Origin of the sequence: Microbispora sp. NPDC046933 (assembly GCF_040644635.1) — a bacterium.
Classification (GTDB): domain Bacteria; phylum Actinomycetota; class Actinomycetes; order Streptosporangiales; family Streptosporangiaceae; genus Microbispora.
Map to the genome: position 1 here is coordinate 112,791 of NZ_JBEYWW010000020.1, position 56,469 is coordinate 169,259.

The 56,469-nt window shown below is 71.0% G+C and carries 54 protein-coding genes (2 of these 54 running past the window's edge); 18 read left to right on the plus strand and 36 right to left on the minus strand.

Annotated features, from left to right (window positions below; all coding sequences use genetic code 11):
- The 4 genes from ABZ857_RS25760 to ABZ857_RS25775 form a co-directional block, all read right to left on the minus strand.
- A protein-coding gene (locus ABZ857_RS25760; RefSeq protein ID WP_357046998.1) for a multicopper oxidase family protein crosses the window boundary here: on the minus strand, positions 1-387 show its 5' portion. 1,626 nt of this gene lie to the left of the window's left edge; the window shows 387 of its 2,013 coding nt (coding positions 1-387); its start codon is at positions 385-387; the stop codon falls past the left edge of the window.
- Positions 384-839 (minus strand): DUF6220 domain-containing protein, encoded by a 456-nt coding sequence (locus ABZ857_RS25765; RefSeq protein ID WP_357047000.1) that lies wholly within the window; start codon positions 837-839, stop codon positions 384-386. The genes ABZ857_RS25760 and ABZ857_RS25765 overlap by 4 nt, the downstream gene beginning before the upstream one ends.
- 382 nt (positions 840-1,221) lie before the next feature.
- Entirely contained in the window at positions 1,222-2,280 is a 1,059-nt protein-coding gene (locus tag ABZ857_RS25770) for a glycosyltransferase family 9 protein (RefSeq protein WP_357047002.1), read from the minus strand.
- A complete protein-coding gene (locus tag ABZ857_RS25775) occupies positions 2,268-3,101 on the minus strand; it encodes a glycosyltransferase (RefSeq protein WP_357047004.1) in 834 nt (277 codons plus the stop codon). Before ABZ857_RS25775 ends, ABZ857_RS25770 begins: the two co-directional genes overlap by 13 nt.
- 171 nt (positions 3,102-3,272) lie before the next feature.
- Here ABZ857_RS25775 and ABZ857_RS25780 point away from each other — a divergent pair, with 171 nt between their 5' ends.
- Together ABZ857_RS25780 and ABZ857_RS25785 are read left to right on the plus strand one after the other, a co-directional pair.
- Positions 3,273-4,934, plus strand: a complete 1,662-nt coding sequence (locus tag ABZ857_RS25780; RefSeq protein WP_357047006.1) for a hypothetical protein — start codon at positions 3,273-3,275, stop codon at positions 4,932-4,934.
- A gap of 206 nt (positions 4,935-5,140) precedes the next feature.
- On the plus strand, positions 5,141-5,890 hold the full coding sequence (locus tag ABZ857_RS25785) for a lytic polysaccharide monooxygenase (protein WP_357047008.1): 750 nt from the start codon (positions 5,141-5,143) through the stop codon (positions 5,888-5,890).
- A 52-nt stretch (positions 5,891-5,942) separates the two neighbouring features.
- Here ABZ857_RS25785 and ABZ857_RS25790 read toward each other — a convergent pair whose 3' ends face one another.
- Positions 5,943-6,587, minus strand: a complete 645-nt coding sequence (locus tag ABZ857_RS25790) for an Ohr family peroxiredoxin (protein ID WP_357047010.1) — start codon at positions 6,585-6,587, stop codon at positions 5,943-5,945.
- Positions 6,588-6,749: 162 nt separating this feature from the next.
- Between ABZ857_RS25790 and ABZ857_RS25795 the strand changes: the two genes are divergently transcribed.
- A complete protein-coding gene (locus tag ABZ857_RS25795; protein WP_357047012.1) occupies positions 6,750-7,703 on the plus strand; it encodes a Gfo/Idh/MocA family oxidoreductase in 954 nt (317 codons plus the stop codon).
- Positions 7,704-7,830: 127 nt separating this feature from the next.
- Complete coding sequence (locus tag ABZ857_RS25800) at positions 7,831-8,448, plus strand: HAD-IA family hydrolase (RefSeq protein ID WP_357047014.1); 618 nt, start codon at positions 7,831-7,833, stop codon at positions 8,446-8,448.
- A 4-nt stretch (positions 8,449-8,452) separates the two neighbouring features.
- Here the strand turns inward: ABZ857_RS25800 and ABZ857_RS25805 are convergent, their stop codons facing one another.
- The 3 genes from ABZ857_RS25805 to ABZ857_RS25815 all read right to left on the minus strand — a co-directional run bounded on the left by ABZ857_RS25805 (position 8,453) and on the right by ABZ857_RS25815 (position 10,328).
- On the minus strand, positions 8,453-9,229 hold the full coding sequence (locus ABZ857_RS25805; RefSeq protein WP_357047016.1) for a class I SAM-dependent methyltransferase: 777 nt from the start codon (positions 9,227-9,229) through the stop codon (positions 8,453-8,455).
- Between the two features lie 4 nt (positions 9,230-9,233).
- Complete coding sequence (locus tag ABZ857_RS25810) at positions 9,234-9,509, minus strand: hypothetical protein (protein WP_357047018.1); 276 nt, start codon at positions 9,507-9,509, stop codon at positions 9,234-9,236.
- Positions 9,510-9,662: 153 nt separating this feature from the next.
- Positions 9,663-10,328 (minus strand): TetR/AcrR family transcriptional regulator, encoded by a 666-nt coding sequence (locus tag ABZ857_RS25815; protein ID WP_357047020.1) that lies wholly within the window; start codon positions 10,326-10,328, stop codon positions 9,663-9,665.
- Between the two features lie 75 nt (positions 10,329-10,403).
- Here ABZ857_RS25815 and ABZ857_RS25820 point away from each other — a divergent pair, with 75 nt between their 5' ends.
- Both ABZ857_RS25820 and ABZ857_RS25825 read left to right on the plus strand, forming a co-directional pair.
- Entirely contained in the window at positions 10,404-11,204 is an 801-nt protein-coding gene (locus ABZ857_RS25820) for a class I SAM-dependent methyltransferase (RefSeq protein ID WP_357047022.1), read from the plus strand.
- A gap of 134 nt (positions 11,205-11,338) precedes the next feature.
- Positions 11,339-12,154 carry a glycerophosphodiester phosphodiesterase family protein gene (locus ABZ857_RS25825; protein ID WP_357047024.1) on the plus strand — a complete coding sequence of 272 codons (816 nt, stop codon included), beginning with the start codon at positions 11,339-11,341 and terminating at the stop codon, positions 12,152-12,154.
- A 9-nt stretch (positions 12,155-12,163) separates the two neighbouring features.
- On the opposite strand, the gene ABZ857_RS25830 is transcribed toward ABZ857_RS25825, so the two are convergent.
- A complete protein-coding gene (locus tag ABZ857_RS25830) occupies positions 12,164-13,231 on the minus strand; it encodes a spore photoproduct lyase family protein (RefSeq protein WP_357047026.1) in 1,068 nt (355 codons plus the stop codon).
- Positions 13,232-13,325: 94 nt separating this feature from the next.
- On the opposite strand from ABZ857_RS25830, the gene ABZ857_RS25835 reads away from it, so the two are divergent.
- From ABZ857_RS25835 to ABZ857_RS25855, 5 genes are all read left to right on the plus strand, one after another.
- Positions 13,326-13,814 (plus strand): nucleoside deaminase, encoded by a 489-nt coding sequence (locus tag ABZ857_RS25835; protein WP_357047028.1) that lies wholly within the window; start codon positions 13,326-13,328, stop codon positions 13,812-13,814.
- Positions 13,815-13,917: 103 nt separating this feature from the next.
- Positions 13,918-15,924 carry a hypothetical protein gene (locus tag ABZ857_RS25840; protein ID WP_357047030.1) on the plus strand — a complete coding sequence of 669 codons (2,007 nt, stop codon included), beginning with the start codon at positions 13,918-13,920 and terminating at the stop codon, positions 15,922-15,924.
- 118 nt (positions 15,925-16,042) lie between these two features.
- A complete protein-coding gene (locus ABZ857_RS25845; RefSeq protein WP_357047032.1) occupies positions 16,043-16,495 on the plus strand; it encodes an Lsr2 family protein in 453 nt (150 codons plus the stop codon).
- A 377-nt stretch (positions 16,496-16,872) separates the two neighbouring features.
- A complete protein-coding gene (locus tag ABZ857_RS25850; protein WP_357047034.1) occupies positions 16,873-17,790 on the plus strand; it encodes a TIGR03619 family F420-dependent LLM class oxidoreductase in 918 nt (305 codons plus the stop codon).
- A 429-nt stretch (positions 17,791-18,219) separates the two neighbouring features.
- The gene (locus ABZ857_RS25855; protein WP_357047036.1) at positions 18,220-18,567 is read left to right on the plus strand and encodes a hypothetical protein; all 348 of its coding nucleotides are present in this window, start codon (positions 18,220-18,222) and stop codon (positions 18,565-18,567) included.
- Positions 18,568-18,803: 236 nt separating this feature from the next.
- On the opposite strand, the gene ABZ857_RS25860 is transcribed toward ABZ857_RS25855, so the two are convergent.
- The 5 genes from ABZ857_RS25860 to ABZ857_RS25880 are packed head-to-tail and all read right to left on the minus strand — an operon-like array spanning position 18,804 to position 26,525.
- Positions 18,804-19,787, minus strand: coding sequence for a DUF2804 domain-containing protein (locus ABZ857_RS25860; protein ID WP_357047038.1), 984 nt, complete (start codon positions 19,785-19,787; stop codon positions 18,804-18,806).
- Positions 19,784-21,469, minus strand: a complete 1,686-nt coding sequence (locus ABZ857_RS25865; RefSeq protein WP_357047040.1) for a sugar-binding domain-containing protein — start codon at positions 21,467-21,469, stop codon at positions 19,784-19,786. The genes ABZ857_RS25860 and ABZ857_RS25865 overlap by 4 nt, the downstream gene beginning before the upstream one ends.
- Positions 21,459-23,540: an alpha-galactosidase gene (locus tag ABZ857_RS25870; protein WP_357047042.1), complete on the minus strand. Its 2,082-nt coding sequence runs from the start codon at positions 23,538-23,540 to the stop codon at positions 21,459-21,461. The genes ABZ857_RS25865 and ABZ857_RS25870 overlap by 11 nt, the downstream gene beginning before the upstream one ends.
- Complete coding sequence (locus ABZ857_RS25875) at positions 23,537-25,210, minus strand: glycoside hydrolase family 13 protein (RefSeq protein WP_357047044.1); 1,674 nt, start codon at positions 25,208-25,210, stop codon at positions 23,537-23,539. Before ABZ857_RS25875 ends, ABZ857_RS25870 begins: the two co-directional genes overlap by 4 nt.
- The gene (locus ABZ857_RS25880) at positions 25,200-26,525 is read right to left on the minus strand and encodes an MFS transporter (RefSeq protein ID WP_357047046.1); all 1,326 of its coding nucleotides are present in this window, start codon (positions 26,523-26,525) and stop codon (positions 25,200-25,202) included. Before ABZ857_RS25880 ends, ABZ857_RS25875 begins: the two co-directional genes overlap by 11 nt.
- 73 nt (positions 26,526-26,598) lie before the next feature.
- Here ABZ857_RS25880 and ABZ857_RS25885 point away from each other — a divergent pair, with 73 nt between their 5' ends.
- A complete protein-coding gene (locus ABZ857_RS25885; RefSeq protein WP_357047048.1) occupies positions 26,599-27,309 on the plus strand; it encodes a helix-turn-helix domain-containing protein in 711 nt (236 codons plus the stop codon).
- Between the two features lie 21 nt (positions 27,310-27,330).
- On the opposite strand, the gene ABZ857_RS25890 is transcribed toward ABZ857_RS25885, so the two are convergent.
- Positions 27,331-28,209, minus strand: a complete 879-nt coding sequence (locus ABZ857_RS25890) for a hypothetical protein (RefSeq protein WP_357047050.1) — start codon at positions 28,207-28,209, stop codon at positions 27,331-27,333.
- A 133-nt stretch (positions 28,210-28,342) separates the two neighbouring features.
- On the opposite strand from ABZ857_RS25890, the gene ABZ857_RS25895 reads away from it, so the two are divergent.
- The gene (locus tag ABZ857_RS25895; protein ID WP_357047052.1) at positions 28,343-28,648 is read left to right on the plus strand and encodes a hypothetical protein; all 306 of its coding nucleotides are present in this window, start codon (positions 28,343-28,345) and stop codon (positions 28,646-28,648) included.
- 57 nt (positions 28,649-28,705) lie between these two features.
- On the opposite strand, the gene ABZ857_RS25900 is transcribed toward ABZ857_RS25895, so the two are convergent.
- Positions 28,706-29,389, minus strand: a complete 684-nt coding sequence (locus ABZ857_RS25900) for a helix-turn-helix domain-containing protein (RefSeq protein ID WP_357047054.1) — start codon at positions 29,387-29,389, stop codon at positions 28,706-28,708.
- A gap of 86 nt (positions 29,390-29,475) precedes the next feature.
- Between ABZ857_RS25900 and ABZ857_RS25905 the strand changes: the two genes are divergently transcribed.
- Positions 29,476-29,841, plus strand: coding sequence for a hypothetical protein (locus tag ABZ857_RS25905; protein ID WP_357047056.1), 366 nt, complete (start codon positions 29,476-29,478; stop codon positions 29,839-29,841).
- Between the two features lie 55 nt (positions 29,842-29,896).
- Here the strand turns inward: ABZ857_RS25905 and ABZ857_RS25910 are convergent, their stop codons facing one another.
- Positions 29,897-30,973, minus strand: coding sequence for a hypothetical protein (locus tag ABZ857_RS25910; protein ID WP_357047058.1), 1,077 nt, complete (start codon positions 30,971-30,973; stop codon positions 29,897-29,899).
- Positions 30,974-31,382: 409 nt separating this feature from the next.
- On the opposite strand from ABZ857_RS25910, the gene ABZ857_RS25915 reads away from it, so the two are divergent.
- Entirely contained in the window at positions 31,383-31,610 is a 228-nt protein-coding gene (locus tag ABZ857_RS25915; RefSeq protein ID WP_357047060.1) for a hypothetical protein, read from the plus strand.
- An 82-nt stretch (positions 31,611-31,692) separates the two neighbouring features.
- Positions 31,693-32,436: an AraC family transcriptional regulator gene (locus tag ABZ857_RS25920; protein ID WP_357047062.1), complete on the plus strand. Its 744-nt coding sequence runs from the start codon at positions 31,693-31,695 to the stop codon at positions 32,434-32,436.
- On the opposite strand, the gene ABZ857_RS25925 is transcribed toward ABZ857_RS25920, so the two are convergent.
- The 4 genes from ABZ857_RS25925 to ABZ857_RS25940 all read right to left on the minus strand — a co-directional run bounded on the left by ABZ857_RS25925 (position 32,389) and on the right by ABZ857_RS25940 (position 36,331).
- Entirely contained in the window at positions 32,389-33,042 is a 654-nt protein-coding gene (locus tag ABZ857_RS25925) for a class I SAM-dependent methyltransferase (RefSeq protein WP_357047064.1), read from the minus strand. The two genes, ABZ857_RS25920 and ABZ857_RS25925, sit on opposite strands and share 48 nt — an antisense overlap.
- 380 nt (positions 33,043-33,422) lie before the next feature.
- Positions 33,423-34,487, minus strand: a complete 1,065-nt coding sequence (locus tag ABZ857_RS25930) for an alkene reductase (RefSeq protein ID WP_357047066.1) — start codon at positions 34,485-34,487, stop codon at positions 33,423-33,425.
- Positions 34,488-34,584: 97 nt separating this feature from the next.
- Entirely contained in the window at positions 34,585-36,012 is a 1,428-nt protein-coding gene (locus ABZ857_RS25935; RefSeq protein WP_357047068.1) for an MFS transporter, read from the minus strand.
- A 28-nt stretch (positions 36,013-36,040) separates the two neighbouring features.
- On the minus strand, positions 36,041-36,331 hold the full coding sequence (locus ABZ857_RS25940) for a hypothetical protein (protein ID WP_357047070.1): 291 nt from the start codon (positions 36,329-36,331) through the stop codon (positions 36,041-36,043).
- A gap of 77 nt (positions 36,332-36,408) precedes the next feature.
- Here ABZ857_RS25940 and ABZ857_RS25945 point away from each other — a divergent pair, with 77 nt between their 5' ends.
- Positions 36,409-36,864, plus strand: a complete 456-nt coding sequence (locus ABZ857_RS25945; protein WP_357047072.1) for a MarR family transcriptional regulator — start codon at positions 36,409-36,411, stop codon at positions 36,862-36,864.
- Positions 36,865-37,167: 303 nt separating this feature from the next.
- Here the strand turns inward: ABZ857_RS25945 and lgt are convergent, their stop codons facing one another.
- Positions 37,168-38,064 carry a prolipoprotein diacylglyceryl transferase gene (lgt, locus tag ABZ857_RS25950; RefSeq protein ID WP_357047074.1) on the minus strand — a complete coding sequence of 299 codons (897 nt, stop codon included), beginning with the start codon at positions 38,062-38,064 and terminating at the stop codon, positions 37,168-37,170.
- A gap of 190 nt (positions 38,065-38,254) precedes the next feature.
- Positions 38,255-40,009 (minus strand): glycoside hydrolase family 15 protein, encoded by a 1,755-nt coding sequence (locus tag ABZ857_RS25955; RefSeq protein WP_357047076.1) that lies wholly within the window; start codon positions 40,007-40,009, stop codon positions 38,255-38,257.
- Positions 40,010-40,527: 518 nt separating this feature from the next.
- Here ABZ857_RS25955 and ABZ857_RS25960 point away from each other — a divergent pair.
- Complete coding sequence (locus tag ABZ857_RS25960; protein ID WP_357047078.1) at positions 40,528-41,508, plus strand: LuxR C-terminal-related transcriptional regulator; 981 nt, start codon at positions 40,528-40,530, stop codon at positions 41,506-41,508.
- On the opposite strand, the gene ABZ857_RS25965 is transcribed toward ABZ857_RS25960, so the two are convergent.
- The 13 genes from ABZ857_RS25965 to ABZ857_RS26025 all read right to left on the minus strand — a co-directional run.
- The gene (locus tag ABZ857_RS25965; RefSeq protein ID WP_357047080.1) at positions 41,438-42,313 is read right to left on the minus strand and encodes an AfsR/SARP family transcriptional regulator; all 876 of its coding nucleotides are present in this window, start codon (positions 42,311-42,313) and stop codon (positions 41,438-41,440) included. The genes ABZ857_RS25960 and ABZ857_RS25965 overlap by 71 nt on opposite strands.
- 13 nt (positions 42,314-42,326) lie before the next feature.
- Positions 42,327-42,578 (minus strand): hypothetical protein, encoded by a 252-nt coding sequence (locus ABZ857_RS25970; RefSeq protein ID WP_357047082.1) that lies wholly within the window; start codon positions 42,576-42,578, stop codon positions 42,327-42,329.
- A 30-nt stretch (positions 42,579-42,608) separates the two neighbouring features.
- On the minus strand, positions 42,609-42,794 hold the full coding sequence (locus tag ABZ857_RS25975) for a hypothetical protein (RefSeq protein ID WP_357047084.1): 186 nt from the start codon (positions 42,792-42,794) through the stop codon (positions 42,609-42,611).
- A gap of 215 nt (positions 42,795-43,009) precedes the next feature.
- Complete coding sequence (locus ABZ857_RS25980; RefSeq protein ID WP_357047086.1) at positions 43,010-45,178, minus strand: MMPL family transporter; 2,169 nt, start codon at positions 45,176-45,178, stop codon at positions 43,010-43,012.
- A gap of 86 nt (positions 45,179-45,264) precedes the next feature.
- Entirely contained in the window at positions 45,265-46,686 is a 1,422-nt protein-coding gene (locus ABZ857_RS25985; protein WP_357047124.1) for a carboxyl transferase domain-containing protein, read from the minus strand.
- On the minus strand, positions 46,607-47,440 hold the full coding sequence (locus ABZ857_RS25990) for a 4'-phosphopantetheinyl transferase superfamily protein (protein ID WP_357047088.1): 834 nt from the start codon (positions 47,438-47,440) through the stop codon (positions 46,607-46,609). Before ABZ857_RS25990 ends, ABZ857_RS25985 begins: the two co-directional genes overlap by 80 nt.
- Complete coding sequence (locus ABZ857_RS25995; protein WP_357047090.1) at positions 47,437-49,713, minus strand: KR domain-containing protein; 2,277 nt, start codon at positions 49,711-49,713, stop codon at positions 47,437-47,439. The genes ABZ857_RS25990 and ABZ857_RS25995 overlap by 4 nt, the downstream gene beginning before the upstream one ends.
- Positions 49,710-51,089, minus strand: coding sequence for a cytochrome P450 (locus ABZ857_RS26000; protein ID WP_357047092.1), 1,380 nt, complete (start codon positions 51,087-51,089; stop codon positions 49,710-49,712). The genes ABZ857_RS25995 and ABZ857_RS26000 overlap by 4 nt, the downstream gene beginning before the upstream one ends.
- Before the next feature lie 30 nt (positions 51,090-51,119).
- Positions 51,120-52,142, minus strand: coding sequence for a hypothetical protein (locus ABZ857_RS26005; RefSeq protein WP_357047094.1), 1,023 nt, complete (start codon positions 52,140-52,142; stop codon positions 51,120-51,122).
- Positions 52,143-52,187: 45 nt separating this feature from the next.
- Positions 52,188-52,943, minus strand: a complete 756-nt coding sequence (locus tag ABZ857_RS26010; RefSeq protein WP_357047096.1) for an SDR family NAD(P)-dependent oxidoreductase — start codon at positions 52,941-52,943, stop codon at positions 52,188-52,190.
- Positions 52,944-52,946: 3 nt separating this feature from the next.
- Complete coding sequence (locus ABZ857_RS26015) at positions 52,947-53,843, minus strand: diacylglycerol kinase family protein (RefSeq protein WP_357047098.1); 897 nt, start codon at positions 53,841-53,843, stop codon at positions 52,947-52,949.
- Positions 53,840-55,261 (minus strand): MFS transporter, encoded by a 1,422-nt coding sequence (locus tag ABZ857_RS26020; RefSeq protein WP_357047100.1) that lies wholly within the window; start codon positions 55,259-55,261, stop codon positions 53,840-53,842. Before ABZ857_RS26020 ends, ABZ857_RS26015 begins: the two co-directional genes overlap by 4 nt.
- Positions 55,258-56,469, minus strand: partial view of a cytochrome P450 gene (locus ABZ857_RS26025; protein ID WP_357047102.1) — the 3' portion only. 294 nt of this gene lie beyond the right edge of the window; 1,212 of the gene's 1,506 nt are visible here — the last part of the coding sequence; its start codon lies off the right edge, out of view; the stop codon is at positions 55,258-55,260. The genes ABZ857_RS26020 and ABZ857_RS26025 overlap by 4 nt, the downstream gene beginning before the upstream one ends.

Below are 56,469 nucleotides of genomic sequence, written 5' to 3' on the forward strand. Positions count from 1 at the left end.
GAAGGTCTGCACGATCCCGGCCGCCGCCGCGTACCCGGCGCCGAGCAGCGGGACGACGACCGCCGGCGCTTTGACGGCGTCCCGCGAAGCCGCGTCCGCTCTGGCGGCGCGGAGCAGGCGTGGTCCGGCGAGTGCGGTGGCCGCGGCGCCCGCCGCGACGAGAAGCGGCAGGACGACGGTGATCTTCTCCTGCACGAACCACCAGCCGGCCCCGGCCAGGGCGAGGACGGACCAGACCCGGGCCAGGGACGCGACCAGGGCCACCGCGAACAGGGCCGCGGCCGTTCTCGGACGGCGGGCCGTCGCGGCCACGCCCGCGCTCACCCACGCCGCCGCGGTCAGGACCGAGACGAGCAGGTCGAGCGCCATGAGCCGGTCGGTCGTCATGAGGCGGGAACCGGACGGCCCTCCGCGGCGGCCTCCGACGGGGCGGGCTTGGGCCACGCGAGCCGCCGTGCCCGGCGGAACACGAGTTCGCAGGCGCCGATGACCGCCATGCCGTTGACGGCGTGCAGGCCGAGGATCGCCAGGGAGAGGGGTGTGGTGTTGCCGGTGCTGTCGTCGAACAGTCCGCCCAGCGCGATGATCAGCGCCTGCACGACGACCAGGCCGAGGGGCAGGACGGTCAGCCCGATCTGGCGTCCCGGCGCCCTGGCTGCCGCCGCGGCGGCGGTGGCCACCAGCGACAGCACGGGGATGACCATCATGCCGTTCATGCTGTGCAGGGCGAACGAGGAGTCGTCCTGTGGTTTGTCGAACGCGCCGACGGCCGCGAGGTACATCTGTACGACGGCGGCGGCGAGCAGCAGTCCCGCGAAGGCGGCGTAGACCTTGCGCACGCTCTTGCTCCCTTCGGTCAGCGGATTGCGGGGATCTCGGGGGATCACGGGGGATCACGGGGGATCACGGGGATCGTGTCCCACCTGGCCGGCGTCGTCGTCCCTCGTGGAGAGACACGTCGGCTACCGCTGGGGGAGTACGCGGGTCCGCGTTCCGCCCGTCCCCCGGCGGTGTCTCGATGGTGCCGCCGGCGGCCGCCGGCGTCGTCGCACGCGGGGAGGCTCCCGGTCCTACCGCCGCGGGATCACTGCCGTACGCCGCTACGACGAGGGGAGTACGGTCATCGCGGCCGGTTCTACGGCCGGGGTGATGGCGTCGGCGTGGCTCCTTCGCGCGGAGGCCCTTGCGCTCCGCCGGTGCCCGAGTGCGAGCGCCGCGCGGTCACGCCTCGTCGCGGTTGCGGAGCAGGTCTTCGGCCTGCTCGACCACGTCGTCGACCGGGACCTCGGCCACCCACGACTCGTCGTGCGGGCACCGCCCCGCCCGTGGGTCGTGCCCGCTGACGCCGCAGACCGGGCACCGCGCGGTCCAGGAGATCAGCGGCCGGTGCAGGGTGCGGGTGAGCGGCCCGGCGTTGATGAGGTTGCCGCCCCAGAAGATGCCGACGGTGGCCGTCCCGACCGCCGCGGCGAGGTGACGGGGGCCGGTGTCGTTGGAGACGACCAGGTCGCACCGCTCGTACAGCGCGGCGAGGCCGCCGATGCCGAGCGTGCCGACCGCCGTCACGGCGGGCCGCCGCATCGCCGCCGCGACCTCCTCGACCACCTCCCGCTCCTGCTCGACACCGGTGATCACGACCGGGCGCCCGAGCCGGTCGGCCGCCTCCGCGAAGGCGCGCGCCGGCCAGCGCCGCCGGGGGTCGCTCGCCCCCGGATGCAGCGCGACCAGGCCGCGCGGCGGCTCGCCGTACACGCGGGCGAGTTCGGCGCGGTCGGCGTCGGTCACGGCGATCCTCGGCTCGTATGCCTCGGCCGTCCCGCCGACCAGCGCGGCGACCTCCAGGTAGCGCAGCGTCTCGTGTTGGTAGTACACGTACGGCACCCACAGGTCGAGCCGTTCGGCGTCCGGCGTGCACAGGCCGGCCGTCACCCGGGCCCCGATCGACTTGACGAAGGGGTTGGAGTTGCGCCCGCCGCCGTGGATCTGCACTGCGAGGTCGAACCGGTGCTCGCGCAGCTCCTGGAACAGGCTCTCCGGAGCCGCGTGGCCGCTGCCCGCCGACGACACCCCGGAGATCGGTGGCAGGGCGATGACGTCGTCGACCGGTCCCGGCCTGCCGTCCAGGAACCGGGCGTGCCAGGGGGTGCCGAGGAGGGTCAGCCGGGTCTGTGGATAGGCCCGGCGGAGCGCCTCCAGGGCGGGCATCGCGAGGACCAGGTCGCCCAGGGCGTTGGCCCGCAGCACGGCGATGCGGCGCACGTCCTCGATCAGTGCGCCCATGCCGTCTCGAACACGTAGTCGTAGCACTCGGCCCTGCGGTCGGTGACGGTCGTGGGCAGCTCCAGGTGGTAGGCCCGGCTCGGCAGCAGGCCCGCGCCGCCGTACCTCTCCATGACGCGCAGCTGCGCCACGACGTCCTCACCCGCGTGCCGGGAGGGCACCGACCGCCAGAAGTCGAAGCCGCCGCACTCCAGCAGCCGCTCCCGGTCGTACAGCACGCAGCCGCCGATCCAGGCCACCTTGTACGCCCGCCACTCCCGGGGGCCCGGCGAGCCGAGATGTTTCCGCGCGAGATGCAGCGGGTTGGAGGCGTTGTGCAGGGTGTGGCGCCGCCAGGCCGGCGACTCCCGGCGCACCCGCTCGGGCCGCACGCCGTCCGTCCACTCCTCGTACGGCGCGAGCTCGGCGGGGCGCACGTCGTCGCGGTAGGACAGGCCGTGCAGGGCATAACCGACGAAGCCGCAGCGCAGGTCGCCGATCGCGGACAGCAGGACCTCGACCGCCTCCGGCTCCAGCCACACGTCGTCGTCCAGGTAGAGCACCAGCCGCCGTTCGGCCCGGCCGAGCAGGAACGCGCGTTGCTCCGCCATGCCCCGCGGGGGCAGGTGGCGGTGGACGGCCACGGGCCTGTCGCGGTGGTCGAGGATCCGCAGCTGCGCCGCCACCAGCGGGTCGTCGGCGACGGACTCGTTCGACTGGTCCGAGATCACGACGCGGAACCCGGACACGGTCTGCGCCGCGAGGCCCCCCAACGTGACGGCAAGCGCGCCCGGGCGGTCCTTGGTGGGCACGAGCACATCCAGGTCAGACGGGGCGAACATGCGCGCCTGATACCCCTGAGGTCGTACGGCAAACAGAGGCCGCGGGCGGGCCGGCGGTGGTGTACAGCTTCCGCAACCGCGCCCGCACATCGCTCACCGAGATAGATCTCTGTAAAAGGGAATGCATAGAGACCGACTCGGTCAACTTCATGTTGTACCTGTGGAGGATCCGTGCAGCGGATACAGGAGTTGCGGGACGTTCAGATCAAACGACTGTATGAGCAGGGGATGAGCCAACGGGAAATCGGCGAGCTGTACGGCCTGAGCGGCCCCCACGTTCACACGATTCTGCATCAGGTGGGCGCAGCCTCGAAGCCACGCGACCGCAGACCTCCCGTCCAGAACCTGACGCAGGCTGTCACGTCCTTCGCCTCCGAGTACGGGGAGATCATCGCGAGGCTGGCGGCTTCCGGCGTGTCCCGCGCCGAGGTCATCGCCCGCTTCCAACTGATCCTGCCCGACGTGGATATCACCGTCGTGGGCAAAGGCATCAGCGCCACCGGTGCCGTCTTCGACCACTGGCACGCGCGCGATGCCGCTGTTTTCTCGGCGAGGGTCACCGAGGCCGCGGTCTGGTATCTGCTGGGACGCAGCCTGGACCTGACCGAAGACCACAGGACCGCACTGATGGCGGATGATTTCGAGGAGGCGTGGGAGGTCGCCGTAGCACTCGAGGAACAGGGCGTGGTCCGTTCCGACATCGCTTCGGTGCTGGGCCTCATCGGGACCACACGTGCCGCCTGCCGCGACAACTCCGACGTGACGATCACAAGGAAACGCTACGACGAATTGCGTCTCCGTGTCCTCAGCGAGTGGGCTCTGCCCGCAGCCGGGAAAACCGCCGTCTGGCCACCGACAGGCCTCACGGTCATGAAACGGCTCGGCGGCGGATATTGGGCGGACGCCTTACGCAACATCGGTCTCCATCCGAGTTCGAAGGGCCGCTCGCGTGGTCTTCTGAAATATCGGGAGGAGGATTACGAATCGGCGCTCTCCGACTACTTCGACTACTCCAAGGCCCACGGCCACGTGCCGAGCGTCGACGGATACGAGCGGTGGGTCGAGTTCGAGGGCCGGGCCGGGTACGACAGGCCGTCTTGGGGAGCCGTCCGGCTCCGCTACAAGACGTGGGCCAACGTCCTGCGCGCCGCTGCCAGGCCCTTCCTCAGGCAGGAGACTGTGAAGGTCAACCGCATACCGCACAGCACTCGCGCCCTGCACGACGCGCAGAACGGGTGGAAGCGCTTCGTGGAGGAATTCGGCGCCGCACCGCCGGCCAAGGCGCCGTACCTCGTCAGGGTTTTCGTGCGCTCCTATGTCGAGGAGTTCGAATTCCGGCGGAGGGTTTGGCTGCGCGCAGTGGTAGCCGCCGACGCCGGTGCGGTCGAACGAGTTTTGGCAGGGGAGTCGCTGTCCAAGAGGCAGCGCCATCTGCTGGCAGAAGGGTCGTCACCAGCGGACGTCCTCACGGACAAATACATCGACGGCCTGGGAGCCGGAGACCCGCGCGTGAACGATGGCTGGCTCCGGCCGGACGCGCAGGCAGAGCTGGACTTCGTGCCTGACGAGGTAGCTCTCCAGTACAAGGTCCTGAGAGAGGTACGCAACTACTTCACGCACACTTCCGAGGAGTCCCGGCAGCGGGTGCGTACCACGATCGACGCCCTCGCCACCCTGGATCCGCGGTTCACGATGAACCAGGCGGTAACCACGCGGACTCTGTCCGATTGGCTGAGAGTCAAAGACCTTCAGCGGCTTCGCCTGCTGTGCGGCTCGGTCCAGGAACTCTGGCGGGCCATGGTCGTCGGCGAAACACTCCTGGGCGTCACATGACTCACGTCGCGGCGACGGCGACGCACCGTCCCCCTGGGGGCGGGGCCGCGAGGCTGTGCTGAGGTTCCCGATCGCCCTGGCGGTTCTGCCGGACGGGTGTGTGCTGGCCCCGCGCCTCGGGTCCCTGACCGCCGCAGTCATTGGGCCTTCACTGTTAGGAAACTTTCTTTTATATTTGCCCCACCCCCCAGCAGTGAGGAGCACACATGCGAAGAACGCTGACCTTCCTCGCGACGGCGACGATCGGCATCGGCGCCACGGTGTTCATCGCCTCGCCGGCGCAGGCGCACGGGTACATCTCGTCGCCCGCCAGCCGTCAGGCGATGTGCGCACAGGGCCGCGTCCCCAACTGCGGCGACATCATCTACGAGCCCCAGAGTGTGGAAGGACCGAAGGGGCTGCGCAGCTGCAGCGGCGGCAACGCCCGTTTCGCGCAGCTCGACGACGAGAGCAAGGCCTGGCCCGCCACCAGCGTGGGCGACACCGTCACCTTCACCTGGTCGCTGACCGCCCGCCACGCGACCAGCACGTGGGAGTACTACATCGGAGGCACCCGGATCGCCGTCTTCGACGATCACGGTGCGCAGCCCCCGGCCACGGTCAGCCACACCGTGAACCTGGGCGGACGGACGGGCCGGCAGAAGGTGCTGGCGATCTGGAACGTGGCCGACACCGCCAACGCGTTCTACGCCTGCGTCGACCTCCAGGTCGGCGGGGGCGGCACGCCCAGCCCCTCGCCCACTCCCTCTCCGACGCCGACACGTACTCCGAGCCCGTCTCCCACGCCGACGCGTACCCCCACGCCCACTCCCGGTGGCACCTGGGCCGCCGGCACGGCGTACAAGGCGGGCGACCAGGTCACCTACGGCGGGGCGACGTACCGGTGCATCCAGGCCCACACGGCGATCGTGGGCTGGGAGCCGCCGAACGTCCCGGCGCTGTGGCAGAAGATCTAGCGCGCACCCGCTCGAAGCGCCCGTCCCGGCCGGCCCGGGGCGGGCGCCAGGGTCAGCCGAGGTGCACGTGCACCTCGGCGCCCTGCACGAAGGCCCGCGAATACGGGCACTCCCCGTGGGCCTGCTCCACCAGCCTGCGGGCCGCCTCGGGCTCGACCCCCGGCAGGCGTACGGTCAGGTCGGTGGCGATCGTGTAGTCGTCGGCGGTGCCCCGCTTGCGCAGCGTGACGGCGGTGTCCACGGTGGCGTCGGCGGTGCCGACGCCCTGCCGCCCGGCGACCAGCGTGAGCGAGTTGTGGAAGCAGGAGGCGTACGCCGCGGCGAGCAGTTGCTCGGGGTTGGTCGCCCCGCCGGGGCCGCCGAGTTCCCCGGGCGCCGTGATGCGGACGTCGAGCACGCCGTCGTCCGACGTCACCTTCCCGAGGGCGGACGAGGCCCGGGCCGTGTAGAGATCGTCGTATGCTTCGCCGCCCCCGCGGTCGCCCGCCGAGACCGCCTGGGCCGCCTGGACCGCCTGCCGCCGGTGCTCCACCGGGCCCGGCCGCCGGCCGGTCCGGTCCTCGGGGCGCGCGGCGGGCCGGTCCTCGGCCGGAGGCATCCGCCCGGTGAGCTCCGCTTCGACTCCGGGCCCCGAGTAGTCGGGTCCGGGCGCCCGGTCGCTCGGCAGATGGGTGAATCGCCGTGTTTCCTCGCTCATGTGCATCCCTCGTCCGCTCCGGTGGGGATCGGCGGGTCACGTACCCCCACGGGCTGCCCAATACCGGACTTTGGGGGCAAAAGTTCACATCAGCGCCGCTGTGCTACGGTCCCGCACGTATTCCCGGGTGAGTGGTGAAATGTCGGCGAAGGTGGGTTGGTTATGAGTGGGGCTGTCCGGTGGGGCGTCCTCGGCACGGCGGGCATCGCCGCACGGGCGTTCCTGCCCGCCTTGCGCGAGGCCGGCGGGGGTACGGCCGCCGTGGTGGCGGGCCGTGACCTGTCCCGGGCCGAGGAGTTCGCCGCGCGGAACGGCGTCGCCGGGGCCGTGCGCGGCTACGAGGCCGTCATCGAGGACCCGTCGATCGACGCGGTCTACATCCCGCTGCCGAACGCCCTGCACGCGCAGTGGACGATCGCTGCCCTGGAAGCGGGCAAGGCGGTCCTGTGCGAGAAGCCGCTGTGCCTCACCGCCGCGGAGGCCGGGAACGTCATCGAGGTGGCGCGCCGGTCGGCCCGGCCGCTCTGGGAGGCGTTCGTCTTCCCCTTCCACCCGCAGACGGCCCGGCTGCGCGGCCTGCTCGCCGAAGGCGCGATCGGCGAGCTGCGGGAGATCTGGTCGTCCTTCCACTTCACGATGGAGGGCAGCGAGAACATCCGGCTCGACGCGGCCCTCGGCGGCGGCGCGCTCTACGACGTCGGCTGCTATCCCGTACGGCTCGCGCACCTGCTGTTCGGCGGTGACGCCGTCGCCGGTCACGCCGTCGCGGTCAAGGGCGAGGCGGGGGTGGACATCGAGACCGCCGGGGTCCTGGAGTTCGACTCCGGTCGCCTGATGCTGAGCTGCGGCTTCGACCTGCCGTTCACGACGTACACCCGCCTGGTCGGCACCGGCGGGGAGATCCGGCTGACCAACCCGTTCCACCCCGAGCCGCACGACGGGCTCGAAGTGTGGCGTGAGGGACGCCTGGTCGCCCGGCACGAGCCGGGCGAGGGCACCGCGTTCTCCTGGGGCATCCGCCACATCCACGAGGTGGTGCGCGGAGAGGCCGAGCCCCGGCACACGGCGGCCCACGACTCCCTCGGCACCGCCCGGTCCCTCGACATGCTGCGCTGACGCGACGTTCCGGGGCTGCCGAGGCGGCCGGGTCAGGGCGTGGTGGGCTTCGTGCGAAGCTCGCGCGGGAAGCGCGGCTCCGCGGTGAGCACGTCGCCGCACCCGCCATGCGTGGTATGCATGGGCGGTGACGATCCCCCGGCCGTACGACGCGGTGCTGTGCGACTTCGACGGTGTCATCCGCTTCCACGACCAGACGGAGCTGACCGAGCTGGAACGAGCCGTAGGCCTGGCCGAGGGCACCACGGCCAGGGTCGTCTTCGCGCCCGAGGTGGACCGGCCGGCGCTGCTGGGGCAGATCACCGTCGAGCAGTGGATGGAGGCGGCCGAGGCCGCCCTGGCCCTCCAGGTGCCGCGGGAGCAGGCCCGCGAGCTGGTCACAGCGTTCGTCAAGGCGCCCGCCCGGGTGGACGAGGACGTGCTCGGCCTGCTGCGCCGGGCCCAGGCGTACGTGCCCGTCGTGCTGGTGACCAACGCGACGCTGGATCTGGAGGACGACCTCGCCTGGCTGGGCCTGAGCCACTTCGCCGACGAGGTGGTCAGCAGCGCCCGGGTGGGAGTGGGCAAGCCCGACCCCCGCATCTACGAGATCGCCGCCGAGCGCGCGGGTGTGCCACTCGGGCGGTGCCTGTTCGTCGACGACCGAGCGGAGAACGTCGAGGCGGCCAGGGCGCTCGGCATGACGGCCGTCCTCTTCACCGGCGTGCCCGACCTGGAGACGGCACTCGCGCCACTGCTGGGCTGACCCGTCAGCCGAGCCTTTCCGCCAGGGCGAGCTGGGTGAGGTAGCGCTTCACGATGCGACCGCCATATCGGCCGTCGATCAGTGCCGCGATGCAGCCGAGCTCCGCGAGATCCTCGGCGGGCAGGGCGCGATGGTTGGAGTACGTCCTGAGCAGGTCGAGGTACTCCCGAGTCGTATAGGCGTGATCCCACTCGTAACGGTGGAACCGCACCGGCCCGAAGCGGCCGGAGGCGTCGATCTCGCCGCTGTCGTACGGGATGTCACTGCCCGGTTTCAGCCGCAGGTCGGGCGGTGTGGCGGGGTCCCACCGCTCGTAACAGCGCTGGACCTCGGCGAAGAACGCCTCGCTGCCCCCGGCGACGTGCTCGGTGGAGACGACGGCCAGCAGCCCGCCCGGCCGCAGCGCGTCGGCCGACCTGCCCACCCGTGTCGCGGGGTCGATCCAGTGGAAGCTGGTGGCGGCGAAGACGACGTCGAACGGCTCCGGCGGCAGCGGCCATTCCTCGAAGGCCGCGTTGACGACTTCCACGTCGGGAAATCGGGCGAGCTTGCGGCGGGCGAGCGCCGCCATCTCGGTCCCCAGCTCCACCGCCGTGACCGCGCAGCCGCGCCCGGCGAGGGAGGCCGTGGCCTGGCCGGTGCCGCAGCCGATCTCCAGCACGCGGCTGCCGCGGGGGATGTGCTCGAACATCGCGGCGGGGTAGCCGGGCCGCATCCGGTCGTAGAGGGCGGCGTCCTCGGTGAAGGTGCGGCGCAGCATGAGACGGTCGCCGTCGTCCATGTCGCTACCGCCCTTCCGCGTCGGACAGCAGGATGCCGATCGCCACCCGCCGGCCCGCCGTACGCAGGCGGGTCAGGCCGTCGCGGACTTCCCGGGGGGCAGCGGACGAGGTCCAAAGCGTCTCGCGCGGCAGGTAGCCGTGCCCGTCGAGGGCGACCAGCCGCTCGACCGCCTCGGCGTCCAGGCCGTGGCCGTCCGCGAACTCCCCGGCCCACCTGCGGAAGGCCTCGTCGTGGTCGACCAGTGTGTTGTCCAGATCGAACAGCGCCGGCCTCGTCACGCCTGATCACGTTACCCGCCCCACTCCCGGCGCTCATGTGATTACTTTGGGTTGTCATTCGATCACCTAAAGGAGGGAGGAGCGCCGGTGGACGTGTACTCGCCTCGGGCGATCTGGGGCAGGGGGTTGCGTGGGCCGCGTTCCTCGACGGCGTCAGGGCCGGGGGGTTCGAGCTCGGCTCGCGGTGACCGTGTCGTAGAAGGGGGCGGCTTCCCGCGTTCGCGACTCGCTCCGTACGACGCCGGCGATGACCGTGGTCACCATCTTGTGGACGGCGTCGGCCTGGGGCGGGCCGCCGTCCCGGTCGGCGAACAGCAGGTGTGAGGCTCCGAGCAGCGTGGGGGCGAGCGTGTCGACGTCGGCGTCCGCCGTGATGCGGCCCAGGTCGCGCTCGGCGGCGAGGTAGGAGGCGAGCATGGCCGCGGCCTCCGTCAGGAGCGGGAGGCCAGGGCCCGGCCTCGCCTGGCGCAGCCGGGCGCGCAGGGCGTCGCGGGAGATGATCAGGCCGACGACCGCCACCGCGACCGACCCGAACAGGTCCGTCAGCACGGCGGTGAGGTTGCCGGCGACGGTGCCGCTCCCGGCGGACGCGCGCAGGGCGGCGGCCTGACCGTCGATCCTGGCGATGCGGTCGAGCACGAGCTCGGCGAGGAAGGCGTCGAAGTCGGCGAAGTGCCGGTGCAGCACACCCTTGGCGCAGCCCGCCTCGGTGGTGACCGCCCGGCTGGTCAGCGCGCTCGGCCCGTCCCTGAGCAGGACGCGCTCGGCGGCGGCGAACAACTGCTCCCGCGCGTCGCGGAGGGCAACCCCCGTCGGCACCGTTCCCTCCCTCCTGTCGGTCCGTCGACATTATCCCGATTGACGAGTGGGCACTTGCCCACTCATAGTGGGCGCATGCCCACTTCGCCTTCCGAGAACGAACCACACAAGGCCAGGGGGATGGCGGAGTCGTTCGGCGTGGACGCCGAGCGTTACGACCGGACCCGGCCGCCCTATCCCGACGCGATGGTGGAGCGCATCGTCGCCACCAGCCCCGGGCGCGACGTCCTCGACGTCGGCTGCGGCACCGGCATCGCGGCCCGGCAGTTCCAGGCGGCGGGCTGCACGGTGCTCGGCGTCGAACCCGACGCGCGGATGGCGGACTTCGCGCGCCGTGACGGACTCGAGGTCGAGGTGGCGACCTTCGAAGCCTGGGACCCCGCCGGGCGGACATTCGACGCGGTCGTCGCCGGAACGGCCTGGCACTGGGTCGATCCGGCCGCCGGAGCGGCCAGGGCCGCCGAGGTGCTGCGTCCCGGCGGGCGGCTGGCGGCGTTCTGGCACGTGTTCGAGCCCCCGCCCGCCGTGGCGGAGGCCCATGCCGCGGTCTTCCGGCGGGTGATGCCCGGCTTCCCGTCCCAGGACCGGCCTGCGGGGTCGGCCCTCGACGGCTACCGGCCGCTACTCGTCAAGGCCGCCGATGGGATCAGGGACGCGGGCGCGTTCGGCGACCCCGAGCAGTGGCGCTACGACTGGCAGCGCTTCTACACCCGCGACGAGTGGCTGGACCAGATGCCCACGTCCGGCGCCCTGACCCGGCTCCCGCAGGACAAGCTCGCGGAGGCGCTGGCGGACGTCGGGGCCGCGATCGACCGGATGGGAGGCGGCTTCACGATGACCTATGCCACGGTGGTGGTCACCGCGGCGCGCCTGTGACCGATACGGGCGGGATGCCCGGAGACGGGGCGATGCTCACCGAGCCGGCACCCGGCCGCCATTCGAAAATCAACTGGATGTAAAGGTGCATGGTCAGGTTCTCCTCGTAGTCGCTCCCGACTCCGAGGAGAACCATGCGCCGGCGACTCGGCCTCATCGCCGCGACCGTCCTGATCGCCCTCACCTCGATCGTCCCCGCCACGGCGGCGTCGGGGCCTCTGGTCGTGGCCCATCGCGGCGCGTCCGCGTACGCGCCGGAGAACACCGTCGCCGCCTTCGAACTCGCCCGCGACCAGGGCGCGGACATGGTCGAACTCGACGTCCAGGAGACCAGGGATCACCACCTGGTCCTGATGCACGACACGACGCTCGGCCGTACGACCGACGCGGAGGAGGTCTTCCCCGGCCGGGCGCCGTGGCGGGTCGGCGACCTCACGCTGGCCGAGATCCGCAAGCTCGACGCCGGCTCGTGGTTTTCCCGAAGGTACGCGGGGGAGCCGGTGCCCACCCTCGGCAAGGTGCTGCGCGCGATGCGCGGCAGCGGGCTCGGCCTGCTGCTGGAGATCAAGGATCCCCGGCTCTATCCCGGCATCGAGGCCCGGGCGGCCGAGGAGATCGGGCGCGACCCGGCCTGGCGCGGCCGGATCGTGGTGCAGTCGTTCGACTGGGACTCGATGCGCCGCTTCCACCGCCTCGTGCCTCGGGTGCCGATCGGCCTGCTCGGCACGCCGCAGGCCGCGGACCTGCCCGGCCTGGCCCGGTTCGCCGACCAGATCAACCCGCCGTACGCCGGCGTCACGGCGGAGTACGTCCGGCGCGTCCACCGGCTGCGCATGAAGGTCCTCGCCTGGACCGTGGACGCCCCCACCGCCGTACGCCGCCTGATCGGCGCGGGTGTGGACGGCGTCATCACCAACAGGCCCGACGTCGTACGCGAACTCGCGGGATGACGGCGGGGGTCAGAAGGCGTAGCGGACCCGGCAGTACGGGATCTTCTCGGCGATCAGGTCGGTGAGCGCGGTGACGTAGCGGCCCTTGTGGCCGGTCTTGTAGCGGACGTTCCAGCCGCCCGTCTGCGAGCGCTTCGGCTGCTGGAGGTCGGGACGCCACAGCACCTCCTCGGCCTTGGGATGCCACCCGAGGTTGACCTCGTGCAGCCGGTCGTTGTGCGTGAGGAAGACGACCTCGGCGGCGAGCTGGGCGCGGGCCGCCGGGCTCAGCGCGTCGTCGAGCTGTCCGAGCAGCTCCGCCCAGTCCTCCAGCCAGCCGTCGCGGACGACCACAGGGCTGAAGTTGACGTGCACCTCGTATCCCGCCTCGACGAAGTCGTCGATCGCCGCGATCCGGTCGGCGACCGGCGAGGTGCGGATGTCCAGCAGCTTGGCGTCGGCGGCCGGCATCAGGCTGAAGCGAATGCGCGTACGGCCTCGTGGATCCCAGCCGAGCAGGTCGCGGTTGACGTACTTGGTGGCGAAGCTCGCCTTGGCGTTCGGCAGGTCGCGGAAGAGACCGACGAGGTCGCGCACGTTGTCGGAGACGGTCGCGTCCACCGAGCAGTCGGAGTTCTCGCCGATGTCGTAGACCCAGGCGTGCGGGTCCACCTGGTTGGGCTCGGGCTTGACGCCCTGCCGCGCGGCGTGCCTGGCGAGATAACCCGTGATCTTGTCGATGTTGGCGAACACCGTGATCGGGTTGCTGTAGCCCTTGCGGCGCGGCACGTAGCAGTACGCGCAGGCCATCGCGCAGCCGTTGGCGGTCGAGGGCGCGATGAAGTCGCTCGACCGGCCGTTCGGCCGCGCGGTGAGCGACTTCTTGACGCCGAGGACCAGCGCCTCGGTCTTGATCCTGACCCAGCGGGCCACGTTCGACTCGTCCCCGTACAGCTCGGGGATGCGGTGATGGGCCTCGATCTCGATGCGCTCGGCTTCGGGGAAGCGCTCCAGGATCTCCTTGCCACGCGGCAGCTCGGCCGCGGCGGGCTCGACGTAGATGCGGCGGATGTCCAGCGGTCTCCGGCCTTCGTTCACCTGGATATAACAACTCGATAAAGGTGCGACTTCCCAGGTCAGAGGGCATGCAGGTCCGGCGCGTCCGCCCCCACTCGGAGATACGGTTTCGATCGTGAGTTACGAGCCGACATCCGAAGAACTGAGGCACCTTCGCCGCTGTGTGGAACTGGCGGCCGAAGCGCTGGAGGCGGACGACGAGCCCTTCGGCTCGGTCCTGGTCTCCGGGGACGGGAAGGTGCTGGCCGAAGACCGCAACCGGGTGGCGGGCGGTGACCACACGCGGCACCCCGAGTTCGAGCTGGCGCGCTGGGCCGCGGGGAACATGACGCCGGAGGAACGGGCGAAGGCCACGGTCTACACCTCCGGGGAGCACTGCCCCATGTGCGCGGCGGCGCACGGGTGGGTGGGGCTGGGACGGATCGTCTACGTGGTGTCGTCGGCCCAGCTCGCGCAGTGGCTGGCCGAGTGGGACGTGCCGCCCCCGCCGGTGCGGACGCTCCCGGTCAACGAGGTCGCGCCGAATGTGCGGGTGGCCGGTCCCGTGCCCGCACTGGCGGACGAGGTCCGCGCGCTGCACCGCCGCCTCCACACCGGCTCCTGAGCCCTGGTTTCCGAGCTCTGTCTCCGGAGCCGGGGCCGTTTCCCGGTGCCGTCCGTCCACGTACGGATACCCTCCCCTGCATGGCCGACGGTGGGGGTGTCTGATGCGCACGTGGTTCGAGCCGCATGAGGACGAGGAGTTCGAGGCGGCCAAGGACCTGCTGGTCCGCCGCTGCCTCGTCTGGGCGGGGGAGCGCGGCATGGCCGCCGACCCGCTGGTGCTGGAGGCGGCCCTGGACTCCCGCCACCGCAGCGTCGACGGCCGGCTGGCCTACTGGGACGAGGCGCAGGTGCGCAGGTTCCTGCTCGAGTGGATCCCGCGCTACGTCACCGCTCCCCGGCACGAGCTGGACGCCGCACCGACCAGCCTGCTGACGCTGCTGCGGTACATCGCCGCGAAGGGGCTGCGCGACCCCCGTGGCGCCACCCTGGCCGAGCTGGAGCAAGCGGTGGAGGCCGCCGTCGCGTTCTACCCGGCGGCGCTCGACGACCCCGCGCGCATGGGCATCGCCAAGTTCTGGGCGCAGACGGCGCTCGACAGCGGCATCGACCTGACCGACCGTAAGGCGCTGGAGAGGCTTCCCCGGGACGTCGAGGCGGGCCGGGTGCCGTACGACACCGAGGCGCTCGACAGGGTGGTCGAGGCCAGGCTCGGCCGCCCGCATCTCGACGAGCTGCGGGCTATCCCGCAGCCTCCGCTGGCCCTGCCGCCCGCACGCGAACTCGCCGAGGCGGCGGCGCGCAGCGACACCGTACGGCGGCTGACGGCCCTGGCCGACTGGGTTGGACCCGAGGGGAAGACGCTCACCGAGGCCGGCCACCTTCGCCTGGCCGACGCCCGGGAACTGGCCGAACTGCTCGGCACGGGCGAGCAGGATCTCAAGGTGCGCAGCGCCGCGGACCTGCCGGGTGTCGGTCTCCTGCTCGCCTGGGCGAAGCACGCCAGGATCGTCCGCGCGTCCAAGGGCCGCCTGCTCCGCGTCGCCAAGGCCGCGCCGCTCCTGCGCGACCCGGAGACCCTGTGGTCGCGCGCGTTCGAGGCGTACTTCGAGCTGGGCCGCGACATGCTGGCGCCGCCGTCGCTGCTGTGGTCGGTGTTCGACGAGCTGATGCCCGACGTGCTCAACAGCGTGTATGGAATGGCGAGCCCGATGCCCGTGGTCCGGCTGGAGGAGACGGTCTGGCTGGTCTGCCAGGACTACGTCCCGTCCGACCACGTGCCGGAGGAGACGTGGCGCGATCGGCTCGGGCTGGAGCTGGCGTGGGCGCTGGAGGTGCTGGCCGAGCTCGGCGCTGTGGAGCTGAGCCGCGGCGTGGCCGACGAGCTGTACTCCAGCGACCTCGCCGGCGATGTTCCTGACGACGATCTGTCTGACGACGGCGAGCCTCCGCTGCCGGCGGAGGCGCGGGCCCGGCTGCTGCGGCGTCTCGCCGAGCCGGGCCTCCTCGTACGGCTGACACCGCTGGGCGCACGGGCGGTGCGGGCGCGAATGCTGGCCGAGGGCCGGGACGCTCCGCTGATCGGCGAGCTGGTGGACGCCCCGGCGGCGGAGCTGCTGGGGGTGCTCATGGAGCACTACCCGCCGGACGCCGCCGCACAGGAGCTGGACGGCTGGCTCGCGGCGCACGGAGGCGACGTGGGGCCGCTGCTGGACGCGGTCCGCGCCTGTTCCTTCCGCAGCCGGGCGGCCGCCATGCTCTCCCTCCTGGCCGAGATCAATCCGGGTTTGCGGTCGATGCTGCCCGGCCTGCGTACGGATCCGGTGCTGGGCCCCATGGTCCTCATGGAGCTCGCCCAACGCGGGGACCTGGGCCCGGACGACCTCGGCGCCGACGAGAATCTGCGGGTGACGACGGAGGGCGTGCTCGGCCTGCTGGAGCTGGCGGGCCCGGAGAAGGTGCTGGAGCAGCTACGTGCCATGGCGGGGTCGCACGCGCTCACCCTCGTCGAGGCGATGGCAGCCTCCGGCCACCCCGCCGAGGAGAGCATGGAGGAGCTGCGCAGGCTGGTCGTCGACACCATGCGCGCGCGGTCCCACCCGTTCAGGTTCGTGCCCGGCCCGCGCCCCGGTGCCCGGGGCCGCACCGGCGGACGGAAGCGCAAACGCTGAGGCGCCGCGGCGGCCCTTGTCCTCGAGGCGAAGCACCCGGGAAGGCGGGCCGGTGATGGAAGCACCAGTAGGATGCCACGGTCCAGATAGACGGAGATCCACCCTGGAAGGGCTGCACGTGGCGCAGAAGGTGATACTGGTTGACGACCTCGACCACTCCGAGGGCGACGATGTGGCGAGACGGGAGTTCCCGCTGCTGAACCGGACCTTCTCCATCGACCTGTCCGACGCGAACCAGCAGCGGCTGAGCGAGGCTCTCGCGTTCATCGAGGAAGTGCTGGAGAACGCCCGTGAGGTGAAGCAGGCGTCGCGGTCCAAGAAGGCCGCCGACACCTCCCCGCGCCTGCGCGGCTACACCCTGACGGACGTGCGCGAATGGGCCCGCGAGCAGGGGCTGGACGTGCCCGCGCGCGGGAAGATGGCCGACGAGGTCATCGAGCAGTTCATCGCGGCGCACCCCGACGCCGCCGAGGACTCCACCGGAGAGTCCACCGAGGAGTCCACCGAGGAGTCCGCGGCGGGGTCCGAGGAGACGGCGACCGCGCGTGCGGAGGCGACGACCGGCGCCTGAGCGGACGCATCGGGAGCGGATGCTCGGAGCGGAATTTCGCCCGGCCCGCCGGGCCGCCGGGAAGATCAACAGGCCGTCTTCGGGCCGGGCGAAAAGCCGTGAGGTCGCCTTCGGGCCGGGTGAAGGGCGTGACGCCTTCGGGCCGGGCATCCGCTCGCCTCGCCGCTGTCCTGACGTGCGCCGCAGTGGAGGAGCGGCGCGCAGGAACCTTCGTCCTGCCGGTTTCGGCCACGGTCCACAGGTAACCCCAGCCTTGGGACGCTCTTGGACCCTGAAAGTCGACTTGCCCAAGTTTTCCGCAAGCGGGTCTTCCTAGCGTCTCCGCCGACGCCCGATCAGGGCGAGTCTTCTACCGGCGTAGTGCGAAGGAAACACTCATGCGGCTCGGATACACGGTCCCTCAGTACGGCGCGTTCGCCGACCCGGATTTCATCCGGCAGGCGAGCGCGGATCTCGAAGCGATGGGCTACGACAGCCTGTGGGCGGGCGACCGCATCCTGCTTCCGCTGACGCCCAGCGATCCGTACCCCGGAGGAGACGGGACGGTCCCCCCGGCTTTCGGCACGTTCTTCGACCCGCTCACCGCACTGACGCTGGCCGCGGTCAGCACGCGGGAGATCCGGCTGGGGACCAGCACGCTCAACGCGCTGTGGCAGCCGCCCGTCCTGCTCGCCCGTACGCTGACCTCGCTCGACCTGCTCAGCCACGGGCGGCTGGACGTCGGCATCGGTCTCGGCTGGCTTCGCGACGAGTACACCGCGACCGGGGTGCCCTGGCAGGGGAGGGGAGACCGGCTGGAGGAGACGCTCGACCTGATGGAGGCCGTCTGGACCGGTGAGGTGGTCGAGCACAAGGGCGCCCTGTGGACGGTGCCGCCGTCGCACATCGACCTCAAGCCCTGCCAGCGGCCGCGCCCGCCGATCCTGCTCGCGGGCTACACGCCTCCGGCGCTGGAGAGGGTCGGCCGGCGGGCCGACGGCTGGCTGAGCGCGGCCATGCCCATGCCCTACCTGACCTCCCTGTGGGGCCTGGCGCTGGAGGCCGCGTCCCGCGCGAACCGGGACCCGTCCACTCTGCGCATGGTGGTGCGGATCAACCCGGAGATCACCGACTCACCGGCGCCCGCCGAGCAGGTGCCGCACGCGGGAACCGTACGGCAGGTCGCCGACTATGTGCTGACCCTCGCCGAGGCCGGGGCCCACGAGGCGTTCGTCGACCTGCAGACGACGACCTCTTCGCGTGAGCAGTTCCTCGATGTCGCGCACGCGCTCGTCACCATGCTGCGCGCGGGCTGAGGCCGGACTCCGGCATTGAACTACGTGCGACCTTCGACAGCAGCGCCAACGCCTCGCTGTGTCATCTGAGCGGCGCCGACCAGAAGAGGACGGACGAGGACGGGGCGGAGCTGGTGGCGTTGGTTTCCGCTACTTCTCGACGCGCTCAGGGACGCTCTGGACGGCAGGCTGCGGTCGGACGACGCCTGTCGCCTCCCACACAGGCCGAGCTGAAATCGGACATTCAGGGATAAAGGAGACATAAGTGCTCTGTGAAGGCTCTTATTGGGACAATAGGCATTAAACACCGTAGATCGCCGTTTGTCGCTGGTTCTGTCGGGAAACAATGACGTCGCGGGGCAATGACCACTTAACGGTCATTAGACGCCATTCCTGTTGATATAGGAATGGCGCACACATTAGGCAGTTGATCCTTTAGAGGGGGACGAAATGCCCAAGCTCAAGAAGGTCATCGCCGGACTCGCACTTTCCACCGCGCTCGGCGGTGGTGCCCTCGCCGTGGGCGCCACAGCCGCGAGCGCGTCAACCGTCCCAGCTGGCTGGGGTCGTACCAACCCGTCTACGAACAACGCCACCATCGAGAACAACTGCTTCCGAAACGAACCCTTCCAGAATGAATGCTTCCAGAATGAATGCTTCCGGAACGAATGCTTCCGGAACGAATGCTCCCGGAACGAATGCTCCCGCTCGGACCTCGACGACATCCTCTGGGACGTCTGCGTCGCGGGCCACTGCTCCGATGTGATCCCCACGTTGTTTGGCTGCGCTTTCAATTAGAAGGCCTGCCTGACGGCCTGCGGAACGAACCGCATGCTTCGGGGTAAGAAGCGTTCATTCCGCAGAGCAGGAACAAGGGCTCCGGCGACTGAACCGCCGGAGCCCAGGCTTCTCACCCGAAAACAGCGCCAACTGCGCTCGACCGGGATCTGTTCATTTGCCCCTCCACGACTACGCGTACGCGAAGTGCGTGGAGGGGCACGAAGGCCGTCCCCGGCGCGGTGAATCCGCGAGGATCACCAGCGGTTGCGGGCCTCCTCGGCCCAGCCGGTGAGGCCGTCGAGGTCCACCCAGGCGCCGTCGTCGGCCTGAGCCCGTCCGGAGAAGTGGCCGAAGCACTGGTGCGTCTCGTTGCCCACCAGGCCGAGCTCGGTGCGGGCCACCTTCTCGTGGAACGGGTGGAACTCCACTTCCACCCGCGGGCCGGTGATCCGCCACGGGCGCAGCCAGTCGGCGCGGTCGTACGACCACTCCAGCTCGTCGCCGATCTTGTGCAGGCGGCCGCCGAGGAACAGGGCGTTCTCCGTCGAACCGGTGCCGTCGGTCCACTTGCCGCCGAGCTGGATCGCCCGGCCGGGCCCGCTGCCGGCCGCCCAGTTCCAGGTGATCGAGTAAGGCCACTTCCCGCGGCCGTGGTCGAGCACGGCGAACGAGTCCGCCTCGTCGACGGCGAACTCGGCCGACTCCAGCCGCAGCCGCCCGCGCACCGGACGGCCGACGTCCTTGACCGTGTACTGGAACCGGTTCGGCCCCCACGGCACCACCACGCCGAGCGACTCGTGGCCCTCCGGCAGCGGCACCTCCAGATCGAGCTCGATGCCGGGCGCCACGGCCCTGATCGCGGTGCCGGAAACACTCTGATCGATGTCGATCGCCACACCGCCGCCCCGTACGGACGCCGTCCCGGCGCCGCTGCGGTCGGGGAAGACGGCGCCGCAGGCCAGCGGCACCACGACGTCCCTGGCGGTCTCCACGCGGGTGTCCCGGTCGAGCACGTACACCCCGTTGACCGCGGCGTAGTCCAGCGACGACGCGACCAGGCCGATGATGTGGCGGGGGGTGACGATCCCCCAGTATTCCCAGCGCTTGCGCCGTCCCCAGCCGCGCAGGTTGCCCCGGTGCAGAGGGCGGCGTGTCCACCCGACCGCGCCCGGGTTGAGTCGCCCGTCCGGCAGGCACAGGTCGACGGGTGCGGTGATCTCCCGCTCGTGCGTGGTCATGCGAACCTGAGCCTTTCCATGATCGAGCGTACGAGGTCCTCGGGGAGTTTGAGCGCCGCCCTGTCGTAGGTGAGCAGGCCGTTGATCTCGTCCTCCACGTCGGACAACTGGGTGTAGACGGTCGCGCTCAGGCCGCGCGCGACAGCCGGGATGATCTGCTCCTCGTGGAGCCGGGCGAACGCCTCGCCGAGCCGTTCGGCCGTACGGTACCGGCGGTAGCCGAACTCCTTCTCGCCCCAGACGTGGCCCTCGACGCGCAGGCCGTACCCGCCGTATTCGGACAACACGAGCACCCGGCCGTCCGGCCTCGGCGGGCGGAACCGGCGGAAGTAGACGTGGAGGCTGCGCAGGTCGCCCGCGCGCTGGTCGTGCCAGCCGCTGGCGTGGTCGACCGTACGCGTCGGGTCGAGCCGGGCGAGCTCCCCGGCGATCCGCGCGGCGTCGAACTGGCCCCAGCCCTCGTTGAACGGCACCCAGACCGCCAGGCTCACCACGTTGCGCAGGTGCTCGACCGTGGCGCGCGTCTCGGCCTCGAACGCCGTACGGCCCGCCGCGTCGGCCCGGCCGAACCGGCGGTGACGGCGGTCGTCCAGCCGCACGGCGGGCAGGAACGCCGGCGTGGTGACGACCCACGGACGGTACGGCTCGCCGCCGTTGACCATGTCCTGCCAGACGAGCATGCCGAGCCGGTCGCAGTGGTGATACCAGCGCAGCGGCTCGATCTTGATGTGCTTGCGCAGCATCGTGAAGCCGAGCCGCTTCATCGTGGCGATGTCGTGGATCATCGCCTCGTCGCTGGGTGGTGTGTAGAGGCCGTCCGGCCAGTAGCCCTGGTCGAGCACTCCGGCGTGGAAGTAAGGCCGGCCGTTCAGCAGCAGCCGGGGGATGCCGTCGGCGTCCGGCCCGACCGAGAAGGAGCGCATGCCGAAATAGCTCCGCACGCGGTCCGTGCCGAGCGACACGGTGACGTCGTACAGGAAGGGATCTTCGGGGCTCCAGGCGCGCACCTCGGGCAGGGGGATCCGCACCGGCTTCCCGGCCGGCACCGTGGCCCGCGCGACCGTCTCGCCGTCGGCCGAGATCTCGACGCGCGCCTCGCCACTGGACGCGTGGACCGTCACCTCCACGCACGAGTCGTCGAGCAGCGGGGTCAGCGTGAGCCGTTCGACGTGGACCTCGGGCACGCGCTCGGCCCAGACCGTCTGCCAGATGCCCGACTGGGCGGTGTACCAGATGCCGCCGCGCCGCAGCCGCTGCTTGCCCCGCGAGCCGTTCCCGGTGTCGTCCCGGACGGCCACGACGAGGATGTTGCCGCTCTCGTGGAGCGCGTCGGTGACGTCGAAAGAGAACGGCAGGTAGCCGCCCTCGTGCCCGCCGACCTCGTCGTCGTTGACCCACACCCGGCAGGTCTGGTCGACCGCCCCGAAGTGCAGGATCACCCGCCCGTCGGCGAAGCCCTCCGGCAGGTCGAACGAGCGCCGATACCAGAGGGTCTCCCCGGGAAGCAGCTGCCGGTTCACCCCGGACAGCGGCGCCTCCGGCGAGTACGGCACGAGGATCTCGCCGTCGTACGTCTCGGGGGCGTAGTCCCTGATCGCGTACTCCCAGCGGCCGTTGAGGTTGAGGTAGCCGTCGCGGACGAGCTGGGGGCGCGGGTACTCCGGGAGCGGGTTATCCGACACGGGTGAGCCTCTTCAGTTCGCTGGTGGCGTCGAACGGCCACGGCCGGGGCAGCCCGTGGCTCATCAGTGGCGTGCCGTGGTGCGTCTCCCCGGTGTCCTCGTCGCGGTAGACGCCGTCCGGGTCCAGACCTTTCAGCCGTACGGGGGCCGTCACGGGGACCAGCGTGGTCGGCCGCCAGGAAAGCACCACGACGTGCGGATCGAGGGTGTACTGCACGGCCCAGTCGGCGAGGCGGTCCATCCGGCCCTCGTGGACGACCGGGCGGATCCGCTTGTACCGCTCGACCAGGGCCTTCGCCTGCTCCAGGTCGGCCGGGCTCCACCGCCGCAGGTCGCCGCCGATGCCGAGCGCGCCGGACATCGCGACGTGGAAGCGGAAGGCGAGCGGCGTTCGCCTGCCGGTGAGCGCGTTGGGGCTGTCGGTCACCCAGGCGCCCATCGTGCAGGCCGGATAGACCTGGCCGTAGCCGTGCTGGATCGCGATCCGCTGGGCGGCGTCGGTGTTGTCCGAGGTCCAGATCTGGTCGGTGCGGGCGAGCATCCCGAGGTCGGCGCGGCCCCCGCCGCTCGCGCAGCCCTCGATCATCAGGTGGGGATGGGCCGCGCGCAGCCGGTCCATCACGGCGTACACGTTCCTGATGTACGGCACCCAGACCTCGTCGCCGGCCTCGGTGATCGGCCGGTTCATGTCCCACTTGAGGAACGCGATGTCGTTGCCGGTCACCAGCTCGTCGAGCCGGTCGTACGCCCACTCGGCGACGTCGTTGCGGGAGAAGTCGAGCAGGAGCTGGTCGCGCACCTCGGTCGAGCGCCGGTTCGGCTGGCGCAACACCCACTCGGGGTGGGTGCGGTAGAGCTCGCTGTCGGGATTGACCGATTCCGGCTCCACCCACAGGCCGAACCTCATGCCGAGCCGCTTCACGTGGTCGACCAGCGGGGTGAGGCCCTCGGGGAAGCGCTCGGGGTTCGGCCACCAGTCGCCCAGGCCCGCCGTCTCACCCGTACGGCCCGAAGACACGCCCGTGCCGTCGTCTTCCGAGCTTGTGCCGTCGCCGGACGAGCCTGGGCGCCCGCCGAACCAGCCGTCGTCCATCACGAACAGCTCCACGCCGATGCCCGCGGCGAGCTCGGCCAGCTCCATCTGCTGGGCCTGGGAGATGTCGAACTCGGTCGCCTCCCACGAGTTGTAGACCACCGGCCTGACCCGGCCGGGCGCGGGCAGCACGTGGCGGCGGATGTGGTCGTGCCACCGATGACTGACCCCGCCGAACCCTTCGGCCGAATAGACCCCGGTGAACGTGGGCGTCTCCAGGGACTCGCCGGGTCCGAGCCGCCAGGTCACCCCCTCGTGCCCGAACCCGCCGCTCCAGCCCGCGCGGCCGTCGTGGTCGCGTTCGACGGTGATGCGCCAGCTCCCGCTCCAGGCCAGCGCCGCGCTCCACACCTCACCGTGGTCCTCGGTGGCGTCGCCCGCGTCGAGCATCAGCCACGGGTTGGCGTGGTGGCCGCTGTGCCCGCGCCTGCTGGTCAGCACGGTCTCGGCCACGGTCAGTGGCGTACGCCTGACCTGGAACTCCCCACCCCACTCGCCGGTGACGTGGGCCAGCCGGTAGTCCTCACGCCGCGGCACCGCCCAGGCCGCCGAGTCGCAGCGCAGGATCGTGATCGGCCCGTCGCCCGTGTTGCGCAGGGTCGTCCGGCGGTCGATCGCGTCGCTGTCCGGCCTGACCCGGTAGTGCAGGCCGATCTCCAGCGGGTAGTGCCGGTCGGCCATCGTGATCGTCAGGTGACCGCCGTCGGCGTCGTCGCCTTCGATGTCGTGACCGAGGTGGCGCCACTCGACCCCGCGTACGGCGTCGCCGTACCTCACCTGCAGGCCCGCCACGCCGAACCGGTCGCCGCCCTCGACGGGCAGTTCCTCGGGCCCGGCGGGCAGCGCGCGGGCCTGGCCGAGCGTGATCCGCGGCCCCCAGTGCGCGCAGCGCGGCGCGCCGTCCGGCCCGAGCCGCACCGCGTACGCGCTGGACGGGGTGGTGAGCAGCCACAACCCGGGTTCTGCATAACCGATCACGCCAGCCACACTCCGGTGTCGGGCGGCAGCAGGTCGCCCTCAAGGGGCCCGCTGGCGAGCAGCACGTCGTGGTGCCAGGCGAGCGGCACCGGCTCGGCGCCGAAGTTCACCATGAGCGTGAATCCGGGGTCGCGGGCGAAGGCCAGCACGCCGGGAGGCGCGTCCAGCCAGGTCAGGTCGCCGTCGCCGAGCGCGGGATGATCGCGCCGGATGGCGAGCGCGGCGCGGTAGAGGTTCAGCGTCGAGCCGGGATCGTCCCGCTGCGCGGCCACGGTCAGCGCCGCCCAGTCCTCCGGCTGCGGCAGCCATGTGGGCAGCCGCGTGCCGCCGGCTCCGAACGCGTACGGCGGAGCCGTGCCGGACCAGGGGAGGGGCACCCGGCAGCCGTCCCTGCCGATGAACGCGCGCAGCGTGCGCTCGAACATGGGATCCTGCCGGGCCTCGTCGGGAATGGCGAGATATTCCGGCAGGCCCAGTTCGTCCCCTTGGTAGATGTAGGCCCCGCCGGGCAGGGCGAGCAGCAGCAGCGCCGCCGCGCGTGCGCGCCTGGTGCCCAGCTCGACGTCGACGTCCATCCGGCCGAGCAGCACCTCCGGGGTCGGCGCGCGAACCAGGTCCTGGTCGACGCCGAACCTGGTCACCATGCGCGGCACGTCGTGGTTGCCCAGCACCCACGGGAGCGACCCGCCCGTCTCGCGCGCCAGCCGGTGCGACGCGTCGATGACCGTACGGAACTCCTCGGCCGACCACGGGGTGGGCATCAGCCCGAAGCCGAACAGCTGGGCCAGCCCGTCTCCCGACAGGTAGGGCCTGGCCTGGTCGGGATGGCCGGACCACATCTCCGCCACCGTGCAGGCGGGGGCGGTGCAGGCGGGCGCGGCGCCGCGGTCGCCGGGGTAGGAGTCGAGGATCTTCCGCCAGGACCGGTAGAGCTCCAGCAGCTCCGGCTGGTGTTCGTAGGGCATGGACGTGTGACCCGGGGTGAGCGGGCCGCCCTGGCTGCCCGGGACCACGTCGGGCAGGCCGTCCTGCTTGAACAGCATGTTGGCCACGTCGATCCGGAACCCGGCCACGCCCCGGTCCAGCCAGAACCGCAGCACCCGCTCGAACATGGCGACCACGTCGGGGTGCCGCCAGTTCCAGTCGGGCTGCCCGGAGTCGAACAGGTGCAGGTACCACTGCCCGTCGGGCACCCGGGTCCAGGCCGGGCCGCCGAACACGGACTGCCAGTTGTTCGGCTCGTCGCGGAAGATGAAGCGCTCGCGCTCGGGACTGCCGGGACCGGCGGCCAGCGCCGCGCGGAACCACGGATGCTCGGCCGAGCAGTGGTTGGGGACGATGTCGACGATCACCTTGATGTTCTTCGCCGCGGCCCCGGCCACGAGCGCGTCGAAGTCCGCGAGCGTGCCATATCGGGGATCGACGTCGCAGTAGTCGGCCACGTCGTAGCCGCCGTCGGCCAGCGGCGAGGGGTAGAACGGGCTCAGCCAGATCGCGTCGACGCCCAGGTCGGCCAGGTGGCCGAGGCGGGACAGCACGCCGGGCAGGTCCCCTTCGCCGTCGCCGTTCGCGTCGGCGAAGCTGCGTGGATACACCTGATAGACCACCGCGTCGCGCCACCAGGCGCCCTGGTCGTACGGCTGGGCGGGGCTCTCGGTTTCAGCGGACACCGCGGATCCTCCAGATCAGACAGGCCCCGAGCGTGGCGAAGCCCGCCGCCACGCCGTACATGAGCGGGTAACCGCCGGCCGAGGTGACCAGCGGCGCGGCGATCACCGGGCCGAGCGTGTTGGACGCGGAGTTGGCCAGGCTCACGATGCCGAGGTCCTTGGCCCGGTCGGCGTCGGCGGGCAGCAACTGGGTGACCATCGCCTGGTCGACTGCGGCGAACATGCCGTAGCCCGCGCCGAGCAGTACGGACGCCGCGATGGCGGCGGACCAACTGGTGAGGAACGTCAGCACCAGTCCGGAGGCGGCCATCGTGAGGCCGCCGACGAAGACCGCGGGCCTGCGGCTGCCGTACCGGTCGGACAGCCAGCCCGCGAGCAGGGTCGGCACGACGCTGCTCAGCGTGAACACCGCCACGAGGACCACGACGCCCTGCTCGACGGTCGAGCCCGGGAAGAGCCGCTCGTAGTGGACCGCGTCGCGCAGGTAGTACTGCAGGTAGCCGATCGCCATCGCGAGCGTGAGGGTGATCATGAGCCGGCTCGTCCAGGCCCAGGCGAAGTCGGGATGCCGGCGCGGGCTCACCCACAGGCCGCGCAGGAAGGCCCGCAGGTCGAACGGCGGCGACCCCGCCGTACCGGCGGTGGCGGCGGGCGCCGTGGTTGCGGCAGTGGGCGCGGCCGTGGTTCCGACGGTGACGGCGGCAGCAGGGATTTGCGCGGGTTCGCGGGTGAACAGGCCGAACGGCAGCACGAGCAGCAGGATCAGCGCCGCCATCGAGAGGAACCCGGCCTTCGCGCCGGTCAGCAGGACGGTGGCCACGACCCCGCCCAGCAGCGGACCGGTCAGCTGGCCCACGCCCGCCAGCGCGGACACCTTGCCCCGCTGCCGGACGGGCACCTGGTCGGGCACGGTGGCGATGGCCGCGGCCAGGGCGGCCGTGAACGCCAGCTGGGCCACCGCCCAACCGGCGACCAGCCCGGCCAGCGACTCCTGCCAGGCGAGGAACACCAGCGACGCGGCGCAGACCAGCGCGCCCCCCACGATCCAGGGACGGCGCCGGCCGAACCGGGAACGGGTCCGGTCGGACATGGCGCCGAACAGCGGGTTGGCGATGATCGTGCAGACGGCGCCGACCGCGAAGACGGTCGCCAGCGACGCCTCCTTGTGCACCGGGTCGATGCGCGCCACATGGGAGGGCAACAGGATCTGGTTGCCGACGGTCATCGCCATGATGACGCCCATCTGGGCGAGCGCCAGCAGGGTCATCCAGCCGGCGGTCACCCGTTCGACGGGCGTGACGCGCACCTCGTCCATGCGGTTCCTTCGAGGTAAAACATGAGGAGGTGCCACGTTAGAACATGACAGGGCGTTATGTTAAGACTGATCGGTGGACAACCCCGGCATCCGGCGGCGGCCGGTCCAGAAGCGCAGCATCGACAGGGTCGAACGCATCCTCGACGCCTGTGCCCGCCTCCTGGACGAGGTGGGCCTCGACGCGCTGACCATCGTCGACGTCGCCAGGCGGGCTGAGGTGCCGAGCGGCACCATCTACCAGTTCTTCGACGGCAAGCCCGGCATGCTGCGCGAGCTGGCACTGCGCAACCTGGAGCTGCTGCTGGTGCGGCTGCGCCGTCGGGTGGCCGCAGAGGCCGCAGAGGCCGCAGAAGCCGCAGAAGCTGCGGAGGCAGCGGAAACTGCGGAGGGCAGGGAGGGCAGGGAGGGCGCGGAGGGCGCGCTCACCTGGCCGCGCGCGGCGGAGCTCGTCCTGGAAGAGACGGTCGAGATGCGCAGGACCGTCCCCGGCTACACCGTGGTCGACTTCGCCGACACCCGGCCCGGCGGGCCGACGTTCCTGCCGCCCGGTGAGGCGAAGGAGGGCGGCGACGTGCTGGCCGAGCGGCTCTACCACTTCGCCCTGGACGAGGCCGGGCTGCCGCCGCTGCCCGATCCGTACCGGGTGATGCGGCTCGCCATCCAGGCCACGGCGGCCGCCCTCCAGCTCGCCTTCGCGGCCTCACCGGAGGGCGACCCCGCCATGATCGAGCAGGGTCGCAGGCTCCTGAGGGCCTACTTCGCCGACGTGTCCTCGCTCGGATGAAATCGCGACGGGGGCGTCCGATCAGGTCCCTCTGCCCAGGGCCGCCAGGTCCAGGACGTAGTAGCCGTCCGCCGTCCTCCACTGGAGGTATCCGGCATTGGAGATGCTCACCTCGCCCGTGACCGTGCCGGGGAGGCGCACCGCGACGCGTGTCCGGGCGTCGAGGAGCCACCCGGTCCCGTCCTCCCGCCACGCGGCGAAGCGCCCGTGTCGCGAGACGACGACGTCCCTCGCGCGAGGGCTCAGGCCGGCGACGCTGCCGTCGCCGTACTCCAGGCGGTCGTTCTCCCTGTCCACCCGCGCGATGTACGAGGCCGGATCGAGCGCGCCGCGCCTGGCCCCGTCCGCGTCGTAGCGGGACGGCGGCGATCCGGTGAACTCACCCGGATCCGGCGGATCCGGCACCAGGACGGGGGATCTCGCGAGGAAGGTGTCGTCTTCCCAGGCGATGTCGTACCTGCCCCGCAGCCACAGCCGGGGGGCTGTGTCGCCGGGGCCCATGCGGTAAACGCCCACGTCCCCGGGAGCGCTGGTGACGCACCAGGAGAAATACAGCTCGCCTCGATGGAACTGGAGGTCGGCGGGGTATTCCCAGCCGGTCCCGCAGTTCCACACCTGGGCGCCCCAGGTGTTCATCACCTCCCGGATCAGACCGGTGCGCAGGTCGGTGGCCTCGAGAATCCACCCGCCCGGCTCGTCGTTCTCCAGGAGCCTCACCACGCGTGTGCCGTACGCCGCGGCGGTGGTGCTGTACGACTCGACGTCCTCCTCATGGCTCCTCAATGGCGTGCTGCGGCCGGTGACGGGGTCGAGGACGCGGACGTCGCCGTGCAGATACCGGGAGAAGGTGCGGACGATGAGCCGCCCGTCGGGCATGGCGCCGATCACGGAGCGAGACATCGTGCCTGCGGGAGGGACCCGCAGGACCCTGGCTCGGGGATAGGCCCGCACGAGAGGCGTCTCGCCCTTGCGGACGGGGGCGGGGGTCTCCGCGGGGCCGGTCCACCCCGGCGAAGCGGTGCCGGGGAGTGACGTGCTGCCGGGGATTGACGTGGGGTCCGGCGGCGCGCTGCCTCCGGAAGCGGCGGCCGGAGTCTGCCCGCCGGCGGCCGACGGCGGTACGGCGGGCCCGCAGGCGCAGACCCCGGAGAGCACCGCGACCGCTGTCATCGCCACCCTCACGCGCTGTCTCGCCCGTGTCCGCGCCGCAACGGCAGGGTCCCGGCCGCGGCTGCGCAGGACGCTGTCAGCGGTGTCCGAGCCGTCGGCACCGCACCCCGCCTGCCGCCCAGGGGTCACCTCGAACGCCTCCGATCGCACCTTCCAGGGGGACAGCTGACAGACTAAAAGGCCGTCATCACATGAATGAGGCGTCCGTCCCACTTGGTTGGTTTCGTCATTCCTTTCGTACGCCGTCTCGTATGCGGGCGTTCAGGACGTCACGCAGATCGAGCGGGGCGGGCGGTGGGAGGGGTTCGGCCTGTTCGGCGCGGAACGCGCTGAGCAGGTAGGCGACGAGTCGCCGGGACGCGGCCATGGCCTCTCCGGCTGAGCCGGTGATGACGCCGCTGTTGGCCATGAGCAGCAGGGCGAGGTCGTCCGGCGCGAAATCGGCGCGCAGCCGCCCGGTCGCCTTGGCACGTCGTGTCAGCTCGGCGAAGCCCTGTATGGCGCGGTCGCGTTCCCGTTCGATGTCGACCGCGTCGGGGAACGCCGCGACGAAAGCCGCGCCGAAGCCACGATCGGCGGCCTGCATGCCGCAGACCTTCTCGACGGCCGTGCAGAACCCGCGCCACGGGTCCGGATCGGCCAGCGCGTCGTCGACGACCGACACGCATGCCTCGAACTGATCGGCGAACACCTCGGTGACCAGCGATTCCTTGGTGGGGAAGCGGCGGTAGAGCGTCGCGACCCCTACACCGGCGTGCCGGGCGATCGCGGCCATCGGCACGTCGAGCCCGCGGTCGGCGAACAGCCGGCGGGCGACCTCGACGATGCGGTCACGGTTCTGCCGGGCGTCGGCGCGCAATCCCACGGCCGTCTCGGGGAGGGCCGGCATCCGAGATGCCTCAGCGCTCATGTTTCTCACTTCGGGTTAAGTGGACGATCCTCTCCACTTACCACGTTACGGTGGCGGCAAGTGACACCCATCGTGATGGAGGTACCGTGCGATACAGCGGGCCGCTCCCGAGGCGAGCGATCGGCCGTTTCAACTCCTGCGTCGTGACGTTGCGCTCGTCTCCGCGGTGGGGCCGGCTGATCAGCAGACGCCTCACCGTCGTCACCTACACGGGGCGCCGCTCGGGACGCACCTTCAGCACGCCCGTCGCCTTCCGCCGGGTCGCCGACACCGTCACGATCGGCGTTCAGTTCCCCGACGCCAAGACATGGTGGCGCAACTTCCTGGCCGAGGGCGGCCCGATATCACTGCAACTGGACGGGGTGGACCGCACCGGCCATGCCGTCGCCAGACGTGACGAGGCGGGCCGCGTGACCGTCACCGTCCGTCTGGACGAGCCGTACGCGCCTTGACCCGTGCTGTGCGGGCCGGCCCTCGCCGAGGTGGCGAGGGCCGGCCGATGGTCGATCAGGATGTGGGAGTCGGGGTCGGCGTACCCGTGAGCGTCGGCTCAGGGGTGGGTGCCGCGGTGTCGGTAGGGCTGGGGGTGGGGGTCTCTGCGGGGGTCGTGGTCGGCTCGGGTGTCGCGGCCGGGGGTTCCGTGGGGATGGCCGTCGGCGTCGGACAGGGCTCAGGGGTGCGCCAGGCGGGCTTCCCGGAGCGCCACTTCAGGGAGTACGGAGCGCTCTTGCTGAGGTACCACAGCCGCTTGCTCGGCCGTGAGAGGTCGAAGACGTAGGCGGCCGTCGCCGTCTCCCCCTGAGGGGCGGCGGGTGTCGTCTCCTCGGTCTGCGGCGGGATGGTGTCCGTCTCGCCCGGGGAAGCGGGAGCTGTCGAGGTCTCGCTCGGAAGAGGAGTGGGGGTGCTTTCCGGAGGCGTCGGCGTGCCCTCAGAGGGAGGCGTCGTGCTCTCAGACGGAGCCGGCGTGCCCTCAGAGGGAGTCGGCGTGGTTTCGGGAAGCGCCGGTGTGCTGGACGGGAGCGCGGTCGGGCTGGGCGGGGCAGGGGTCGTCGTGCCGGGCTGGACGGCCGCGATCACCGAGACCCAGGCGTCCTGCCGGATCTCGCCGCCGCGGCGGGCGGTGAGCACCCGCGTGGAGTCGCCGATGGTGTACGACCGCTCGAAGCCGTCCTGGCTGCGGAGAGTGATCGAGCCCTCCGCCACGGCGACGGCCTGCCCGGTCTGGGTGAACACCGTGATGGTGCCGCATCCGTCCTTGGCCGGCACGACCACCTCGCCGTGCAGCGCGCCGAGGAACGGGCCCACCAGGGGCACCTCGGGGGTGGGCGTCGCCTCGGGGGAGTCGGTGACGGTCTCGGCCGGGGAGGCCGTCGGCGTGATCGTCACGGTGGCCGTCACGACAGGATCCGAAGTCTCGGCCGGCGGGGTGACGGGGGTGGCGGCGGAGGCCGCCGTCACTCCGACGCCGCCCGACGCCGTCAGCACCAACGCGGTCGCGAGGATCATGGGTTGGGAGATGCGCCGGCGCGGCCCGCCCGGTCCGGACGACAGTCCTTTCTTCGGGCGGTGGGGGTTGGTCGGCATCACCGTTCCTCCGTATCGTTCGATCCGATGGTCTCCGCCGAACGGGCGGCGGTCGTACCGGAGCGCCTTGCCCCGGCACCCGACTGAAGCAACCGGCACATTTGTTGCCAAACCGTGTCACTTCCGAGGGATTGTGGAGACCTTCCCCATATCCACCGACTCCATGCGGGCGAATCCGCGGCCGTGAAGCGGCCCGTGGCCTTTCGGCAGGTAGGAGGGGACCGACCGATTCGAAATTCGGGCGTCGTCTGAGGCGGCGACCCGATGGGCGGCGAGACGGCCCCGACCCCGGTGAAGCGGATCGGAGTTGACCGACGGTGATGCCGACGATCAACGAACAGTACGGGGATCGGGAGCGAGTGGCGTGAAAGACACCATGCGATAGATTCAAGCCAACCCGGGAGGAGCGATGAGCCGTCGTGACCCGCTGACCATCGCGGTGTTGATGTCCGATCAGGCGCCACTGATGTCCGATCAGGCGCCACTGATGTCCGATCAGGCGTCACTGTTCGAGACCAGCGATCGACACCATCGCCTGCGACGTCGGCTTCGGCAACGGCATCGCCCTGCGCCCCCCCGCATCCTCGGTGTCGCCCTCCAGACCTACCGCGACACCTTCCACGCCCGCACCGCCTGATCAGGGGGCGGACGACGCGCCGATGACGTACGACGCGGCCGGTGGCAGCGAGCCTCAAGGCGGACGACGACAAGGCGGCCCTGTGACCGCCACAGTGGGCGCCTTCGCCCGGACGGCGATGACGCCGCGTTTCGACGTCGGTCACGGCTATGCGCTCTATCAGGGGCCGTCGTCGGACAGCGGCTTCCATCGTCACGCCGCTTTCCAGATCGTCGTCGCCATCGAGGGTGAAGCCGCCCTGGTGGACGCCTCCGAGGTCTGTCACCGCGCCGCGGCGCTCGTGGTGCCGCCCATGGTGCGGCACCGGATGCCGGCGACGACGGATCTGCGTGTCTTCTTCGTAGAACCGCAGTGCGCCTTCGCCGACCGGTTGCGCGAGCGCTGCGGCTCCGGGATCAGCGCGGCTCCCGAACTGCGCCGGCTCAGCGAGAACGACGTCCGCCTCGCCGGCGCGCGACCGTCCGGTGAGCTCGATCCCCGGTTGCTCGCGGCGATGGACGCGCTGGCGGAGGGGCCGGTCTCGATGCCGGATCTGGCCGCGCGGGTGGACCTGTCCCCGCAACGGCTGCGCGGCCTGGCGCGCAGTCAGTTGGGCATGCCGCTGACGCGCTGGCGTGTCTGGGGCCAGCTGCGCCGGACGGTGGAGGCGCTGCGGGCGGGGCGGTCGCTCGCGGAGGCGGCGGCCGTGAGCGGTTTCGCCGACCAGGCGCATCTGACGCGGTGGATGCGGGAGATGATGGGGCTGACCCCGGCGGTCGTGCTGCCGGTGCTGCGCCCGTCACTGCCTGGAGGCGACGTAGACCGAGATCGAACCAGTGAGCGTTGACACCACCTCGGCCTCCCGCACATCGCCGAACCCGGCCCCCGTCATCAGCTCCGGCACCACACCCTCGGCGTTCGGGCGGGTGTCCTCGATGCCGTCGGCGAACTGCACCATCCGGAACCCCAGGCGCATCAGACGGGTGCGCTGCAACCCGTAGTCGGCGATGACCAGTCTGCCGCCCGGCCGCAGCACCGCGTGCATCGAGGAGAGTATGGCCCGCTTCGTCCCCATCGCGCATTGGTGCAACACCAAGCTGGACACCACCGCGTCCGCCGCGCCGACGCCCACGATCTCCGGCAGCGCGTCGCCCATGCCGATCTCCCACCGCACTGTCGCGCCGACGGCGTCGGCCTTGCGCCGGGCGATCGCCAGCACGCGCTGATCCGGGTCTATCGCCACCACCCGCGCCCGCGGCTCGGTGCGGTTCAGCAACAGCGCCGTGGACCCGGTGCCGCATCCCACGTCGACGATGACATCCTCCGGTCGCGGTGCGACATGCATGACGGCCAGCGCCCGCCACAGCCGTTCCCGGGTCAGCGAGACGACGGCGTCGTAGAAACGCGTGGGCGCGAAGCGTCCCAGTGCGGGAGTGAAGGTCTGTTCGGTCATGCGAGCACAGTCGCACCACGAGCCCGTGCGGTCTTGAACGAACCGCTCACCCTTGATCTACGTTGTCGCACATCGACGCGCCGCATGTCCCCCTGCCGGAACCGCGCTCGGGCTGCGCGTCACTCCCAGTCAGGCCTCCTCATCCGTCACCGGCCTGCCGATCCTCACTGTCGTGGGCCGCGTCGACGAAGGCGCCGGCTCGATAGTCCTGGCAGATGGCGTGGATCGTTTCCGGATCGCGCGTCGCGGCCAGGTATGCCGCTGGCAGCCTGACCGTCGTTCGCCGTGATCGGCGCCGACGAGATGCCCATGGGCCAGATCCGGCAGAGCCGCCGATGAGGTCATCGACGGCTCGGGTGTATGCCGATCAGCCGCCGTGGTCAGGCGGGCAGTGCCGGATAGTCGGTGTAGCCGGCCGCGTCGCCGCCGTAGAAGGTGGCCGGGTCCGCGGTGTTGAGAGGGGAGCCGGTCGCCAGACGGCGGGGCAGGTCGGGGTTGGCGAGGAAGAGCCGCCCGAAAGCGATCAGGTCCGCGGTCCCGTCGTCGATCAGCTCGAGATCTTCAGGACCGGTCGGGCGGGCGCCGGTGTGCGGGTTGAGGATGAACGTGCCGGGGAACTGCCGTCGCATGGCGTGCGTCAGCTCCCGGTGGCCGGCCTCCATGATGTGCAGGTACGCCAGGTCCAGGGCGGCTATCCGCTGTACGAGCGCCTGGTAGACGGGGTGCGGGTCGGGTTCGTGGATGTCGCTGTTCGTCGTTCCGGGTGACAGGCGCAGGCCGGTGCGGGCACCGCCGATCGCGGAGGCGACCGCGGAGACAACCTCCACGGCGAACCGGATGCGGCCCGGGACCGACCCGCCCCAGCCGTCGGTGCGCTGGTTGGTGTTGGGGGCGAGGAACTGGTGGATCAGGTAGCCGTTGGCGCCGTGCAGTTCCACCCCGTCGAAGCCCGCGTCGATGGCGTTACGGGCGGCGCTCGCGAAGTCGGCGATGGTCTGCTCGATCTCGCCGGCCTTCAGTTCCCGTGGGGTGACGAAATCCTTCATGCCGTCAGGGGTGAACACCTGTCCCCGCGCGGCGACCGGCGACGGCGCCACCGGGACCAGGCCGTCGGGCAGCAGGACGGGGTGGCCGATCCGGCCGGTGTGCAACAGCTGAGCGAAGATCTTTCCACCCCCGGCGTGCACCGCGTCGGTCACTTTGCGCCAGGCGGCGACCTGCTCAACGGAGTGCAGGCCGGGTGTGAACGGATATCCCTGACCTATCACGGACGGCTGGATGCCCTCCGTGATGATCAGTCCCGCGGAGGCGCGCTGAGCGTAGTACTCCGCCGTCAGCTCTGTCACCAGCCCTCCATACGCGCGACTGCGGGTCATCGGTGCCATGGCTATCCGGTTGGCGAGTCGCGTGCCGCCGACGGTGATCGGGTCGAATGCGCTGGTCATAGCTGTCTCCTCATCATTGGCTGGATTGCCGGCCACGGTGTGGCGTGGGGTCGTACGCGGATCAAGGGGGTTGCGGTGAACACGGCGTCGCGGGCGGTCAGCCGCGCCGACGCCGCGGCAGGAGCACGCTGACCACCGAGATGGCCAGGCCGAGCCCGGCGGCAATGAGGAAGACCAGGTCGTAGCCGGCGGCAAGGGCGGCGGCCGGGGAACTCGCGCCGGCCTCCGAGGCGGCCCTGGCGCCGGCGGCCGTCGCGAGCACCGCCAGGCCGATCGACCCGCCCACCTGACTGGCGGTTTGGGCCAGGCCGCCGATGGTGCCCGCGTCGCCCTCGGGAACGTCCGCGGTCGCCGCGGCCACGAGGGTGGGGAAGGTCAGCCCGATGCCGGCCGCGATGAGCAGCGTGGGCCCGAGCACGGCGGTGACGTAGCCGCTGTCGGTGTGGGCCTGGGCGAGCCAGCCGAAACCGGCCAGGAAGCAGGCGCTGCCGGCCAGCACCAGGGGGCGTACACCGGTTCGCGGCAGCAGGGCGGCGGCCAACCGCGCGATCAGCATGAACACCACCGCCGCGGGTGTCTGTCCGAGCCCGGCTTGAAGGGCACTGTAGCCGAGTACGTTCTGCAGGAAGAGCGACGTGAAATACCACATCGCGATGGAGATTCCGCCGAACAGCAGCAGCATGCCGTTGCCGACGGCCACCCCCCGGATCCTGAACAGCCGCATGGGCACCATCGGCCGGGTGGCGAAACGCGCCTCCACCACCGTGAAGACGACGAGCAGGAGCAGGCCCGCCACTACCGGCCCGAGGACCGGCATGGACGTCCAGCCGTGGTCGGCGCTCTGCATGACCCCGAAGACCAGCGCGGCCAGGCCCGCCGTCCCTGTGACGGCGCCGGTGAGGTCGAGCGATTCCCGCCGGCCGATTCGCGTGCCGGCCAGCGATGTCACGGCCACGGCGACCAGCACCGCGCCGATCGGCACGTTGATGAGGAAGACCCACCGCCATGACAGGCCGGTCGTGATGGCACCGCCGGCGACCGCGCCGACCATCCCGCCCACACCGCCCGAGGCAGACCATGCGCCGAACGCCCTGGCACGCGCGTTCGGCTCGGTGAAGGAGGTGTTGATCACGGCCAGCGTCGCCGGGGCCATCATGGCGGCTCCGACGCCCTGCGCGACGCGGGCCGCCACCAGGACCTCCGCGGTGGTCGCCAGGCCACCGGCCAGGCTCGCGGCGGAGAACAACAACAGCCCGGAGGTGAGCACCCGGCGCGGGCCGAACAGGTCGGCGGCGCGGCCACCCAGCAGCATGAAGCCGGCGAAGGTGAGCAGATAACCGTTCACCACCCAGGCCAGGCCGGTGGGCGTGAAGCCGAGGTCCTCGCGGACCGCGGGCAGGGCGACGTTGACGATGGACGCGTCCAGGATGACCATGAACTGGCAGGCACATGCCAGCGACAGGAGCAACCAGGCGAGGCCGGCCTGCGGCCTGACCCGTGGCGTTGCGGTGCTGGTGCTTGTCATGACTTCTTCTTCCTTGCCGACCCGCCGCTCACGCGGTCTGGGAGGTTGTCGCGGTCGTGGATTCGCGGGCGGTCCGGTCGCCCGCGAATGTGCCGGCCCATGCCAGGCCCTCAATCGAGTCCTGGGCGATCGACCTGGTGGCGTCGGCGCTCCGCCGCCACTTCGGGTTCCGGGGGGTCGCGCTGCCGGGCGGCGGTTCCGCGACCCGTCGCGGGCGCACCCCCGCCCCGGCCGAGGCGGCGCCTTCGGCCACAGCCCGCGCGAGTGCGTGCGCAGTGCCTGTCGCGCTGTAGTGGATGACTGCGATCTTCAGGGTCATGTCCAGGACCTCGATGTCGTGTAGAATCAGTTATGCGAATAACTATTATGCGCATAACTAACTTGTCAAGGAGACCCATGGACTTCGAGCACGCCGACGCCCTCAACCAGGCCATCCGCCTGCTGAGCCTGCGCCATCGGGCCAGGGCCGCCGCGCTGCTGGCCCCGCTCGGCCTGCACCCCGGACAGGAGGCGCTCCTGCTCGAGCTCGCCCGGACCGGCCCGATGATCCAGGCCCAGCTCAGCGAGGCGCTCGGCTGCGAGCCGCCCAGCGTCACGCTGATGACCCGCAAGCTGGAAGCCTCCGGCCACATCCGCCGCACACCCGCCCCCTCAGACAGGCGCGCCAGCATCGTCGAACTCACCGAGAGCGGCACAGCTCTGGCCGCCCAGGTCAAGCAGCTGTGGTGCGCTCTGGCGGAGGAGACCGTGGCCGGCCTGCCCGCCGAAACGGTGGCAGAGCTGCCCGGCATCCTCACGACCTTGACCAGCAACGTGGATACCAGGCGCCCTCGTCAGACACACGGCAGCTGACCCGGCCTGGGCGCGGAACGGCGACGGGCCGGGCGCGTCGATCAGGGCATGGGGATGACCGGCGATCGCGAACCGAGTGACGCGTGCCGAGCGCGAGCGGAGCTACGCGGCTGTCGCGTTCGAAGGCGGCGGGCCGACCGACCCGCGGTGATGTGCCGGCCTGATCGCCGAGCCCGTCGTCGAGCTTCAGGACGGCGCGGTGATCCGGGAGCACCGGGAGGTGTCAGGGAGGTGTCCGGAGACGAGAAGGCCCTCTGGTGGCGCCGGGCGGTGCGGGCGGAGTCTTACGGGATGTCGGTCGCGTCAGGTGCTCTCGATCGGATCGGAGGCCTGTCCGCCGTTCTCCTCGTGCGAGGCCTTGTGCCGTGAGGCCGGCACCACGATCTGTTCGGTGTCCTTGTTACGAGTCACCCAGAGATAGACCAGCGCGCCGACGAACAACACGATCGAGGTCCACTGGTTGATCCGCAGCCCCAGGAGCGTCACCGCGTGGTCCACCCCGCCCACCGGGTCGATCCGCAGCCCCTCGATCCAGAACCGCCCGAACGTGTAGCCGGCGACGTAGAGGGCGAACAGGCGGCCGTGGCGCAGCGTGAACCGCCTGCCGGCCAGGATCAGTGCGAAACCGAGTGCCGCGTCCCACAGCGACTCGTACAGGAACGTCGGGTGGTAGAGCACGCCCGGCTCGCCGCCGTGCGCCTGGTCGATCTCCAGGCCCCACGGCAACGTGGTCGGACTGCCGTACAGCTCCTGGTTGAACCAGTTGCCCCAGCGGGCGATCGCCTGCCCGAACGCGATGCCGGGCGCGACCGTGTCGGCCACGGCGTCCAGAGACAGTCCCCGGCGGCGGCAGGCCAGCCACATGCCCACGCCTCCCAGGGCGATCGCGCCCCAGATGCTGAGCCCGCCTTCCCAGATGAACAGCGCCCGGTAGGGCTCCTTGATCGCGCGCGCGCCGAAGTAGGTCTGCCAGTCGGTGATGACGTGGTAGAGGCGAGCGCCGATCAGGCCGAAGATCACTGCGGGGACCGCGATGTCGCTGATCGTGCCCTTCGCGCCGCCGCGGGCGCGCCAGCGGCGCTCGCCAAGCCAGGTTCCGAAGACGATTGCGAGGATGAAGCACAATGCGTAGGCCCGGATCGGGATGAATCCGAGATGCCAGACCCCTTCGGAAGGGCTGGGAATCGAGGCAAGGGGCATGCCGGTGAGGCTAATCAACGTGAGGCCACTCGGCCGCCTTCGTGACCTGATCGCAAACCCGTCATCGACCTGTATTCACAAAGGTCCTGAGCGTCCTGGCCCGAAAATGGCTGCACCACATCGCTGGATGGCTTCGGAAAAGCCCCGCCCGCGCGATCCCGGAAAGGTCGAGTGAACGTTCTCGGCAGCGCTAGCAGAGCGCCAGGGCCGTATGGATCAGATGGAGGTGGGTGAACGCCTGAGGGAAGTTGCCCAGATGGCGCGCATGGACGGGGTCGTACTCCTCGGAGAGCAGGCCCACGTCGTTGCTGAGGGCCAGCAGCCGCTCGAACAGGTCCATGGCCTCGTCCTTGCGGCCGACGAGGTCGAGCGCTTCGGCCAGCCAGAAGCTGCAGGCGAGAAAGGCGCCTTCGGCTCCGGGCAGGCCGTCGATGTCGTTGCTCTCGGAGATCGGATAGCGCAGCACGAAGCAGTCGGTCATCAGCTCGCGTTCGATCGCGTCGATCGTGCCCATGACCCGGGGGTCCTCAGGGGGCAGGAAGCCGACGATCGGGATGAGCAGCAGCGCCGCGTCGAGTTCGCGAGAGCCGTACGACTGGGTGAACGTGCCGCGCTCGGGGTCGAAGCCCCTGTCGCAGACCTCGGTGTGAATCCGGTGCCGCATGGCCCGCCAGCGCTTGAGGGGACCGGTGTGGCCGAGCTCTTCGATCGCCCGTACCTGCCGGTCGGCCGCCACCCACGCCATGACCTTGGAATGGACGAAGTGCCGCCGCGGACCGCGGACCTCCCACAGGCCCTCGTCGGGCTGGGCCCAGCTGTGCTCCAGGAAGTCCATCAGCCGGCAGACGATGGTCCAGGCGTAGTCGTGAGGCGGCATCCCCAGTTTGCGGGCCCGGTAGAAGCAGTTGAGCACCTCGCCGTAGACGTCGAGCTGAAGCTGGCCGGCCGCGCCGTTGCCGATCCGCACCGGCCGGGAGCCTTCGTATCCGGGAAGCCAGTCGAGCGTGTACTCCGGCAGGCGCCTTTCGCCTGCCACGCCATACATGATCTGGAGGTCCTCCGGGCGGCCCGCGATGGCGCGGAGCAGCCAGTCGAGCCAGGCGCCGGCCTCGGTGACGTATCCGGATTCGGTCAGGGCGTCGAGTGTCATCGCGGCGTCGCGCAGCCAGCAATATCTGTAGTCCCAGTTACGCACCCCGCCGAGATGCTCGGGCAGCGACGTGGTGGGAGCCGCCACGATGCCGCCCGTCGGGCTGTAGGTGAGCGCCTTGAGTGTGATGAGGGAGCGGACCACGGCGGCGCGGTGGCGGCTCGGGAGCCAGCAGCGGGAGACCCACTCCTCCCAGAACAGGCTGGTCTCGGTGAGTTGCTTGCCGGGATCGATGCCGCGGGGTTCCGGCTGGTGCGAGGGGTGCCACGTGAACACGAACGACCGGCGTTGCCCTGCGGCGATCGTGAAGGTGCCGGTGTGCCGGTCGCCGCTGCCCTCCAGGTGGAGGGGAGCGTCGATCCAGACCGAGTCGGGCCCGCCGATGGCGTGGAGGCGGCCGTCGAAGCGGCGGGCCCAAGGGACGATCCTGCCGTAGTCGAACCGGATGCTGATCTCTGCGGTCATGTCCACCGTCCCGGACACGCCCTCCACGATCCGGACCAGGGCGGGGTTGGCGTGCCGGGGAGGCATGAAGTCGATGACCTTGACGGTTCCTGTGGAGGTCTCCCATACGGTCTCGAGGATCAGCGTGTTGTCGACGTACGCGCGGCGCGTGGCCATCTCGTGCCCGGCGGGGGCCAGCCGCCAGAACCCGTTGGACTCGTCACCGAGGAGCTTGGCGAAGCATGCGGGGGAGTCGAACCGGGGAAGGCAGAGCCAGTCGATCGATCCGTCGCGGCCGACGAGGGCGGCTGACTGCGTGTCCCCGATGAGGGCGTAGTCCTCGATCCGCATGTGGACCACGCTACTCGCCGGGTGGCGCGTCATCGCTCGGGCGTGTCTTCGTGTGAGGGCTATGCCACCGGCCGTGATCGCCGTGGTCGTGTCGCACATGATGAACTGCTGCTCCGGCAGGTCGAGAGGGTGGCCGGAGCCCTCCACCAACCCGTGACTGTACGGCCGGGGCGAGCAGGCCGTCCTTCACCGAGGCGGCGATTTTTTCCAATAGAAAACGCTCGCGGAGGAGCGAGGTCCCCCGACCGGGGTTCAGGGGAGAACGCGTCCAGAATGTCCCCGGCCTGGCGCGAAACCCGAGCCGGACTCATTTAAGTTCGCCGCCGGATAACCACCTCCTCGATCTCGGGGCACACCCGCACTCTATTGGATGATCACGCTAATAGCGTCCCGTGTCGCCGGACCCCTGTGCTGCGCGAACATGAACGCCGGCCGCATCGCTTGACGAGAATCGCGCACTTAGCGAAGATTCGTCGAACATGGGGTGAATTTTGTGTCCGCATCGGGATGCCTGGGGGTTGGCATTGCTTGAGGGGTTGGGGCTCGATCCCCTCGCCGAAACCGTATACCGAACCATGCTCGATAATCCTCGCTGGCGCATAAACGACATTGTCCGGCACTTGCAATGTTCGGAAGAGGACGTCCTCTCCGCCCTCGACCGGTTGGCCGATCTGGCCCTGTTGCGGCGCTCTCTGGAGGATCCGGGGGACCTGCGGCCGGTGAATCCGGCAGTGGGACTGCAGGCACTTTTGCGCCGGCGGCAGATGGAAGAGGCCGAACGGCAACTGGAGATGGCGCAGAGCCAGGCCGCGGTGGCTCAGATGCTCACCCAGTACGCCGACCAGGAGAGGTCCGATGGCGACGCGGTGCGACTGGTGGGCATCGACGTCATCATCGGGCGGCTGGAGCAGTTGTCGGAGGAGGTGGGGCATGAGGTGCTCACCTTCATGCCCGGTGGCTCCCAGTCAGCGGACGCTCTGGAGACGGCCCGTCGAAACGACGAGCGGGCACTCGGCCGCGGGGTGAAGTTCCGCAACATCTGTCTCGACAGCGTCCGCAACGACTCGGCGACCCTTTCTTACCTGAACTGGCTGGTGGAGGCCGGCGCTCACGTGCGCACCATGCCGGTCCTGCCGCCTCGGATGATCATTTTCGACCGTACCGTGGCCATCGTTCCTATGGATCCTGACAACAGCAGACGCGGTGCGCTCCAGTTGAGCGGCGCTGGCATCATCGCCGCCCTGCTGGCCCTCTTCGAACAGGTGTGGGAGATCGCCGCGCCGTTGGGTAGTCCGGCGCTCAGTCCGCAGGGCTTCACCCGGCAGCAGCACGAGCTGCTGCGCATGTTGGCCGAGGGGTTGACCGACGAGGTCGCGGCCAAACGGCTGGGGGTCTCCGAACGGACGGTGCGCCGGATGATGGCCGAGATCATGGAGCGGATCGGCGCCCGTAGCCGTTTCGAGGCCGGGTTGCGAGTCGCGGAGCGCGGCTGGCTCTGATGCATCCTGAGGCGGCCCGGCCCCGGCGGCATTCTCCCGTCCTGCCGTCGGAATCGGTATCGCTCGGGGAAAGCCGGAGGTTGCCCGTGAGTATCGCCTGGTAGGTCGCCGAGAGCACCGGTCCGGGATCGACGCCGTACCCGTCGGCCAGGACGTGCCGCCCCTCCTGGTACGTGGCGATCGCGTCGGCCTGCCGGTCGCACCGGTAGAGCGCGGTCATGAGCTGTGCCCGCAGCAGCTCGCGCAGCGGCTGCTCCGCGACCAGCCAGGTGAGTTCGGCCACGAGGTCGTGGTGGCGGCCGAGCATCAGGTCGGCCGCCACGCGGCCCTCCAGGGCGCGGAGCCGTGCCTCCTCCAGCCGGGGCCGCTCGGTGGCGGCCATGTGGTCGGTGACGTCCACCAGCACCGGGCCGCGCCACAGGGCCAGTGCTCGGCTCAGCAGATCCGTGGCCGTCTGCCAGCGTGCTTGCTTCACCGCGTCCAGGCCGGCACTGCTGAGCTTGGAGAACTCCAGGTGGTCGCACCACGCGTCACCGAGCTTCATGGAGTAGCCGTGGGGGTAGCGGGTGATCTGAAGGCTCGGCTCGAAGAGCTTGCGCAGCCGGGAGGCGTAGGTGTAGATCTGCGCGCTCGCGGTCGCGGGCGCCGCCTCAGCCCATAACAGGTCGGTCAGCCGCTCGTCGGACACCACTCGACCGTGCGCCAGCAGAAACTCCACCAGTACGGTGCGAGGCTTGGCGCCGTTGAGCAGGCGTTGTTCCCCGTTCACCCGCGTTTCGACAGGGCCGAGGATTCGGAATTCCATTTTTTGGGCCATCTCAGCCCCGTCCCCTTTCCAGTGCCGCCAGTAGGTTTTCCGCTCTCCGGATGAGCTCCTGGGCTATTCCGGGGTCGCCCGAAGCGGATTCGTCCGCCTGGAAAACCACGACTTCGATTCGGTTTCCCACGTGACGGGAACGGATGTGCTCGATTCCGTCCGCCGGCGTGGCCACCAATGACAGAATGGTCAGGACCACATCGGCGTCGGCCTGCCGCCAATCGCGTCCATCACCGGCGAGCAGCGTCGCCATCTCTATACGCATGGTGATGTTCGCGGGTGGTCAGTCCCATATGATGCCGTTGGCCGCCGCGGGTCCACCGCTGTTCTGGAAGAGGACGCCCTCCTGGCTCACGGAAATCCCGGCTCCGACCATCACCACAAAGCCGCCGACGGTGATCAGGCCAATGGCGCCCCTGGCGATCGCGGCGAGAATTCCCGTGCCGCGGGTCCTTGAGATAATCGACATCTTTCTCCCCTTTCCGCTTTTCCTTGTTCGGGAGCGAACGGCTCCGTTGAAATAAATATGGCCCGCGGAGCTCGCTGGGAGAAGGATTCAGGCCTGGACGACAGCGGCCTTGTCCGCTACAGGACAGGGGGAGTCCTGCGGCGGACAAGGCCGTGGGGGGTTGCGATATCGCTGGTCACGCCCCGGCTCTCGCCGGGAGGAGCACGTCTACCGTCTCACCGCGTGACCAGGGCGCTCTCCGGGACGACGGCTTCGTCGTTCTCCCGTATGCCGTACCTGCCGTAGAGACGGCGCAGCGGGCCGGGGGCCCACCAGTTGGCCCGTCCTGTGAGTTTCATCGTGGCCGGCACCAGCAACGCCCGCACGATCGTGGAGTCCACCAGAACGGCGATGAGCATGCCGATTCCGGTCAGCTTGATGAAGGTGATGCCTGAGGTGGAGAAGGCCGCCACGACGATGATGAACAGCAGCGCCGCACTGGTGATCAGGCCGCCTGTGCGCTGCAGCCCCGCCGCCACCGCCGCGGTGTTGTCGCCGTGCGCGTCATAGTGTTCCCGCATCCGGGAGAGCAGGAAGACCTCGTAGTCCATGGAGAGGCCGAACACGATCGCCAGCACGAGGATGGGCATCGACGGCTCGAGGAAACCTGTCGGGGTGAAGCCAAGCAGCCCGGACAGATGACCGTCCTGGAAGATCCAGACCAGCGCGCCGAACGTCGCCGACAGCGAGAAGATGTTCATGATCACGGCCTTGATCGGCAGCAGGATCGAGCCGAAGGCCAAGAACAGCAGCAGGAAGGTGGTCACCCCGACCAGCAACGCCATCCAGGGCAGAAGGTCCCCGAGGTTGGCGAGCTGGTCGACCAGCGCCGCGGTGGCCCCCCCGACGAGGACGGAGGCTCCGGCCGGGGCCGGGACCGCGCGAACCTTCCGGACCAGGTCTCTGGCCTCCGCCGACATCCGGTTGGCGCTGTAGGTGAGCTCGATCCTCGCTGTGTGACCGGCCTCCCCGGTGACCTGGGCGCCGGTGATCCCGGGCACCGCCTCGACCCGGTCGGCGTACGCGCTCAGAGCCGCCCGCGCGGCCGGAGTGGAGACCGGATCGGACAGCGTGACGATCACCCGGATGGGGTTGGTGAAGTTGGCGGGGAACTCGTCGGTCATCGTCTCCGACACCACCCGGGTCTCGGTGCCTGCCGGCAGCGCGCGGGCGTCGATGCCGCCCCAGCTCACGCGCAGGAACGGCAGGCCAAGAGTGACCAGAATCGCCAACGTGCCGACGAGGACCACCACGGGGCGCCGCATCACCGCGTGCCCCAGCCGCGTCCAGAAGAGCGACTGCCTGCCGTGGCGTCGAGCCAGCCAGCGGGGGGCGAGCGCGTTGACCCGAGGGCCGAGCACGGCCAGCAGCGCGGGCATGATGGTGAGCGCGGCGACCATGTCCACCAGCACGGTCGCCAGCCCGCCCATACCCATCGATCGCAGGAACGACTGCGGGAAGATCAGCAGGCTGGCCAGCGAAGCGGCGACAGTGACGCCGGAGACGGCGACCGTCCGGCCGGCCGTGGCCATGGTGCGGACCACCGCCTCCTCGCCTGCGCCGCCGCGGTTCAGCTCCTCCCGGAAGCGCACGACCATGAACAGTCCATAGTCGATGGCCAGGCCCACGCCGAGCAGGGTGGTGATGTTGATGGCGTAGGTGGACACGTTGGTGAAGAGGCCGAACAGGTGCAGCGCGGAGAACGAGCCGAACACCGCCACCACGCCGATCAGCAACGGCAGGCCGGCCGCCACCACGCTGCCGAAAATGAGGATCATGAGGAGCAGGAGCAGCGGGGTGGCGATGCCCTCCGCCAGCACGATGTCCTTCTTGACACCGTCGGAGATCATTTTCTGGGTGGCCGTGGAACCGCCGACGAACGACTCGAGCCCCGGCACGGCGACGGCGGGACGGATGGCCGCCAGGTGGTCACGGCGCGCGTGCTCGTCCTCGCCGCGTAGCCTCAGCACCGCGAAGGTGCTCCTGCGGTCGGCGCTGACGAACTGCGGCGACCTGGTGGACCAGTAGGTGGCGAACGACTCGACATGGCCGGCCGGAAGGGCCTGCAGAGCCCGGGTGACGTCGGCGCCGTAGGCGGGATCGTCCACAGTGCTCGTCCGGCTGCGGTAGAGCACCACGACGTCGGCCTCGTCCCGGCCCAGCGCCGCGGTCTCCAACTGGGCGGCGCGCTGGCTCTCGCTTCCGGACACCTCGAACTCTCCGGAGGAGGTGAGCGTGCCGAAAACGCCCAACCCCCACACCGCCGCGGCGACCACCACGATCGCGGACAGCACCAGAACCAGCCGACGTCGCCGATAGACGGTGCGGCCCCATCTCTCGAACATCAATTCCTCCGAATCGTGGACGCGCCTGCCGCCTCATCACAGCAGCGCCGTCTATACGCGACCTCTACTCGCTGTCTGATCTCTTGTTAGAGGGGGATGTTGCCGTGCCGCCCACGGCGCCCCGGTTCGGCGGCGAGCGCCTCCGACAGCTCCAGAGCCAGGCGGAACCGGGTGCCCGCGGGCTCGATGACCTCGTCCACCGCACCCAGGGCCAGCGCCCTGCCGAGTCCGCCCGCGGCGTGCTCGTGCTCGGCGACGAGTCTCGCCTTGAGCTCCGCGCGCTCCTCCTCCGGAGTGGCGGCCAGCACCTTGCGGGACAGGATGTCCACCGCGGCCTCGGCTCCCATCACGGCCACCTCGGCGTCCGGCCAGGCGAACACGGCGGTGGCGCCGAGCGAACGGGAGTTCATCGCGATGTACGCCCCGCCGTACGCCTTGCGGACGACGAGCGTGATCCTGGGCACGGTGGCTTCGGCGAAGGCGTGCAGCAGCTTGGCGCCGCGGCGCACGACCCCGCCGTGCTCCTGACTCGTGCCCGGCAGATAGCCGGGCACGTCCACCAACACGATCAGCGGAACGCCCAGGGAATCGCACATCCGCACGAAGCGGGCCGCCTTCTCCGCGGAGGCCGCGTCGAGGCAGCCGCCCGTGTACAGCGGGTTGTTGGCCAGCACCCCTACAGTGCGGCCGGCCAGCCGCCCGACGGCGGTGACCACGTTGCGTGCCCACTTCGCCTGGAGTTGCACCGGCGGTCCGTCGAGCAGTTCGGTCACCAGCGGGCGGATGTCGTAGGCGCGCCGCGGGTTGCCGGGCAGGAGCCGGCTGAGATCGCGGTCGTCGGCCGCGGACATGGCGTCGAGCGAGCCCTGGTCGCCCAGCAGGTTCAGCAGGCGGCGGGCCTGGGCCAGCGCGTCGTCGTCGTCGGCCGCGACCACGTGGGTGACCCCGCTGCGCGTGCCGTGGACGCCGGGCCCGCCCAGCGTCTCCATGTCGACGTCCTCGCCGGTGACCGAGCGTACGACGTCGGGGCCGGTGACGAACACGCGGGCGGCGGGAGCCATGATGACCAGGTCGGTCAGGGCCGGGCCGTACGCGGCTCCGCCGGCGGCGGGCCCGAGGACCACGGAGATCTGCGGCACCTTTCCCGAAGCCCGCACCATGGCGGCGAACACCTGCCCGACGGCGTCCAGCGCCTCCACGCCTTCGCCCAGCCGGGCCCCACCGGAGTGCCAGAGCCCGGCGACCGGGACGCCTTCGGCCACGGCCAGGTCGATCGCCTGGACGATGGCGCGGCAACCGGCGGTGCCCAGCGCCCCGCCCATCCGGGTGGCGTCGGTGGCGAAGGCGATCACCGGAGTGCCCTGGGCCGTTCCCCTGGCCGAGACCACTCCGCCGTCGTCGTCGTGGATCAGGGACAGGCTGTCGGGATCAAGCAGCGCGGCCAGCCGCCCCCGGGGGTCGCGCCGATCCACCGCCAGGTCGCTCACCAGCCCGGCCGGTACGGTCATCGTCATGATCAAACTCCCTCTCGGTTGATGTGCCGGGCTCTGTGGCGAGTACGGGGCCGGCGTCGCGTTCCCAGACGGTGATCGGGCCGCTCGCCGCGGTCGCGATCGCCAGGGAGGCCAGGTAGCCGGCGGCGGGGTGCAGGTCGCGCAGTGTCATGCGGGAGCGCAGCTCGGGGCGGGTCGGCCAGCCGAGCAGCCGGGCGGGCGTTCCTGGCGCGGAGACCGTCAGGTCGGCGAGCGGGACCTTCAGGCCGTCGCCCGTGGCCTTGACCGCGGCCTCCTTGCGCACCCAGCGGCGGAGCAGGGCGGTCTCCGTGAGGGGCCCGCCGCGTTCGTCCGGCGACAGCAGCGCCTGCCCGAGCGCCCTGAGGTCGCGGACCCGGCCCAGCCGCTCCACGTCCACCCCGACCATGGAGTCCCTGGCGAGCGCCAGCACCACCACCTCGTCGGTGTGTGACACCGAAAAGCCGACCTCGTACGGGCCGGACAGGCGAGGCTTTCCGTGGTCGCCGCCGCAGCCGGGGCACCGGCGCTCCAGCCGCAGCGCGCGTGGATCCACGCCGAGCCTGCCGGCCAGCACGAGCCTGGTCAGCGCGACCCCCACCGTGAAGCGGTCCCGGTCGGCCGCGTGCCGCAGTCGCCCGCGGCGCTCGCGTTCCGCGTGAGACAGGAGGCCGGGATGCCACCACCGGGCCATCGCGGTTGTGGCCCACCAGATCTGGCAGTTCACCGTGTCCGGCGTCGAGGTCCTCACGGCTGGTCGTCCCACCGGCAGCGACCGATCGAGACGAGGGGCCGCCTCTCGGCGTCGACGACCTGCCCGTCACCGTCCGCGCCGAGCAGCAGCCGGGCGGGCATCCCCCGCGGATCGTGCAGGTCCAGCGAGGCCAGGCGCCATACCGCCGAGCGGCCGGGGGCCGTGGCGATGGCCGCCTCCAGATGGGCGATCGGCAGGGTGATCCGGGGCGGGCTGGTCATGGTGAACAGGTCGGAGGCCCGGGTGCGCGTCACCTCGGCCGACCAGCATCCCGTCTGGTCGTCCATGGTCCAGGAGTCCACGTCGGTCAGGAAGGGCCGCCAGAGGTACTCCCTGGCGCGCCGTTCGGGTGGCCCGCCCCGTCCGATGACGGACGGCGGCGGCTCCGGCTGGAACACCGCGGTGCCGCGCGCGAACGGCCGGCCGTCGCGCGACAGCTCCACGCGCACCCGCCAGTCCGGCGAGTGCGGGTCGGGCCGGACCAGCCGGTGGAACACGGCCGAACCGCCGCCGGCCGCCAGCGCACCGGCGTCGACCCACACGTCCCGCATCCCCGCGACCGGCAGCAACGGGCCGAGCGGCGGCGCCAGCCAGGAGGCACCGGCGAGCATGTACTCCAGCAGCAGCGAGATGGGCACGCCTCGCACGCCTGCCACGCGTACGTCGTCCAGGAAGGCGGCCCACTCCCCGTCGATCCTGTGCTCGGTCTCCAGCAGCGTCCCGGGCCCGTACCGTACGACCTGGCCGAGCAGGAATCTGCGGGTGAGCAACTCGGTGCGGCCCTCCCAGTCGGACGGCAGCGTGATGCCGCACAGCTGCCGCGGGGTGATCTCCCCGATGTCGGCCACGAAGCCGATCTCGCCGGATCCGGCGTGGGCCAGCTCGGCCCGCCAGGCCGCCACGCCGGTGGGGACGGAGATCGGCGTCATGTACCGGCTCGCCGCGCCCAGGTTGGTGATCAGCCCCAGGTCGTGCCAGGTCGGCCAGGACAGCGACTTCACCGGATGGCCGGCGGCGTGCCCGGTCCACATGGCCAGCCGCGCGAGACCCTCGTTGGCCGCCGCGTAGTCGATCTGGCCGATCATGCCGCCGTATCGCCCGGTCAAGGAGCCCACCGCGCACAGCATCTTCAGGGGGCGTCCTTCCAGCGCCTCGGTGAGCCGCAGAAAGCCATCCACTTTGACCTCGATGACCCGCAGGAACTCCTCGGCGGTCTTGCGCGGCAGCCGGGTGGGCGCGTCGACGCCCGCGTTGTGCACGACCATCGACAGCCCCGGCCCGGCCGCGGCGAGGAGCGCGGACAGGTCCTCGGCCCGGGTGACGTCGGCGGCGTGATAGTCGATCCGCAGGCCGGCCTCCCTCGCCCGCCGGAGATTTCCGTAGATCTCGCGGACCTGGCGCATCCCCTCGATCCGGCGGCGCACGACCGGCAGCGGCTCGCCGGGCTCGCGGTCACGGTAGGCACGCAGGGCCAGTTCGGCGAACTCGTCCTCGTCGGCCGTCAGCCACGGCGTGTCCTCGTCGGGCAGCCTCGTCCGTCCGCTCACGATCACCCGGCAGCCGGTGCCGCGGGCCATCTCCACAGCGATCTCGAATCCGATGCCCCGGCCGCCGCCGGTCAGCAGCAGCACGTCAGCCGGGGTCATCTCGATCGGCGCGCCGTCCACCGCCGACTGCCTGGGCAGGATGGTGAGCCGCTCCTCGTAGCGCAGTCCCACCTCCAGCAGGTCACCTGCGAACATCTCCTGGACGATCGCCTCGCCCGGGTCCGCCACCGGGCCGAGGTCGATCACGCGGGCCTGGCAGGCGGCCAGCTCCCTGGGCAGGGTCTTGGCGATCCCGGCCCATATTCCGCTGAGCGGCCGGGAGCCCTGCTCCGGCCTCAGGCCCATGGGGCCGCCCATCGCGGTGACCGCCACGTAGTGCAACCTGCGGGCGTCGGTCTCGGTGACCCAGTCCTGGTAGACGTGCTGGAGAGCGGCCACGGTCCGTCGCATCGGTTCCCGCCACGCCCCGGGACGGGTCTCCTCCGGGTCGCCGTGCAGGGTCAGGTCGATGATCACGTCAATCCGGGTGGCGTCCAGACCGGTCACCGGGGTCCCGCCGTACCGGCAGACGGCGCGGCACACCGAGCGCCGCACCGGGTCCGAACCGTTGATCACCAGGACTCTGCGGCCGTCCAGCACGTCCTCGGGCGGCGTCGGAGCCGGGGGGAGCGGGCACAGGGTCAGCGTCTGACGCAGGATCGCGCCGGTGGCGGCGGCGCTCATGACCGGCCTCCCGCCGCGGCCAGCTCGCGGGTGCGGGGGCGCAGGCGGACCCGCAGCTCGCCCTCCGGGCGCAGCGAGATGATCGAGTGTCCGTACGGCACCTGGGCGCCGGACACGGGCTCCAGCCTGAACCGCTGGGCGATCATCGAGATGATGAGCTTCAGCTCGAGCAGCGCCATGAGGTTGCCCACGCACATCCTGGGACCGCCGCCGAACGGGTAGTACGACAGCCGGGGCAGCCGCTTGACCGCGTCTCCGGCGAAGCGGTGCGGGTCGAACACCTGCGGATTGGGGAACAGCTCGGGGTTGCGCTGGGAGACCAGCGGCGAGAGCACCACCGATGACCCGGCCGGGATGTGGTAGCCGTTCAGTTCGTCGTCACCGATGGCATCCCTTGGATAGATCCAGATCGGCGGGTACATCCGCAGTGCCTCCTGGACGACCATCCCGGCGAAGGTCAGCTGATCGGCGTCGGCGTGCACCGGGTCCCGCCCGGCCAGCACCCGCTGCGCCTCGCCGGTCAGCTCCTCGTCGATCCACGAGTGGGTGGCGATGGCGTGCAAGGTCCACGCGGCGGCTGTGGCGGTGGTCTCGTGCCCGGCCATGTAGACGGTGATCAGCTCGTCGCGGATCTCCTGGTCCGTCCAGCGCCGCCCGGTCTCCGGATCGACCGCGGCCTCCATCAGCTCGACGAGCGGGCCCTGCCCGGTCCTGCTGTGGTTGTCGCGGATGGTGGCGACGAACTCGTTCAGGAAGCCCTGGATCTCGCGAATCTGCCGGTTGCGGGCGTTGGGCACCCAGCGCGGCAGCTTCTCGGAGATCATGCCGTGCATGAACATCAGCTCCAGGCCGGCGTCCACGACTCGCTTGACCGCGGGCACGGCGTCGTCCACGTCGTATCCGAACAGCGAGCGGCTGAGCGTCACCATGGTCAGCCTGAGCATCTCGGCGACCAGATCGACCGGCTCGCCGTCCGCGGCGCTGCGCTCCCAGCGGTCCAGCATCTCGTTGGTGGCCTCGACCACGTTGGGCACGATCGCGCCGATCGCCTTGCTGAGGAACAGCGGCTGGACGCCGCGCCGGTGCCCGCGCCAGTACGCGCCGTCCGAGGTCAGCAGACCGCGGCCCATGACCAGCTTGAACTGCTCGTATAGCCTGCCGCGCGTGTAGTTCCTGTGGTTCTCGACCACCACCCGGTAGACGGCGGCCGGGTCGGTGACCAGGTGCGTGAGGTACGGCCCCAGCTGCAACCGGGCGACTCCCCCGTGGTCCCGGGCGGCGGCCAGCAGGAAACCCGCGGGATCCTTGCGCCACATCACGACGTTACGCACCAGCGATCGTCCCCCGCGGGGCCCTGGCGCCTCGATCCTCGTCATGGAATTGTCCTCCTCGGCGTGAAACGTGGCCTAGATCGGGACTGCGCCCACCCGGGTGGGGGGCGTCAGCGGGCGGCCGTCCTCGACCACGGACCGGTCGACGTGCTCGCCGGTGAACGTGTCGAAGTAGCCGGTGGGGAAGCCGGTCACGTCCTTGATCTGCAGCAGCACCCGGCCGTCGGGCAGCATGGCCACGCCCCGGGTGACCGGCTCGGCGCCGGTGAACGGCCCGCGCGGCGTGCTGATCAGCTCGACGGGGACGTGCAGCGCCGACAGTTCGGCGTCGTTGGCCGGGCCGTAGAGGTCGATCCTGCGGATCGCGGTCGGGGCGGCGACCGGGATGTACCGGTCCCGCACCAGGTCCATGGCGGCCAGGCGGAGCAGGCCGTCCAGCAGCAACCCGGGGGTCAGGAACCGGTCGAACACCGAGCCGGGCGTGGTGTCCGGCGGGACCGGCTTGGAGTACCAGGCGCGGACGCCGAGCGGGTGCAGCCGGATGCCGGTGGTCGACACGAAAGGCCCGCTGAGCCGTACCGCACCGCCGGCCACGTGGTACGGATCGACGACCGGGACCGCCTCGGCGGCGGGCCACGGTGCCCAGCGCGGGGGCCTGGGGTGTTCGGCGGCGAGCACGACCGTCACCGCGAAGTGGCGGCGATCCCTGACCAGCACGGTTCCCGAGGGGGAGACCACGTCGCCGAGCACCTGAACGTCGACGACGGCGCTCTCGGCGTCGTCGTCCCTGCCGCGCAGCCGCGCCACCAGCCGCAGGGGGCTGAGCCCGGTGCCGCCGCCCAGCTTGAGGAAGCTCTCGAAGGAAAGGTCGCGCAGGCTGGTCACCACCAGGTCGGGCACCAGTTCTTGGGCGGCCTCCGCGGCGAGTTCGGCCGCGAAGCAGCCGGGCATGGTCGGCACACCGCGGACCAGATGGTGGCGCAGGTAGTCCTCGCGGGTGTCGAGCATGCGCTCCGCGATGAGCGTGCGCTTGTCCGGTCTGGTCACCCGATCCAGGTAGAACCGCCCCAAGGGCAGGGCCGGTTTCACGATGGTCATGTGTCAAGTCCTCTCGTCCACGTGCGGCGCCGGTGAGTCCCGAAGTCAGGCCCGGATGGTGGGGGCGGCCTTCCGGTACAGCCCCGGCACCAGACGGCGACCGGCGGCCAGCAGCCACCACGGCCAGGGCGTGTACCGCTCGCCGGTCCGGCCGGTGGCCGCCGCGACGATGGCGCGGGCGGTCACCTCGGGGGTGGAGAGCATCCACCGGGTGCGCCGGCTCGCCCGGTCAGCGCGGTACTGGAAGCCCTCGGTGGTCACGAATCCCGGCAGCACCAGGGCGACGTGGACCCCGTGGCCGCGCTCCTCGGCGTGCAGCGCCTCCGTCCACCCGCTCAGGGCGAACTTGGCCGCCGAGTACGCGCCCGAGTGCGCGAGGCCGATACGGCCGGCCACGCTGGCGACGTTGACGACGGCGCTCGGCGCCGACCGCCGGAGCAGGGGAAGCAAGGCGCCGGTCATCCGCACGTGCGCGGCGAAGTTGATCTCCATGGACCGGTGGACGTGCTCCCACCCCGTGTCGGCGAAGGCGCCGCCGAAGTGCGCTCCGGCGTTGTTGACCAGGAGGTCCAGCCGGCCGTGTTCGGCGCCGGCCCGTTCGGCGATCCGTTCGGCCGCCGCCGGGTCGGTGAGGTCCTCGGCGATGACAAGAGCGCTGTCCATGCCCGCGGCCAGCTCCTTCAGCCGGTCGGCACGCCTGGCCACCAGGATGAGGTGGTGAGAGGGAGCCAGCCGACGGGCGGTGGCCGCGCCGATGCCGCTGGAGGCCCCGGTGACCAGGGCCACCTTCCTGACCGCCACCGTTCAGCCCACCTTGGGCACGGTCAGGGCGCCTGCCGCGCAATGGACGGTGAACGGCGGGGGCGGCAGCGGCTCCCCGTCGGCGAACGTGACGTGGCCGGCCGAGGCGACGTGTATCGAGCGCACGCGGAACCTGCGTGTGGAGGTGTCGGTGGCGCTGCGCACCCCGCTGAACAGGCGCATGGTCGAGCCGAGCGTCGCCGGCAGGCTGTTGGGCCCCTGGGTGGTGACGTCGAGGTAGCCGTCGGCGATGTCGGCGTCGGGGCACACGTGGAGCTTGCCGCCGCATCGGCCGGTATTGCCCACCGAGAACAGCACCGCGGGGAGCTGGGCCGCCACGCCGTCCAGGGTCACGTTGTAGACCCGGCCCCGGAAGCGCGGGAGCTCCAGCAGCGCCGCCACGTCGTAGCGGCGCGGGCCCGCCGGCCACTTCAGGCGTCCTCCCCGATCGGCCACCGACGCCGCGTACCCGATGGCCAGCACGGTGCCGAACCGCAGCGTGCGCCCGTCGGGGTAGACGACCTCGGCGAGGTCGACCTGCCGCACGTTGCCATCGGCGAGGGACTCCGCGGCGGCCTCGGCCGCGGCCACCGGGTCGGCGGGCAGTCCCAGCGCGTCGGCCATGTCGTTGCAGGTGCCGCCGGGAATCAGCGCGAACGGGACGTCCCGCCCGTCCAGGGCGCGCAGGGCCGTGTGGAAGGTGCCGTCACCGCCGACGGCGACCAGGGCCTCCGCCCCGCCGTCGAGCGCCCGCCCGCAGGCGGCGACCGCGTCGGCGCTGCTGCGGGTCGTCAGCACCTCGATCCGGAGGCGCCGTTCCAGCGTGGACAGCACCTGGGGTAACCGGTGGCGCAACCGCCCGCCGGCGGCGGAGGGGTTTAGGACGACGGCGACGTTCATCTGGACACCTCGATTGCTTGCGGTCGGGACACGCCGATCGCCGGGCCGGCGGCGTCCCTGGGAATGAAGAGGGCGACGAGTGCGGCGGCCGCGAGCACGACGGCGCCGAGCCAGACGGCGGGCCGGACCGCGGCCACGAAGACGACGGGGTCGGAGAGCGCGGGGTGGGCGCGGGTGACGACGGTGGTCAGCACGGCCACCCCGAGCGCGAAGCCGATCTCTCTCACCGTGGTGTTGGCCCCGCTCGCGCGGCCTCGCTCGCCCTGACCCACCGAGGCGAGCACGACGGCGGTGAGGGGGGCGAAGACCAGGCCCATCCCGATCCCGCCGAGGACCAGCATGGGCAGCATGTCGGAGTACGGCACGGCCGGCGCCATGAGGAGCGCGCTCCAGGCCAGCGTGGCCGCCTCGCACAGCAGGCCGAGGGCGATCAGGCGCCCGGCCCCGACCCGTTCGGTGACCAGCCCGGCCAGCACCGCGACCAGCATCGGCATCGCGGTCCACGGCAGAGTGCGGAGCCCGGCCTGGAGCGCTGAATATCCGAGGGGGCCCTGCAGGTACTGCATCAGCCAGTAGATCGCGCCGAACACCCCGAAGAACATCGCCAGCGACACCACGTTGCACAGGACGAACGCCGGAATCCGGTAGAACCGCAGCGGCAGCAGGGGGTGTCGCGCGCGCCGCTCCCAGGCGACGAACGCGACGCCCAGCGCGAGCGCCAAGCCGAGCACGGCCAGCACGGGCGGGGCGGTCCAGCCCTCCGTGCCGGCCCTGGTGATGCCCCACACGAGGGAGACGACCGCCGCCGCCGCCAGCGCCATGCCGGGCAGGTCCAGCCTGCCGTCGTCGCCGGTGCTCTCCTCGACCGCCATCAGGGTCACGGGAACGAACACCGCGCCGGTGATCGCGGTGATCCAGAAGACCCACGGCCAGCCCTGGGCCACGGCCAAGGCGCCGCCGACCAGGGGGCCGAGCGCGATGCCCATCCCGTTGACCGCGCTCCACAGGCCGATGGCGACGTTCCGCCGCCGCGGGGGGACTCCGGCGGCCAGCAAGGTCAGCGAGATGGGGAGCACGGCGGCCGCTCCGGCGCCCTGGACGACCCGAGCGGCGATGAGTGAGCCGATCGAGTCCGAGAGCGCGCACCCGGCCGATCCCAGGGCGAAGATCGCGATGCCGCCCGCGAACACCCGGCGCCGCCCGAACCGGTCGCCCAGGGCTGAGCCGGTCAGCAGCAGCCCGGCGAAGGCCAGGGCGTACGCGTGGATGACCCACTGCAGCGTGGACGGCGGGGCGGCCAGGTCGCGGGCGATGACCGGCAGGGTGTTCACCACGACCAGGTTGTTGAGCGAGACCAGGAACATCGGGATCGCCGTGACCAGGATGATCCGGCCCACGGAGCGGCCGCCTGCCGTCATGCCCGCACCTGCTCCTGCTCGGGCCGCGCCTGCTCGGGCCGCGCCTGCTCGGGCCGCTCCGGATCCGTGTCCGGGACTACGGGGTCCCTACGGCGCACGGTGACGCGGATCCCCTTGTTCGGGAACTTCTCCGGAAAGATGGTGATGAAGGCGCCGGGCTTGACCTGCTCCTGGTCCAGCGGCAGCGAGAAGCGGTAACGCTGGCAGGCCATCGCGACGGACGCGACCAGGATCGCGAGGGCCAGCGGCTTGCCGATGCACTGCCGCCGCCCGCCGCCGAAGGGCAGGTAGGCGAACTTGGGGCGGCGCCGCTGCTCCTCCGGATCGCGGAAGCGGGTGGGGTCGAAGGCGTTGGGGTTCTCCCAGACCTCCGGGTTGCGGTGCGTGCCGAACGCGCTGATCATGACGGTGGATCCGGCGGGGACATGGTGCCCGGCCAGTTCGTCGTCGGCGACCGGGTCGCGCGGGAACTGCCAGACCGACGGGTAGAGCCGCAGCGTCTCGTCCACCACCGACTTGGTGATCACCAGCTTGTCCAGGTCCTCGAAGGTGGGGATGCGTCCCTGCAGCACCCGGTCCACCTCCTCCTCGACCTGCCGCCGCACCGAGGGCGCCCGGGTGAGCTCGTAGATGGCCCACGCGAGGCTCAGACCGGTGGTCTCCGAACCGGCGATGAACATGGTCCGCAGGTTGTCGGGCAGCGCGTTCGGCGGCAGGTCGGACTTCATGAGCAGCCCGGCCGCGTCGTCGCCCGGGTCCCCCTTGGCCGTGCGCTCCTTCACCTCACGATCGATTATCTTGTCGAGGACCTTGTGCGCCTTGCGCTTGCGGCGGAAGTAGGCGATGGGCACCCACTTGGGGACCAGCAGCTCCTCGACGCTGCTGACGTTCTTGAAGATGACCTCCAGCGCGGCGGCGACGGCCTTGGTGAAGGTCCGGTCCTTGCTCGACAGGTCCCGGCTGATGAGCGCCTTGCCCAACACCCGGGCGCTGAGGTCCATCGTGTCCACGACGAGGTCGAACTCCTCGCCGGTGGCCGCGCGCCGCTCCCACCGGTCGAACACATCCTGCGCCGCGCCGATGGTCTCGGCGATGGACGCGCTGATCCTCTTGGGGGTGAACGCCGGCTGCACCACCTTGCGGTGCGCGCGCCACTCGGCGTCGTCGAGGGTGAGCAGGCCCATGCCCATGTACGAGTGGAAGGTCTT

Excerpts from the sequence above, each read along its gene's own strand:
- ABZ857_RS25825 (WP_357047024.1), top strand. The coding sequence starts at position 11,339 with ATGCGCCGGCGACTCGGCCTCATCGCCGCGACCGTCCTGATCGCCCTC.
- ABZ857_RS25910 (WP_357047058.1), bottom strand. The coding sequence starts at position 30,973 with ATGCCGACCAACCCCCACCGCCCGAAGAAAGGACTGTCGTCCGGACCG.
- ABZ857_RS26015 (WP_357047098.1), bottom strand. The coding sequence starts at position 53,843 with ATGAACGTCGCCGTCGTCCTAAACCCCTCCGCCGCCGGCGGGCGGTTG.
- ABZ857_RS25795 (WP_357047012.1), top strand. The coding sequence starts at position 6,750 with ATGAGTGGGGCTGTCCGGTGGGGCGTCCTCGGCACGGCGGGCATCGCC.
- ABZ857_RS25850 (WP_357047034.1), top strand. The coding sequence starts at position 16,873 with ATGCGGCTCGGATACACGGTCCCTCAGTACGGCGCGTTCGCCGACCCG.
- ABZ857_RS25945 (WP_357047072.1), top strand. The coding sequence starts at position 36,409 with ATGGACTTCGAGCACGCCGACGCCCTCAACCAGGCCATCCGCCTGCTG.
- ABZ857_RS25970 (WP_357047082.1), bottom strand. The coding sequence starts at position 42,578 with ATGGCGACGCTGCTCGCCGGTGATGGACGCGATTGGCGGCAGGCCGAC.
- ABZ857_RS25975 (WP_357047084.1), bottom strand. The coding sequence starts at position 42,794 with ATGTCGATTATCTCAAGGACCCGCGGCACGGGAATTCTCGCCGCGATC.
- ABZ857_RS25790 (WP_357047010.1), bottom strand. The coding sequence starts at position 6,587 with ATGAGCGAGGAAACACGGCGATTCACCCATCTGCCGAGCGACCGGGCG.
- ABZ857_RS25900 (WP_357047054.1), bottom strand. The coding sequence starts at position 29,389 with ATGAGCGCTGAGGCATCTCGGATGCCGGCCCTCCCCGAGACGGCCGTG.
- ABZ857_RS25775 (WP_357047004.1), bottom strand. The coding sequence starts at position 3,101 with ATGTTCGCCCCGTCTGACCTGGATGTGCTCGTGCCCACCAAGGACCGC.
- ABZ857_RS25980 (WP_357047086.1), bottom strand. The coding sequence starts at position 45,178 with ATGTTCGAGAGATGGGGCCGCACCGTCTATCGGCGACGTCGGCTGGTT.
- ABZ857_RS25820 (WP_357047022.1), top strand. The coding sequence starts at position 10,404 with ATGCCCACTTCGCCTTCCGAGAACGAACCACACAAGGCCAGGGGGATG.
- ABZ857_RS25930 (WP_357047066.1), bottom strand. The coding sequence starts at position 34,487 with ATGACCAGCGCATTCGACCCGATCACCGTCGGCGGCACGCGACTCGCC.
- lgt (WP_357047074.1), bottom strand. The coding sequence starts at position 38,064 with ATGCCCCTTGCCTCGATTCCCAGCCCTTCCGAAGGGGTCTGGCATCTC.
- ABZ857_RS26000 (WP_357047092.1), bottom strand. The coding sequence starts at position 51,089 with ATGACGAGGATCGAGGCGCCAGGGCCCCGCGGGGGACGATCGCTGGTG.
- ABZ857_RS25995 (WP_357047090.1), bottom strand. The coding sequence starts at position 49,713 with ATGAGCGCCGCCGCCACCGGCGCGATCCTGCGTCAGACGCTGACCCTG.
- ABZ857_RS25860 (WP_357047038.1), bottom strand. The coding sequence starts at position 19,787 with ATGACCACGCACGAGCGGGAGATCACCGCACCCGTCGACCTGTGCCTG.
- ABZ857_RS25915 (WP_357047060.1), top strand. The coding sequence starts at position 31,383 with ATGAGCCGTCGTGACCCGCTGACCATCGCGGTGTTGATGTCCGATCAG.
- ABZ857_RS25805 (WP_357047016.1), bottom strand. The coding sequence starts at position 9,229 with ATGGACGACGGCGACCGTCTCATGCTGCGCCGCACCTTCACCGAGGAC.
- ABZ857_RS25785 (WP_357047008.1), top strand. The coding sequence starts at position 5,141 with ATGCGAAGAACGCTGACCTTCCTCGCGACGGCGACGATCGGCATCGGC.
- ABZ857_RS25770 (WP_357047002.1), bottom strand. The coding sequence starts at position 2,280 with ATGGGCGCACTGATCGAGGACGTGCGCCGCATCGCCGTGCTGCGGGCC.
- ABZ857_RS25955 (WP_357047076.1), bottom strand. The coding sequence starts at position 40,009 with ATGCGGATCGAGGACTACGCCCTCATCGGGGACACGCAGTCAGCCGCC.
- ABZ857_RS25985 (WP_357047124.1), bottom strand. The coding sequence starts at position 46,686 with ATGACCGTACCGGCCGGGCTGGTGAGCGACCTGGCGGTGGATCGGCGC.
- ABZ857_RS25925 (WP_357047064.1), bottom strand. The coding sequence starts at position 33,042 with ATGACCGAACAGACCTTCACTCCCGCACTGGGACGCTTCGCGCCCACG.
- ABZ857_RS25965 (WP_357047080.1), bottom strand. The coding sequence starts at position 42,313 with ATGGAATTCCGAATCCTCGGCCCTGTCGAAACGCGGGTGAACGGGGAA.
- ABZ857_RS25840 (WP_357047030.1), top strand. The coding sequence starts at position 13,918 with ATGCGCACGTGGTTCGAGCCGCATGAGGACGAGGAGTTCGAGGCGGCC.
- ABZ857_RS26005 (WP_357047094.1), bottom strand. The coding sequence starts at position 52,142 with ATGACCATCGTGAAACCGGCCCTGCCCTTGGGGCGGTTCTACCTGGAT.
- ABZ857_RS25940 (WP_357047070.1), bottom strand. The coding sequence starts at position 36,331 with ATGACCCTGAAGATCGCAGTCATCCACTACAGCGCGACAGGCACTGCG.
- ABZ857_RS26020 (WP_357047100.1), bottom strand. The coding sequence starts at position 55,261 with ATGACGGCAGGCGGCCGCTCCGTGGGCCGGATCATCCTGGTCACGGCG.
- ABZ857_RS25935 (WP_357047068.1), bottom strand. The coding sequence starts at position 36,012 with ATGACAAGCACCAGCACCGCAACGCCACGGGTCAGGCCGCAGGCCGGC.
- ABZ857_RS25855 (WP_357047036.1), top strand. The coding sequence starts at position 18,220 with ATGCCCAAGCTCAAGAAGGTCATCGCCGGACTCGCACTTTCCACCGCG.
- ABZ857_RS25890 (WP_357047050.1), bottom strand. The coding sequence starts at position 28,209 with ATGTCTCGCTCCGTGATCGGCGCCATGCCCGACGGGCGGCTCATCGTC.
- ABZ857_RS25880 (WP_357047046.1), bottom strand. The coding sequence starts at position 26,525 with ATGGACGAGGTGCGCGTCACGCCCGTCGAACGGGTGACCGCCGGCTGG.